Below are 51555 nucleotides of genomic sequence, written 5' to 3' on the forward strand. Positions count from 1 at the left end.
CCGCCCGCCGGCATAAACACCTCCTACTTCTGCCCGCTCTCCGCCGCCTGGCGGGGGTTTTGGGCCCCCCCCCCCGGGGGGGGGGGGGGGGGCGGGGGGCATCGGCCCCGGCGCCCGCCAGGGAGGAAAGCACATGAGCGAGGCCACCACCACCCGCCCGGCGACCGTCACCGTGGCGGCGCCCGGCGTTCTGCACGCCGCCCTCGCCGTGTGCCACCCCGGGGGGCTGCCCACCTGGCTCAGGAAGGTCTCGCCCCGCTGCGGCACCGGCTCCGGCGGCGCGCTGCGGTTGGAGCCGGCGGCCGCCGGTGAACTGGCGGACCTCGTGGCGTCGGCCCGGTGGGAGTGCCAGCAGGTCGAAGGCGAAGGGGAGCCGTTCACCACTCTGTTCGCCGAGGCCTGCGCCGCCGTTCTCGACTCCCTCGCCGCGGCCCGCCACACTCGAACCCAGACACCGGAAGGACCCGTGCGATGACTGCTCAGCCCGTCCACCAGCCCGCACCGCCGCCGTCTCCCGCGGCCGCCGCGCAGCTGCGCGAGCGCATCAGCCGGCACGCGCGCGCTGCGCACTGGCTGCCCGCCTTCGAGCGGGACTGGAACCACGCCCTGGAGACGGCCCGCCAGACCTACGACCTGACCCCGCTGCACGAGGCGATCCGGGAGTGGACCGGCCGCCTGGACACCGCCCCAGCGGTCGCCGCCTTCCTCGCGGGCGGCATGGACACCTCCGACGGCATCCCGCTGGAAGACGCCCTCGGGGCCCGCGGGTGACGGCCTGGCCCGCCCGGCTGTCCCCGAACGCCTCCGCCGTACTGGCCCAGCTCCAGCCGGAGGTACAGGAGATGGTGCGCGACGTGCTCGACATCGCCTCCCGCCAGCCGTGGGGCTGGCCGCAGTGGGACCCCACCGACTCCGAAGGGCCGGACCTGCGCCGCGCCGGCGTCGGCCCGCTCACCGTCGTCTACTTCGTCAACCGCCCCCGCGAGTACCTATACGTGCTGGACATCGTCTGGGCCGGGTGACTGCCCGTCACCTCCTGCACGAGACGCCCCCGCCGGTCCGCCGGCGGGGGTTTGTTCGTACTCTGCGGCACCAGCGGCATCACCAGTCACCCACATCGGCGTACCGTGCTGATCGCCCCTGCCCACGAGAACGAGGAGAGTGCCCGCCGTGACCACGCACGCGGTGCCCGGCGCAGAACGACGATCACCGATACCCGCCAGCCGCGCCGCAGTCGACGGCGACGTCCTGGTCCCGATCCGCGGGGGTCTACTCGCCTCCGCCGCCGTCGTCGCCGTCAACGCCACCGCCCTCGCGGTCATCGGCTTCACCGGCTCCTACCGTTCGGTGCGCGACCTCGCACTCGACTGGGGCTGGGGCTGGTTCTCCTACGTCTTCCCCGTCGGCATCGACGTCGGGATCATCGGCCTGATCGCAGCCGACCTGTTCCTGTGCGCGATCCGCACCCCGGCCCCGATCCTGCGGTGGTTCGCGTGGGTGCTGACAGTCGCCACGGTGGTCTTCAACGCATCCAGCGGCTGGCCGGCGAACGGCAATGTCGGGTGGATGGACTACGTCGAAGCCGCCGCGCACGCCACGATGCCCGGGCTGGTCGTCGTCATCACCGAGGCCCTGCGCCGGGCCATCGCCCGCCGGGCCCGGATCGCCGACGGCCACGAGTACGAGCCGCTCGGGCTGGCCCGCTGGTTCCTCGCCCCCTTCTCCACCTTCGGGGTGTGGCGGCGCATGCGGTTGTGGGAGGTCTACACCCGCTCCGCCGCGCTGGACCTGGAGCGGGACCGGCTGACCCTGCGCGACGAGCTGCGCGAGAGGTACGGCAGGAAGTGGAAGAAGGAGGCCCGGCCGTTCGAGCTGAGGGCCATGCGCGACGCGAGCCGGGGCCTGTCGATCCCCGCGCACCTGATCGCGAACGTCGACCTGCCGACCGCGAACGCCGCCCACGCGCTCACCGCGAACGGTGCGAAGGCCGACCGTGAAGCCCTCGCCCCCGGCGGCCGTCCCGCGAACGGTGCGAACGGTGCGAACGGCGGTGCGTACGCCGAGGAGGCGGGACCCGCGAACGACATGTCGATGAACCCGGCGGCCGCGAACGGTCCCCTCGTCGACATGGAGACAGCGCGAACGTCCTGGGAGCCGATGAGCGAACGCTTGCCGGTCGCGGCCGCCGATCCGGCCCCGGTGATCGGCTCTGACCTGCGCGATTCGCACCGCGAACGCGCGACGGTACCCGCAGCCGCAACCTCGCGGGCGGTCGTCAGGAGTGCCGTTCCCGCTCCGTACCACCCGGACGGGTTCGCGGCCGGGGCCGACCGCGAACTGGTGGGCGCGAACGCCGGGGCCCTCGGCGTGAACACCTCAGCGTACGGACCCGGGCCGACCGTGAACGGTGCGAACGGGTACCGCGAAGGCGCCGTCGGTGTCGCGGCGGGGGAGACCCGCGAACAGCCCGGCGGCCCGTACACCGAGGACCGCGCCGGGCGCCGGCGCCTCGCGGAGGACTTCCTCCGGGCCAAGGAGAGCGAGCAGCCGACGCCCTCCCAGGCGAAGTTCGCCGACCGGGTCGGCGTCGCACCCGCCACGCTGTCCAAGGCGATGAGGGAATGGCGCGAGGACCACGACGGCTGACGTCCTCGTTGTGTCGACCCAACAACACATCCTGCCGCACCCCCGCCCCGTTGTTTCGGCACAACAGGGTGGGGGTGCGGCGTTCCGGCCGGGTGTCTGCCGTCGGTGGTGACGCAGGGGGCTCCGCCCCCCGCACCCCCCGACCCTCCACAGAGGGGTGGGGGCGCCGTTTTTGATCTTGCGGCCGGTGGGTGGTGGCGGGTGGGTGGTGGTCGGGGGACCCCCTCCGCGACGGGGCACCCGGAGGGGACCACGGCCCGCGCCGGGCCGCAAGCCCGGGCCGCTTCGCGGCTGATCCCGGGCTTGCCCCCCGACGCGGCCCGTGGTCGGCGGGGCCTGCCCCGCCGCGGAGGGAATCCCCCGACCGGCCCGTCGTGCGGCGTGCGGACGCCGGGCGAGACGCCGAAAAAGGCCGTCTGAGCTGCTGTTTCGATTTGACCTTGAGCCCGAGACTTGATTGAATTAGCAGTGTCGGAACGGGGCGGGAATCCCGGACCGGCACCACCGAAGACCTCAACGAAAGGTGCCTCGCAATGGTCGAACGCATGGACAGCCGCGAAGGCTTCACCAAGGGCGACAAGGTGAAGCGGGCCGGAGAAGGGCCCTGGCAGCTTCCGCAGGACGGTGTGGTCCAGGGCTGGCTCACCTTCGAGTACGCGCCGACGAAGTGGTACTGCTGCGTCACCTTCGGCGGCCGGTACATCGGCCGCTACCAGGCGCACGGGATCGAACACGACGCCCGGCCGGAGTGACACGACCGGCGGGGAGCGGGGCGGGAATCCCGCTCCCCGCCGGTGCCCACCACCGAAGAACCTCAACGACTGGAAGACGTTCATGACCACCACCACCAGCAGCCACGCCCACGCCGCCCGCCGCGAGTTCGCGGCGTTCAACGCCGCCGTCCGCATGGGCGACGAGATCGACCGCCATCTGGGGCGCGGCACCCGCGGGTGGCTCGCGATCCGGATCGCCGACGGCAGCAGCGACGGGGAGCTGTACGGCGACTACGAGGACGCCTTCGCCGCCCAGGAGCGCCCCGAGGAGTGCACCTACTTCCCGATCTCCCCGCTGTGCCTGTGGACGCCACGCATGTGCGAGGAGCACCTGGAGTCCATGACCCACCTGCGGCACGGGTGCATGGTCTACGGCCGTCCGACCTGCCGCTGACCCACGGCCGCCAGACACCGCTCAACCTCAACGAAGGGCACGACATGACCACCACGACCCTGGCGTACCGACTCGGCGAACCGGACTGGGAGCAGCGCTACCCCGTCCTGATCGGCACGGATACCGTGATCGGTGCCGTCTTCCGCTGGCACCGCGACTGGCTCACCCTCACTAGCGAGGGGGAGTACAACCTTGGCCGTCCTGAGAAGGGCCGCCGCGGCGTTCCCCGGGCGGCCGCACTGTCGGCGGCCGGGCAGGTGGCCGCCGAGTACGCGGCCGGTCGCATCACGGCCATGTCCCTGGCCGACGTGACGGCCGCCGTGCCGGTGCTGGACGGCGAAGTGCCGTTGCTGCACCCGCGGATGCCGCAGAGCCCCCGCAACGTCGAGGCCGCGGAGAAGGTCATGGCCGCGGTGGCGCTGCACCGCTGGAAGCCGTACAGCGGCTTTCCGGGCAGCGACAACCCGTGGTGGCAGGAGTGCGAACTGTGCGGCTGGCAGGGCCCGCGCTACTGGTCCCACCAGCGCGGCCGTAACGGTGAGCAGCCCAGTACCCACCGGCACCCGGCGTCCTCGGAGTTCGGGGCGCCCGCCGGGTGCGTCGGTGACGCCAAGGTCCGCGAACTGATCGCCGCCTACGGCCAGTAGCTCCGCCCCGCCGCTCGCACGGCCAGCCGGACCCGGATCACCCGGGCCCGGCTGGCCACCGGTCGTGGCGGCGCCACTTCGCGACCATCGGGCCGGCGCCCCGCCGGCCGGAAACGCAAGGCGGCCGACGGGGCGCAAAAGCGTGGGAATCCCGTCGGCCGCAACGGCCCGGCCACCGAAGGCCCTCAACAGGCCACCAACCGAGCACGACAACATGGTAGACGCGTCCCGCACACACAGAGGAGCAGCACTCATGAAGACCATCGACGGACGGCCGTACGCCACTCGGGCCGAGCTGTCCGCCCGCGCCGGGTACAAGGGGGACGCCACCCTGCGCAACCTGTGGGCGGACCGCGAGAGCAACGGCCACCCGCCCGCCCGCCGGATCGACCGCGCCCTGTACTGGGACCTGGAGGTCTGGGAGCGCTGGCACGCCGAGCACCGGCGGCAGCGCAACGGCGTCGACTACAGCGGCAACGCCGACGAGGAGCTTCCCCCGGCGGACCAGGCCAAGGTCCTCGGGATCAGCGTCAGCGCGATCAGCCACTACCGCGACAATCCGCCGCCCGGGTGGCCCGCCCCCGCGCGGGAGGAGGAATTGGAGAGCGGCCGCGTGCGCGAGTACCGCACCCGGCGGCAGCTGTGGGCGTACGCCGACGCCGGGCCCCGGGCCGGAACGGCCGGCCGCACGCCGGCGAAGGGCCCGGACCCCAAGGTCGCCCTGGCGGTCGAGGCCCTGGCCGCCGCGCCCGGCCGGAAGGCGGGGGAGACCGCGGCCGCCCTCGCCGAGCAGCACGGCGGAGGCCTGAGCACCTGGAAGCGCGCCGTCACCGAGGCCCGCAGACAGGGCTGACCGGCGGCCGCGACGCGCACGGTCGGCACCCTCCCCGACCGGGCGGACGTGAGCCGTCGGAACGCACTGGGAAAAGGTCAGAGAAGCAGACCTGAGCTGCGCTTTCGCCTTGACCCACACCCTGTGACTTGATTGAATTAGCGGTGTCGGAAGGGTGGGAATCCCGGACCGGCACCACCGAGAACTTCAACGACAAGGACGGCCCGATGACCGAGACCGACTTCGGGGAGCCCACCCCCGAGACCTGCCTCCGGGTGGCCCGCCAGGCCGCCGAACTCGCCGCCGCAGCCGACGACATGGCGCTCAGCGCCGCGTGCCGCAGCACCTCCCGCACCGAGGCCCACCGGGAGGAGGTCATGCACGCGGTGCACCAGGAGGCCGTCGAGGCCGAGGGCCACGCCGCCCGGGCGGAGCAGTGGGCGGCTGACCCGAGCATGCCGGACAGCGCGCTGCGCTACTGCGCCAGCGGCGCCGTCGACTACGCCGTCCGCGCCCAGGAGGCCGCCGGGGTCGAGGCGACGGCCGCCGCGCTGCGCACCGAGCTGGAGCGCAAGCTCACGCCCGAGGAGCACGCCGAGCGGGAGAGCGCGCGGCGCCGCGCCGAGGCCGAGCAGGAGGCCGAGGAGCGGGCCGCCACCGGCATGGACGCCGACAACCGGCACCTGGCCCGGATGAACGCCTACCTCGCCGAGAGCGCCGTGCCCCTGCTCGGGTGGACCGCCGGGCACGTGCGGGTCCTGGAGGCCGCGGAGACCGGCCGCCTGTACCAGCGTGACGGGCAGGTGCGGCAGGCCGCCGAGCACGGCGTGTGGAGCGGCGGCCGCAAGGTCAGCCGGGAGCGGACGCAGGACCTGCGCGCCGCCGGATTCCTCGCCGTCGCCGACGCGGCCGACGGTGTCCGTGTCCTGGTGGCCACGCCGATGGGGCAGGTCACCCTGGAGCTTGCGCGGCTGCATCCGGCGGGCCTGTATGAGAGCGACAAGGCAGCGTACGAGGCCCGCTACGCCCGCGTCGCGAAGCGGTACAAGCGCATGGACGACAAGAAGGCCGCGGCCCGCCGTCTGCCCGCCCTGGAGCACGGGGTGGGCCGCTACCGGCGCCCGGTGACGCTCGTCGAGCAGGAGGCCCGTGCCGCGCGCGAGGCCGCCGAGCAGTGGGAGGACGAGGGCGGCTACTGCCCCGGCGTCGAGACCCCCGCGCCCGCCGTGGAGGAGGGCACCGGCCGGTGCCCCTGCTGCGGGCTGCACGAGGTCACCGTGGCCGGTGTCCTCGCTTCCCGCAAGGCCACCCGCGCGGCGGCCGACGACTGCCCCGGCAGCGGGCTGCGCCCCGGTGCCGAGACGCCCCGCCCGGCCGCCGAACCCCGGGGCGAGGACGCGCCGGCGGCGGCTACCGAGCCCGCCGCGGCGCCGGTCAAGGCCGGGCCGTCGCTGCCGACGGGGATGTACTTCCTGCCGTTGCCGTCGACCCGGTACAGCGACTGGTGGGCCATCCGGTGCGGGCGGTGCACCGGCGGCATGTACACCGAGCTGCCCGGCGAGTGGAACGACAAGAGCGACGCGGCCCGGGCGGCCCACGATCACTACGAGGAGGCGCACCGCCTGGCCGACGACCTGCTCACCACGGAGGAGATCGCCGAGCTGGACCGCTGGCCGCTCTCGGACGCGCAGCGCACCGTGCTGAGCTGGACCGAGCACGCCGAAGTGGCGGAGTACGACGACGGGTTCTGGGCCCTGGACTGCGTCCCGGACCGATGGGACGTCAACAAGCGGATCGCCCGGGCGCGCGTGACCGGGCTGTGGGCGGCCGGACTGCTTGACGTACGCCTGGACGGCAACGGCCGCCGCTGCCTCGTGATGTCGCCGACGGGTCAGCGGGTGCGCCGTCTGCTGTGGCGCGCGGAGCGCCAGGGCGTCATCGAGCCCGTCGCGAAGGACACCAAGCTCCCCCCGATCCCGAAGCGCGGCGGCGGCTACCCACTGATGTCCGAGGGGCGCTACTTCAAGGGCGAGGAGCGGCGCGCGGACGACCCGGTCCCGACGGAGACCACACCCGCCCCCGCGGCCGCTGTTCCCGCAGCGGCGCCGGTGCCGACGCCGCCGGCGGCGCGCGCCGACCAGCCCCTGCTGCGGCGCCTGTTCGCCCCGCGCTCCGTCCGCGAGCAGCGGTCCGCGGACGTCGTCCGTGCAGTCATCCGGCGTCCGCAGCGCATCCTCACTCCCGAGGAGCGCGAGCGGGTGCGGGACATGCCGCTGCTCAACCTCCAGGGAGCCCTGATCATGGGCATCACCGACCCGGTCCCCAACGCGTCGCCGATGCCGGAAGACGCCGGAGCCTGGGTGCGCGAGCACGCCTGGCCCGCGCACTGGCAGGAGATGGAGGCCCGGTACCCGTTCGGATTCCGCCGCTGGAGCACGTGCGAGCTGGGCACCTGCTGGAACTGCCTCAACGGGCGCCACGACATCTGTGTCCACCGGCAGAAGGGCGGCCCGGACGTCGACCGTAACCGGGACTGGGTGACCAACCACCGGGGGCACACCGTCGCCGAATTCATCCCCCGGCCGGGCGGCGAGCCGTGCGTGTGGTGGTGCCGGTGCGAGTGCCCCAAGGACGGCCCCGCACCGGCCCGTCCGGCGGCGAAGAAGAAGCCCGCCCCGGCCGGTTCGCCGGCGGCGCCCGAGCCCGCTCCCGCACAGGCAGCGGCGACCGCCCGGGCACCCGAGGCGGACGCGGTGCAGGCCGCCTTGTGGTGACGCGGGGGGCGCTGCCCCCCACACCCCCCGGCCCTCTCTCCAAGGGGGCGGGGGGACGGACGCCGACCTGTCGGTGAGTGGGTGGTGCGGGGGGTGGGGGCGGTCGGGGGACTCCCTCGCCGGACGGGCACCCCGAGGGGGCCACAGCCCGCGCCGGGCCGCCAGGCCAAGCCGCCTGCGGCGGTCGCCTTCGGCGAGCCCGGCACCCCGACACGGCCCGCGGCGGCTGACGCCTGCCCGACCGACGAGGGAGCCCCCCGACCGGGGCCGTCGTGCGGCGTAACGACGCCGGAGCGACACGGTATGTGACCTGCACGAATCGTCTTGATCCGACCCCCGGAACATGATTGAATTAGCAGTGTCGAAAGGGGGCGGGAATCCCCTTCCGGCACCGGCCCCCGGGCCGCACCAGAAAACCTCAACACCTGGAGATTTCCTTGTTCTTCATCTACCTCGTCATGGGCTGCGTGGTCATCGCCTCCTACGACGTCATGCCCATCGACGTTCTGCGCCAGATCCACGACAGCGACTCGCGGCCGCCGAGCGGGACAGCCGTCCTCCTTGCCGTTGCCGCGTGGTGCCTTGCGCTCGCCGTCTGGCCCGTCACGGTCTGCTGGCGGGCAGCCGCCGCTGTGCAGAAGAGGCTGACCGCCGCTCTCGTCTGTGACTGCGAGAGCCAGGAAATCTCCGCACCACGCCACCCGTCCGGCCCCATCACGTCGATCCCCTCCCCGCGCCAGCCGCAGCCATAGCGGCACCCGCCGGGGCGGCAACCGCCGCCCCGGCGCCCCCCTCAGCGCGTCGAAAGGAACCGGACGAAGTGACCACTCTGACGACAGATCACATTGCGCAACTCTCGGGCGGCGCCCATGCCGGAGGACTCCTGAACCTGCTCCGCCCCGCAGTCGCCCCCGCCGATGCGGCCCGGCAGGAAACGGAGGACGCGGCCGCCCTCGCCGCAGCGGCCGGACACCCGGCGCTCATCGAGTGTCAGACAGCGGCCACGCTGCTCACCGAGTACGCAGACATGAACCCGGACGAGCGGGCCCAGAACTGGGCATGGACGGCCGTGGAGCGTGTCACGGAGTGCGCGTACGCCGCGATCGAGGGCGACGACGAGCGGGTCGACGAGCTTGCCCGCGAGGCCCGCGGCGAGCGCGCCGCGATGACGCTGGACCGGCTGGAGTCCGAGGGCACCGCGGCGGCGCCCGCCGACCGGCTGGTGGCCCTGGACCGCGAGACCTACGAGCTGTTGCAGTGGTACGCGGGACCGTGGCCGGTGGAGTGGCTGTTCCCGCCGGCGAAGGACGACCGGGGCCGCGTCCTGCGCCCCCGCATCGTGGTCCTGTTCACCGGCCCGGGCGGCCTCACGCACGGCATCCTGCGCATCCTGCGCGCCAACGTCGACATCGTCGGCGTCGACCTGGACCGCGGCGCCGTGGCGACGTCGACGGCCGCCGGACACCGCGTCATCCTCGCCGACGTCACCGACCTGGACCCCGAGCACCCGTGCCTCCAGCACGTCACCGGGATCGCGCTCACCCCGCCGTGCCAGGCCTACAACCCGTCGGGTCTGCGCAAGGGCCACTACGCAGGCGCGATCGAGCTGATCGAGCACACCGTGCTGGAGGCCGCCGCGGCCGCCGGGTTCCACCCGGTCGTCACCCCCGACGGCGGCGACGTCGCACCAGGCTGCGAGGACGGCTACGCGCCGCGCTCCCGGATGACGTGGGAGGAGGTCCGCGAGCCGCTGGAGCAGCTGGAGGACGCCCGCGCCGGACTGATGGCGGAGGTCGTGATCTGGCCCCTGGCGATGCTCGCCCGGGGCGGCAGCGTGGAGTGGGTCGCCGTCGAGCAGTCGAGCGCCCTGCCCGCCCGGATCGAGGCCGCGCTGATGGACCGGCTGAGCGAGGCCGGGTGGCACACCACCGAGGCGTTCACGCTGGACGCGGTCGACTACGGCTCCGCCTCGCACCGCAAGCGCCGCCTGATGGCCGCCTACCGCGGCGAGCCTCCGTTCGTCGACCTGACGCCCACCGAGCCGTTCCCCGTCACGACGTTCGCCGAGGTCGTCGGGTGGCCCGCCGGTCGCAACTACCTGACGCGCGGGAACCGCCCCGTGGACCCGGTCACCGGCCGCGCCAAGGGCGGCAGCTCCCGCAGCGCTGACCTCCCGTCGACGTGTGTGACAGCGACCGCCTACGGGTGGACGTGCGCGGAGACCGGTGAGCGGATCACGCTGGAGGACATCAGCCGCCTGGTCGGACTCCCCGGCGACTACCCGGCCCACCACGTCGGCCGCGGCCGTGGGGTCCGCAACCTCACCCAGGGCCGTGCGGACATCGTCTGCCCGATGGTGGCGGCCGCGCTGTTCGGACGCATCCTTGGCGACCGCCGGTGGGAGGCCAAGGCGCGGGCGTACGTCGAGGAGCTGTACCGCCCGGCGGAGGTCGAGGAAGGAGGACAGATGCTCTTGCAGACGCTGTTCGCCCACCGCATCCCGGCGCAGAACACCGGCCGGTCGCCCGTCGCCTGACGGGCACACACGACGAAGGGGCCCCGCGGGGCCCCTTCTCTGCGTCTGGATCGGTCAGTCGGAGGCGGAACTCAGCGCCGCGCTGTCGGCCGCAGCCGCGCCGTCCTGCGCCGGGATGCCCGCCGGCGAGCCGCCCTCCGGTGCCGCCCCGGACGAGTGGCCGCCGGTCTTCTTTGCGGACGAGCGCGACCGCTTCGAGCGGACCCGTGGCCGCTTCACCGGCTCATCGGCTCCCAGCTTCTGCAACTCCTCTGTGGACCAACCTCCTCCTTCGGCGACCACGTACGCCTTGCTGTACGGCTCGTCCAGCGCGGCCAGCTGGTCCAGGAGGGAACTTCGCTCGACCAGAATGTCCATCAGGGGGACGATGGCCTCCTCGCGGCTCTTCTGGACGGCCTTCATCTTCCGCAAGATCTCATCAGCGCTTGGCATGCGGTGATCGTAGCGCCCGTCCTTCCGGTAGCCGCCCGATATCCGGGTGGAATGCCGCATGCGGTAGCGGTATTGACCGCACGTCATGAACTCGCCGCGCTTTACGGGGAGGCAGTAACCACCGGCAGCGAGTTGTAGGTTACTGGGCCCAGTAACCGGCTATCGCTGGCCGGTCTGCACTAGGTTGGCCGTCATCGATCTTGGTCCAGGGATGGACCGGGAGGGGTAGGAGAGGGGGCGCCAGCGTGGACGAGTCGCCGGCGGATGAGAAGGCGCCGCGCCCTTCGGTGCGGCGCCGCGGGCGTGAGCCGGGCGGCGCCCGGTCGCACCGTTTCAAGGTCTCCTTCAACGACGCCGAACTGGCGATCGTGCAGGAGGCCGCCGACCGAGAGAACCAGGCACTCGCATCGTGGGTCGGCCAGGCATCCCTGGCCGTCGCAACGGAGCAGGTGGTGCCCGTCTCGGCGGACGCCAAGGTGGTCCTCCAGGAACTCATCCGGTCGCGCAGTCAGTTGCGCCGGGTCGGCAACAACCTCAACCAGGTGGCCTACGTGCTGAACGCCGAGGGCGAGGTGACCAACGCTCAGATCAGGGCCGTGCTGGCACTGGTCAACGAGACCGTCCGGCACGTCGACGAGGCCACGCTGCAACTGATGAGAGAGCGGCGGCCGCGCTCGTGATCCCGAAGGAGGCGAGGCCGGGCGACGACACCGCCGGTCTGCTGTTCTACCTGTACGGGCCGGGCAAGCGCGACGAGCATGTGGACCCGCACATGGTGGCCGCGTGGGACCCCTTCGTGCCCGATCCGGTGAAGTCGGATGACTTCTCCATCCCTGATCTCGCGATGCTGCTGGACGCGCCCGTACGTGCCCTGACGGGCAAGAGGCCACCGCTGCACGTCTACCACGTGGCGGTGCGGAACCACGAGAAGGACCGGAGGCTCACCGACGAGGAATGGGCCCGGGTGGCGCGCGAGATGATGCACGCCTCGGGCATCGCCCCGCACACCGACGATCAGGGTTGCCGATGGGTGGCCGTGCGCCATGCCGACGACCACATTCACATCGTGGCGACCCGGGCCCGCGAGGACGATCGCCAACCGGACACGAGCTGGAGCAAGCTCCGGATGCAGGAGGCCGCGCGCGGGTTCGAGGTCGAGTTCGGCCTACGTCGCCTGACCCATGCCGACGGCACCGCGCGCAAGTGGTCCAAGACCGGGGAGGCCGAGAAGGCGGAGCGCAGGGGACTGTCCGAACCTGCCCGCGAGACGCTCCAGCGTGCTGTGCGCGAGGCGGCGGCCGCCGCCGTCAGCGACGCCGACTTCTTCGAACGGCTCACCGCGGCCGGGCTGCGCGTGAAGCGGCGCGTGGCACCGGACGGCAACGTGACCGGCTACTCCGTGGCGCTGCCTGGCGACCGCGACGGCGTACAGAAACCGGTGTGGTTCCCGGGCACGAGGCTCGCCCCGGATCTGTCCCTGCCGCGCGTCCGCGAACGCTGGAGCGGACCGCCGGTGAACCACGCGGCCGCGCCGGCGGATGCGTGGCGTACGGCGGCGGAGAAGGTCCGCGCCGCCGCCGGCCAGCTCGGTGCCGGGGGACTGCACCAGGGCGCCGGAGACGTGGCCGCGCTCGGGGACCTGATCGTGACGGCCGCCGTCGTCTCCCCGTACCTGGTGCGCAGCCAGATGCGGAAGGCCGCGTACGAGTACGAGCGGGCATCGCGGGCCCCGGCCGCCCGCCAAATGGAAGGCCAGGCACGCGGGCTGTACCGGGAGTCGGCGCAGGTCCTCGCCCGTTCCATGTCGTCGGTCGGCCGCAACGACACGGTCGCCGCACTCGGCTTCCTCCTTGCCCTGGTGACCGCCGTTGAAGCCTCCCGGCGTTGGCACCAGGCGCAGGAGCACCGCGTCCAGGCGGAGGCCGCCGGACGGGCCGGACGGCTGCTGCACGAGGCAGTCGAGGTGACCGTCGGCGTCAACGCGGCACGTGAGTACAAGCCTCGCAGCAAGCGCGCCGCGGCCCGGGCAGGGACCGGGCGTCGTGCGGCCACGGCGCCGGGCACCCGGCCGATGGTCGGCACCGTTCAGGAAGCCGTCCCCGAGCACGCCCGCGAGATCCTGGCCGATCCGGCATGGCCCGCCCTGAGAGCCCGGCTCGCAGAGGTCGAGAAGGCGGGCGACGATCCGGGCGACGTCCTGGCAACGGTCGCCGCCCGCAGGGAATTGAACTCAGCGGACTCGGCCGCCGAGGTGCTTGTATGGCGCCTGGACGGATGGCAGCGGCAGCGCAGTTCGGCGGCCGCCGCCTCCGGTAGCGGCACGACTGCCGCGTCCGCCGGCGGCACCGGGCGAACCACCCCGGCCCGCAAGCAGGGGGCGCCCTCGCCGACGCGACGGCCGCCCGGCGAGGAGCAGCAGCGCAAGGGCCCGAAGCGGGGCCGCTGACGAGGGGAGAGCGCGAGATGACAACACCGACACCAGAGGAGCGCGCGGGGGAGGCGTTCACGGAGTCCGCCGCCGAGGCGGTGCAGACCGCCGTCATGGCGGCCCGCTTGGTCCTGGCCATCGCGGACGCTGCGCGGCGCCACCAGCAGCGCAAGCAGAAGGGGAAGGAAGATGACCTGCCGACCGCCGAGGAGGCGGTGAACGGGGTCGGCAAGGACGTTCAGCGACTGCTTCCCTCCGACGTCTCCACGGCGCTGATGGGGGAGGCGGACTGGCCGCAGCTCGCGCAGCAGCTGCTCGCCCTGCGCACGGCGGGCGTCGACCTGGACCAGGTCCTGCCGCGCATCGGCGAGATCGCGGTGAACGTGCGCGACCAGGTGGCGGCGAAGGCCTCGGAGACGGCCACCGATCAGTGGGTCCGGGTGGTGCGCGAGTCGCTGCCGGCGGGGCCCGTGCGCGAGGCGATCCTGACCTCACCGGCCTGGCCGGAGATGGCCGCGACGATGGCCCGGCTGGAGGAGAAGGGCGTCAACGTGCGCGAGGTCCTGGCGACCGCGCACAACGAGGCCCTGGCCGTCGACCAGGTGGCGGCGAAGGGACTCGGTGCGGCTGCCGAACCGGCGATGAGCCGGGATGCCCAGCTGTCGTACGGGCCGCTGACGACCGGACTGGACCTGCCCCGAGATCTCGACCTGTCCGACCGTGAGCGGGCGTTCAACCAGCTGGCCATCTCGCCGCAGGAGAACCAGCGGTACACCCGCTGGGTGCGCGAGGCGATGCCCGGGCACGAACGGGAGGCGGACCTATTGGTGGCGTCCCGTCAGTGGCCCCTGGTGGCGTGCCGGATGGCGCAGATGGAAACCGAGGGCAAGCCGGTGCGCGAGCATCTGGCCCGATTGGGGAAGGACACGTCTTGGCAGGAAGGGTCCGGCACGCTGGGGACGCGGCTGGCCCGGGCAGTCGGTGAGGCGCTGCACCATCCGGCCGGGGATGCGTCGGCGGAGTCACGGGTGAGGGTGAACACGGCGGCGGCGAGGGCGACGTCGACGAGCCTGGACCCTACTAAGGCGGCGAAGGCCACGGCGCCCGCGGAGGCCGGGGTGGCCGCGCACCGTCAGTCCGCTCCCGCTCCGGCAAGGAGCAAGTCAAAGTAGTCGTGCCCCTTCTCGCACGCGCGTGTGCCGCAGCCCTGTCGGGTCTGCGGCACACGGTGTTTCAAGCCCGGACTCAAGAATCAGGGGCGGGTGGCTCCGTAGTAGTCCCGCTCCGGCATGGCGGAGGTGAGGGGGGCGACTTCGACGCTGCGGCCGGTTCGGGGAGCGTGCAGTACGTTGCCGTCGCCCGCGTAGATGGCGACGTGGTAGATGCTGCCGCCGCCGTTTGCCCAGAACAGCAGGTCGCCGGGCTTGAGGTCGTTCCTGGAGACGGCCCGGTCGCTGGTGGCGCCGTACTGTGCGGCGGCCGTGCGCGGCAGTTTCGTCCCCGACCAGTACGCGTACTGCACGAGGCTGGAGCAGTCGAAACCGACGGTGCTGGACGCGGAGCACTTGCCGCCGAGGTAGCCGTTGGTGCCGTCACAGAACCCGGTCGAGGGGCCTGAGGGTCCGCCGCCTCCCCAGGCGTAGGGCGTGCCCATGCGGGTGGCTGCTTTGCGCAGCGCGTCCGCGCCGGTTCCGGATCCGGAGACCTGGAGCAGGCCGGGGCCCTGGAACCGGGACATGGTGGACAGGATGATCTGTACGTAGTTGTAGGTTTCGCCGTTGGCGAAGGACCGCGGGGGCACCCCGCCGAACTCTTCGACGCGTCCCCATCCGGCGTTGTATCCGGCCAGGGCGAGTGCCCGGACGTCGCCGGGGTATCCGGAGTTCTTGGCCTGTCTGAGCAGGGAGCACATCATGCGGCCCTGCGCCATGACGGCGTCGCCGATGTCCCAGGGGGAGGTCTCTCCGTTGCCGTCATCGTCGCGGCCCCAGGTCGCCCAGGTGCCGGGCATGAACTGTGCCGGTCCCTGCGCGCCGGCGCTGCTGGTGGCCTCTTCGCGGCTGGTCTGGAACTTAGACTCCTGGTAGAGCTGGGCGGCCAGCAGGGCGGGAACCATGGCGGGCTCCGTGCATGCTTCGTCGGCCCTGAGAATCCAGGCCCGGAACTCGGCCGGGACGCCTCGCAGCCCCCCGCCGCCGTCGGACGTCTCGGTGGCTTCGGCGTCGCCGTCGGCAATCAGCACCGCCATCAGGCTGAAGACCGTCACCAGGATGAGGCCTATGACCGCAGCGGCGGCCCCCACGATTACCTTCACGCGCTATCCCCCCGTGCTTGCTTCTCTCTTCACTGTTGTGCCGGTTCAACTTCCGCCGTACTAGATCACGAGTCGATCGGCATGCGCGCCTCCATAGAGGTGGGGCCGGAGCGTGAACGGTCGCACGGCTCACGTAGGGTCACGTCGGTTCTCAGATGGGTGAGTTCGCAGCGGAATGGAGGCGCCCGTGCGGGAGCCTTATGCAACTCAGGGGTGTGGCTGATGGGGTTGGTGTTGACGTAGTGAACAGAGGAGGGGCGGCTGCTTTCGGCCGCGCCAATTCCTCAAAGAGGTCCCCGATTTGGGGGCGCTGTCCAGGGGCTCGCGCATCGTCGTCCTGCGACACCTGTGACCTGACCTCCGGCTACCGCGAAAACGCAACGCAGGTTTGACAGTGGTGCACGCTAGCCTCAGTGGTCCCACGAGTACACATCGTGACTTAAACGCACGCATGCAGGGGGGAGTTGCGGCATGATCGCCCATTCGGTGACATCAAGCCCGGTTAGTGGTGCGCCGGTTGTCCTTCGGTACGCGCTGCTGCCCGTTCACGGCTACGGCATTGCAGTGGCGACCGTTGCCCACATGCTCGACGGCGGCGCCGACGGCGCCCGGGCCCGCGTCCTGGCCCCCGGTGAGGGCATCCCGTACGGGGCTGCCCCGGTGCTGGTGGCCGACACGACCGTGTACGGCGCGACATGCGTGGAGGAGATCCTGCTGCGCTGGGGCCCGCTGCCGAGGCCCTGGCTGGTGTGGGTGGCCGACGCCCCGGCCCGTCCGGTGCAGGACGCGCGGTTCCTGGTGCGCGCTCTGGAGGGGCGCTTGGCAGGCGTGGCGAGGGTGCCGTACCTGCCGGTCCTGCGGGCCGTTAAAGGACCCGACGAGGCACTGAAGCACAAGCACGTCCAGGTCGCGGCCGAGAAGCTGCGGCGCACGATCGAAGGGAAATGACCATGGCTATGGAACGGCTCGCCGCGTTCGTGTATCTGGCGGCGGACGACGACAAGACGATCGCGGGACTGATCCCGGGGGCCAAGCCCACGAAGATCCCGGGGATGGACGGCCCTGTCGCCCAGATCTTCGGGTACGGCCTGTGGCTGCTGGTCCTGGCGGGTGTCGGCGGCACGGCCTTCGGCGTCTACAAGCTCGCCGTGGCCGACAAGAGCCGCAACGGCGGCGGGAGTGAACCCTTCAAGTGGATGGGCGGCGGGATCGCGGCCATCCTCTTGTCCAGCTCCCTGATCGCCATCCTCAACGGCATCGCGGGCTAGGGCGGCTGATATGGGACGCACCAGGGGGACGTGGAACACCAAGGGCACGTGGATCGCGGGCATCGCGCTCGCGGCCGTGCTCGCCCTGACGGGCTACGCGGCGTTCAGCGGGGACGACGGCGGCACGGACACACCGGCCAAGGGCGGGGCGAGCGCGAACGCGTCCGCCCCTGCCGACCCGTCCCCGACGTACGCGGCGCCGGACGACTGGACCGAGCCGGATCAGTGGGCGGCGCTTCCGCGGGGGAAGCGCACCGACGACCACGGCAGTGAGACCGGTTTTCCGCAGACCGCCGAGGGCGCCGTGGCGATGATGGCGGCCGCCAACACCACCACCGTCGAAGGCGACAGGACGAACGTCGACGAGCAGCTGCGCATCTACCGCTCGTACATCGGCACGGCCGACCAGTCTGCGCAGAACGCCGAGCAGATCGAGCTGAACGCCATACAGACCGACAAGGCCCTCGCCAAGCAGATGGGCGTGAGCGCGGGGCAGCCGCTGCCGGCCGGCGCCTACGTGCGCAGCAGCGTGGTGGGCTACAAGGTCATCAAGAAGTCGGGGGACGAGGTCAGCGTGTGGCTGCTGGCCCGCGTGGTGCAGAAGACCGGAGAGACGCAGAAGGAGTCGGGCTCCTACACCCGGACCCTGGCCGGCGCGCAGTGGCAGGGCGGCGACTGGAAGCTGACCGGGGCCGCAACCGAGCGCGCCCAGCAGGACATTCAGGGGCAGACGCAGCCCGAGCAGGCAGCCCCGGGTGACGAAGCGTTCAACCGGGCCGGATGGACGGCTATCCGGGAGGCGTCGTGAAGCGGCGGCTGGTGTCGCTGCTGCTGGCCCTGGTCGCGGTCCTCGGCCTGTCGGTCTCAGCGCCGCAGCCCGCGGCGGCCGACGGGATCATCGGCGGCGGTGTCGAGGTGGCGTGCCGGGTCGGCACGGGCCCCGTCCTGGGGGCGATCCTGGGCAACGGCGGCAAGCTGACCGGCGTCGGCGGCCTCACGGGGTCGGATATGTGCGATGCGGTGGGCGACGCGGCGGACCGGGCGGTCAAGGAAGCCTGGAAGAACGTCTGGGACAGCGTCCTGGGCGACATCATCAGGGCCGCCCAGGACGTCACGAAGTGGATCATCAAGAAGGTTCTGACCGTTGCGTTGCTCGGTCCGTCGGTGGATCTGGCGGGTACCGGGCTATGGGGCGGGGACGCCACGCTTGCAGGCATGTTGACCTGGCTGGGGCTGGTGATCGCCACGGCCGGGATGATGTGGCAGCTCGGCAAGATGGCGCTGACCGGTCAGAGCAAGCATGCCGGGCGGGCGATGGCCGGATGGGTGGAGAACATCGTCCTGTCGACGCTCGGGGTGTCGCTGTTCGCGCTGCTGCTGGTCCTCGGGGACGCGCTCGCCGCCGGGCTGGTGAACGCGACGTTCGCCGACGACGGCGAGGCGTACGAGCGGATCGTCAACGTGATGCTCCCGGCCTCCATCGCGAACCCCATCACCATGTTCTGTGTGATCTCCGTACTGCTGCTGATCGGGTTCATTCAGCTGATCATGATCTTCCTGCGGCAGAGCGCCATTCCCATCATCTGTCTGCTGCTGCCGGTGGCCGGCGGCGGCCGGACCGGGGGAGAGACCACCCGTAAATGGGCGCCCCAGCTCATCACATCCGGATTGGTCATCATTGCGTACAAGCCGACGCTGGCCATCATCGTCTGCACCGGTTTTGCGGAGTTCGGCCATTCAAAGACGCTGGCGGAATGGCTGCGCGGGGCCGCGACCCTGATCCTCGGGGTTATCGCTCCCGGTCCGCTGACCAAGGTCTTTGCTCCGTTCGGGGCGGCAGTCGGCAGCGGGATGTCCGCGGGCGGCGCCAGCGGTGCACTGTCCGCCGCTGCGGGCTACATGGCCGGCCAGGGTAAGGGTGACGGCAACGGTAATGGTGGGGGCGGGGGCGGCCCCTCAAGCGCCGTGGAGCACGCCAAGTTGGTCGAGCAGAGTATGGGCAGCCAGGGCGGCGGAGGCGAGGGCGGCGGCGCGGGCGGGGACGCTCAGGCGCAGGCCGCCCGGAACGAGGCCGGGGCCAAGGTGCCCGGCCAGGCCGGAGCCGAAGGCGCCGCCGGTGCCGAGGCCGTCGGCGGTGAGGCTGCGGCCGCCGGTGCCGCGGGCAGCGCAGGCACCACGGGGGCGGCGGCCTCGGCGGGATCCGCCGCGAGCGCCGCAGGTCCGGTGGGCGCTGCGGTCGCGGTCGGCATTCAGGTCCTGGACGGCGTCAACGACGCCATCCAGAGCGCAAGCGGAGAGATCGGCGGGGGGAAGAACCAGCAGTGACCACCCACGAAGTGCCCAACAACCTGATGGTCGACGGGTTCCGCGCCCGCCAGTCCTTCGGGTTCGGCGGACTGTCCAAGGGCGCGACGATGATCGCGGCCATGGTCCTGACGGCGGACGGGCTGATCGCCACCCAGGCGCCCATCAGCCTGGTGGTCACCCTCCCTGTGACCGGCGCGGCGTTCGCGCTGGCCGCCGCCCGGCGCCACGGCATGTCCGCGCTGAGCTACTACTGGGCCAAAGCGGCCTGGAAGCGGGCGGCGAGGTTTGACGCCACCTCCTACCGGCGCCTGTTCCTCCCGCACCCGTTTGCGCTGGACCTGCCGGGTGTCGGCGCTTCCTCCACCCTGATCAAGGCGCACGACCCGACCTCGGGCCGGTCCGTGGGGGTTGTCCACGACCGGGCGACCGGATACATGACCATCAGCACCCTGCTGGCCCCCGGGGGCAGCCTCATGGCCCCTACCGGCGCCGTGCAGAGCAGCATCCGCACCTGGTCGTCCGTGCTCGACGCGATGAGCACCGACGAGCAGGTCAAGGGCGCGTCGGTGACCATACAGATCACCCCCGGGGCCGGGGAGGCGCTCGGCGACGATGTGAAGACCCGCAAGGACCCGAACGCGCCACGGCTGGCCAAGCAGATCATCGACGAGCTGGTGCGCACGACCCCGCACGCCACCGCCAGCGTCGCGCCGTGGATGTCGGTGACGGTGGATCCGCACGCCACGGTGAACCCGCCGGCGGATCTCGCCGAGCAGGTCGCGGAGGCGTTGAAAGTGGTCGACTCGCTGGACCTGTCCGGCACCGGCACCGACATCGAGCGGCGGGCCACCGACATCGACCTGCGCCGCATCGTAAGGTCCGCGTACGACCCGGCCGTGTTCAACTCCCGCGACAAGGAGTTCGAGGAACTCAGCTGGAGCGAGTGCGGGCCGCAGGCCGCCGACGACGGCTGGGAGGAGTACGCGCACGACGGCGGAGTGTCCGTCAGCTGGGTACTGCGCGAGATGCCGCGCCGTCCCATCCCCTACAGCGTGTTGCTTCCCCTGCTGGCCCCGGGGAAGTACCAGCGGCGCATCACCCTCGCCTACCGGGTGCTCGACCCGTACGAGGGCGAGGCGGTGCTGGAGCGGGAGATCAGCAACGCCCACCAGCGGGCGCAGGCGACCGCCGAGGTCAAGGGCCGTGCGAAGTGGTCCCAGAAAGCCGACGCGCAGCGGGCGGAGCGGGCCGCCGCCCAGGTGGCCGGAGGCTCCCAGGTGGTCGACTGGACGCTCATGGTGACCGCCACCGCCCGCAGTACCGCCCAACTGCCCGCCGCGCGCCAGGAACTGGAGCGGGCGGTGAAGGCGACCCGGGGCATCCGCATGAGGCCTGCGTACGGTGCCCAGGCCGCCACGTTCGCGGCCGGGCTGCCGCTCGGCTACAACCCGCTGGTGAAGGACTGACGATGGCGCGCAATCCGAAACCGCCGGCGGTGACCACGCCCAAACGCATGGTCCCTGTGGCCGAGCAGGCCCCGAGCCGTGAGGAGCGGCAGGCCGAGCGGAAGCGGAAGAGCCGCTTCGCGCCCCGGCTGGGATGGGGCGGACGGTTCGGCGGCCGGGTACCGGTCGAGGACACGGGCACCGTCTACACCGGCCCGACCGGTCAGGCCGGCAGCATCTACCCCTTCCTCCTCGGCAGCGGCCTGCCGCCGCGCGGGGTGCCCGTCGGGCGGGACGTGCTCACCGGCGAGTTGGTGTGCATCGACCCGTCCGGCTGGACCGGCAAGCTGACGACCAACCCCGGTGTGTGGGTCATGAGTCAGCCCGGCGCGGGCAAGTCCGCGCTGGTCAAGCGCGTGTGCCTGGTCTACTCGGCGTACGGGCACATGGTCTGCGTCCCCGGTGACGTCAAGGGTGAGTACAGCACGCTGATCGCCGAACTCGGCGGGTCCGTGGTGCGGATCGGCGACGGTATTGGCCGCCTGAATCCGCTGGACTCCGGCCCGCTCAAGGGGCGCGTCCACTCGCTGCCCGTCGACCGCCGTGAAGCCCTGCTCGATGTCCTCAACGGCCGCAGGCTGGAGACACTTGTCGCGCTGCTGTCCACGAAGCACGGGCTGGGCAGGGCCCCGGACGAGATCGAGCGCAGCGCGCTGGACACCGCCGTCCAGGTCGCCTCCGCCGCCCAGGAGTCGGGCAGCGACCCCGTCGTCTCCGACGTCGTCCACGTGCTGCGGGCGGCTCCCGAGGCGTTGCGGACGAAGCTGGCCGCCGAGGGCGAGCGGTACCAGGACCTGACCCGCTCGGTCATCGCCGGACTGGACAACCTGATCGGCGGCCCGCTGCGGGGGCTTTTTGACGGCCCGACCACCACGCCGCTGGACATCAACGCCCCCGCGGTCAGCGTCGACATCTCCGCGCTGCGGGCGCGCGGCAACGACGTCGTCAGCGCGGGCATGATCGCGACGTGGGCCTACACCTACAGTGCGATCGACAGCGCCCGCAGCATCGGGCTGATGGACCGTTCGCTCGTGCTGCCGATGGACGAGATGTGGCGGGCCCTGCGCTCCGGACCGGGCCTCGTGGACGCAATGGATGCGATCTCCCGCCTCAACCGCACCACGAACGACGTCACGATCTACGTCACGCACTCCCTGCTCGACGTCGAGGCCCTGCCCACCGAGACCGACCGGGCCAAGGCCCGGGGCCTGATGGACCGGTGCGACACCTGGGTGATCGGCGCGTCCTCGGAGGAGGAACTGCGGCGGGTGACCGGCAAGCGGTCCCTCACGGAGCAGGAACGCATGATGATCGGCTCATGGTCGTCGGCGACGTCCACCGGGCTCGACATCGCCCCGGTCCACGACGGCGACAGCACCAGGCCCCTGGAAGAGGAAGGCGCCCGGCACCCGGGCCGCGGAAAGTACCTCATCAAGATCGGGACCAGGCCCGGCATCGCGGCCGCGCTGGACCTGACCGCGACCGAGCTGCGGCTGTACCGCACGGACACCAACCAACGCCGGACGACCACGACGACCACCGCGGGGGGTGGCAGCTGATGATGACGGAGAACGACCGGGCATGGGCGGCCGGAGGCATCCTCCTCGGAGGAGTGGCCACGCTGTCCGTTTCGACATGGGCCGGGGCAGCGGCCGGCGCGTGGGTCACCGGTGAGGATGTCGCCCCCTTCCCTCTGTCCCTGGTGGGCGCCTTCCAGATGGCCACCGAATGGTCGACGGTATGGCCGCACTCCCAGACTGCTTCCACCGTCGGCGCCGGACTGCTCGACGTGGCCGTAGTCATCCTCGTGGTGTGGGGCCTGCGGGTGTCCTTCCGCTGGTTCCGTAACCCCAGCGACCTGGCGACGCTGTACCAGGTGCGCGAGCTGACGCCGCAGCACGCCGCCCGGACCGCGACCCGTCTGCGCGCCTCGTTGAAGGACACCAAGCCCAAGGACGTCCCGGCCCGGGACAGGGGCGTGCTCCTCGGCGACCACATGCCCTCCGGCGTTGAGCTGCGCGGCTCCGACGAGGACACCTACGTCGCCATCATGGCGCCGCGCGCCGGTAAGTCCACGGCCCTGGCCATCCCGGTCGCCGAAGAGGCCCCGGGCCCCTTGCTGATGACCAGCAACAAGGCCGACGTCTACGCCGCGACGCGCGGGAGCCGCGCACAGATCGGCACGACCTTCCTGTTCGACACCCAGGGCGTGGCCCAGGCCGAGCGGGACGTGTGGATCGACCTGGTCGCCCAGGCCGAGACGCTGGAGGGCGCCGAACGCCTGGCCAGCCACTTCGTCAACCAGATCACCAGCGAGCAGGCCGATCCCTTCTGGTCCCAGGCCGCCGGAGACCTCCTCACCGGCCTCTACCGAGCCGCGTGGTGGGAAGGCGCCACCGTCCGCGAGGTCATGAAGTGGCTCTCCGACCCGAAGGAAAAGGCCCCGCTCCGCGTCCTCTACCAGCACGAACCCGTTCTCGCCGAACAGGTCGACTCCTCGATCAACATCGCCGAGGAGACGCAGTCGGGCATCTATCAGAACGCCCGTACGGCCATGTCCGCGCTGCGCGACGAGAAGGTGCTCGCGTGGGTCACCCCGGACAAGCACCGCGCCCGCTTCGACCCCGAGACCTTCGCCACAAGCAAGGACACGCTGTACCTGCTGAGCAAGAAGGGCGGCCCGTCCTCCGCGCTCGTCGCCGCAGTCGCCGACGCGGTCTTCACCGCCGGCACCGAGGCGGGGGAGCGGGCGGGCGGGCGCCTGCCCGAGCCGATGCGCGCCGTCCTGGACGAGGCCGCCAACATCTGCAAGATCGCGGACTTGCCCGACCTCTACAGCCACCTGGGATCTCGCGGGATCACGCCGTTCGTGATCCTCCAGAGCTACCGCCAGGGCGTACGGGCGTGGGGCGAGGTCGGCATGGACTCGATGTGGTCGGCGGCCACCAAGAAGGTGATCGGTGTCGGGATCGACGACGCGAAGTTCGCGCAGGACATCAGCAGCCTGACCGGCGCGCACTTCGTGGAGCGCGGCTCGTACTCCAAGAGCAAGGACGGCCACAGCCGTAGCTGGTCCGAGCAGCGCGAGCAGGTGCTCGACCCCGCCGAGATCCGCGCCATGAAGAAGGGGACGGCGCTGCTGATGGCCACCGGCATGCCCGTCGCCCAGATCGGCCTTCGCCCCTGGTACGAGGAGAAGCTGATGGCCCACATCGGCCCGCAGATGAAGGCCGAGGAGCACGCCATCACCAAGCGGGCCGTCGCCGCGTACGAGGAGCGGAAGGCGGCGCGCAGTGAGCGATGAGCCGGACGAGGCCCCGGAGTTGAACGTGCCGGTCGGCATGTTCGAGGACATCGAAGACCTCAAGGCCCAGCTCGCGCAGCTGACGACCCTGGTCAAGACCCTCACCGGTGGCGACGACGCCGGTCAGGGTGAGGCCTCCGCCGACGACGAGGCGGCGGCCGACGAGGAAGCCGAGGAGGAGGACGAGTGGCAGTACCCGCCGTTCATCCTGCTGCTCGACCCCCCAGCGTACGACGACGAGTTGAGGGCCCTGATCGAGTGGGTCGAGGGCGTGCTCGTGCCCGGCTACCTCGCGGAGCCGTCGGCCGACGCCCGCTGGTGTCACCTGTGGTTCGAGCACACCGTGGCCATCGCCCGCCTGCACGCCGTGTGGCTGGCGTGGCAAGAGCTGACGGACCCGGCTTCCTGCGGCTACACCGGCCCGTCGACGTGGCACCGAGACCACCTTGACCCCGCCCTGCGGGAACTGCGCGGCTCCACCGGCCCGTTCGCGGGCTGCACCAAGGGCGAGCATCAGATCGACCACCGCATGCCCGCTCTGGTGCCCAGCGCCTGGAGTCTCGAACAGGGCTGACCCCCGTCGAGGAGACTTCGCTCGTTGGAGTGGTCCGCCCCTTCGCCGTGTTGTCCCGCCGCCGGCGCGTCGTTGGGGAGGGCATGCGTAAGATCATTTGCCTGGGCGTGGCTCTTTCCGTGCCGCTAGTCATGACGACCGCAGGGAACGCCGCCGCAGACAGCAGCGCCTGCACTCACCATTTCTCCGGCCCGCAGGTCTGTATCCGGCTGGAGGGGACCAACGGCTGGAACTCTGTCACCGGGATCTGGACGAACCCGCCGAAGCGGGTCAAGACCAATGCGGTGACGTTGTTCTGGAACGGCGAGCGCTACAGAACTGCGACGGCCAGGCGAGTGGGCCAGAGCCTGAGCTACACCTGGAAGCACATGGAGACCGGCACCAACACCAAGCTCTGCGTCCGGTTCGCGGCGAGCAGCCGCACGGCGTGCGAGAAGACCAGGTATGCCGGGATCCAGGGCAGTCGCTGACTCCTAGGGGCGAGAAAGCATGAAGGGCGGGCATACCCAGGGGATGCCCGCCCTTCACGGCTCGGGGGTTGGACTACAGCGTCGGCTTCGTGGACCAGACCCGCACGGAGCGAGACCAGCCCGCCACCACCACCGAACCGACCCGCCGGGCCCTTGCGCTGGCTACCGCTTCTGGCACCCCCAGAAAAGATGTCATAATCCTTGTGACACCTTTTTCTGAAGGAGGCATTCGTGACCACGCCGTTCCGCGACATCCCGGCCGACGCCACCCGCATCCGCATCCGCCGGCCCGAACCGTGGGGAGACCTGCTCTACCTGAGCGCGGACGACGTCGCCGCTTACGCGCCTGATGTCGACCCCGCCCGGGGGCAGGCGATCGAATCCGCCACGGGTCCGCAGCTCCTCCACACCGACAGTCGGTTCGACGTGGGCGGGACGGACGTGTCCGCGTGGTCGGATGGACTGCTCGTAGGGGTGTCCACCCACGCCCCGCACAGCCTGCGCATGAACCAGGACTGGGAGTCCTCCGGCCGGCGGCCTCGCCGCCTCGCCGCCGTCGGGCCGCTCCTCGTCCGGATCCTGCGAGCGGAGAACCTCGCCGATCTGGATCCCGACGACTGGTGGATGACCTGGCTGGACGCCCGCGACTGGACCGAGCAGCCCGGCACGCAGGTCGCGCGGGTGGACCGGGCCCTTGCCGCGGACGTCTCCGCCTGGCGCACCCTCAGCACCATTCGGCACCGCATCACCCGCGCCGACGGCACCACGGCCGAGCTGTTCGAAGCCCGCTCGGAGACCGGCTACCGGGACGCCGACCCGTTCCGCACCAACACACAGGCCGGACACGGCATGCCACTGGTCATCCGGCACAGTTACCACGCCACCGAGACGCTCGCGCTGGAGGTGCTGGAAATGTGGCGTGCGGAGCAGGCCGGACATCCGCCCCTGGTCACCCGTGCGGAGGCCGCCGCTCTGTGCGGCACCACCCCGCAGGCGTTCGCCCAGGCCATCAGTCGGGCGACCCGCAACCGCCTTACGCCGGGCACTCTGCCTCATCCGAAGACGCTGGCGATGCTCAGTGGCGGGCACTGGCTCGACCCCCGCCGCTGCATCCTCTGGTGGGAATCCCGTCCCGGCCACGGGCCGGGACGCGGCCACAAGACCCCCCATCGGTGAGGTCCTCGTGCGCGATCTGGAGGCAGGCTCTGGCCGGGGGCGGCCGAGTTCGGGGCGAAGGACGCCGTCCTGCTCCTGACCGTGCTCCCCATCCGGGTCAGGGTTCCGAGAGTTTTGAGAGACCTCTACGCGTGCGAAGAGACGTACGAGACATGCGACACCACGACAGCGCCCCGCGTGGCCGAAGCGGAAAAAAGCCGAATAAGCGCGAGTACAGGTCAACCTGCCTACAACGAGAGTGATTTGTGACGATTTATCGGCGGTAGCAGGAGGTATAGGCAGGGCGGGTGTCCGCCCCGACTGCCACCACGACCCGTCAGGAGGAATCGTGTTCCACGACACCGGAACCGATCTCGTACAAGAGGCCGCTCACCTCGCCCGCGCCGTCGCGGCCGGCCGCGCCACCCACGAAGACGCCGAACAGCTCGTCGCCCTTGGGGCCACGCTCGCCCACCGGACGAGCGACACGTGGTCTGCCCGCCAGCAGTACCACCCTGACCGGGACGCCCCCGCAGCCATCAACCTGATGAACGGTGTGGGCAACCTGGCCGTCGTGTCCACCGCAGGCGAGATCCGCGGCGCGCTGGGAGAGCGGCTGGGGATGCCCCCGCTCGACTACCTCACCAGCCTCGGCCTCGCCACGCTCCCAGCCTGGCCGCTGCCCGACGACGACGCCGTGGAGGTCGTCGTCTACCGCCGCAGCGGCACGGGTTTCGGCCGCCTCTGGACTGCGATCGCCAACGGCGACGACACCGAAATCGACCGTGCCATCGCCAAGGCGGCCCACTTCGCTGTCCACGGTCCGAGCGAGTTCTGGGCTAGGGGCCTCGGCGACTAGCAGCCGGCCGAGAGGGCGTGCCCCCATCACGCCTCATCGGCTCGCACACCGACACGCCCGTCTCCGCAGGTCGCCACTCGCCCCGAGGGCATCGGTCGCACGCCTCGCACCCGTCGCACATGTAGCTCCTGGCCGCCGTCGCAAAGGAAGAAGCCACGCCCCTGCGGTTCGGGGCGTGGCTGTGTGGCGAGAACGAGAGTCGTTTGTCGACGACTGCGACCTTATCTGGGGGGCCAGGCCGTTTTCGCTGGTCAGCGCCCCGGGGAGCAGTAAGCCACGTAAGGTACGTCACTCGGTTGGTCCGGGACGTGTTGACTGGATTCGTGACTTACAGCGCTAGCCCCGTAAAACGTCCACGGCGGACGAAGGCACAGATGGAGGCCCTGCGTACCGAGCTGTACGCGCTCGTCCGCGACGCGCAGCCCTGCACGGTGCGGCACGTCTACTACCTCGGGCTGGGTCGGCTGTGGGAGAAGGACACCGGGAAGTCGCGTCGAAACTACTCGGTGCCGGTCCGCGAGCTTGGGCACATGCGCGAGCACGGCCAGCTGCCGTGGGAGTGGATCACCGACGGGACCCGGTTGGTCCGGCAGGACATGCAGTACGACTCGATGCTGGAGGCCCTGGAGCGCACCGCCGAGACCTACCGGCGCAACCTCTGGGCTTCCCAGTCCCGCCGTGTCGAGGTCTGGTGCGAATCGGACTCGATCTCGGGCGTGCTGCATCCGGTGACCACGAAGTGGGGCGTCGGCTTGTACTCGTGCCGGGGACAGTCGTCGAAGACGTTCGTCTACGAGGCCGTCCGGCAGAACCAGGCGCACGGGAAGCCGCTGACCGTCCTGTACGCCGGCGACTGGGACCCGAGTGGACGCTCGGTACCTCGCTCCGTCGTGGAGCGGATCGAGCGGTACGGGAACAACGGGATCAACCTGGACTTCCAGCAGATCGCAGTGACGGCCGACGACGTGCGACGCGGGCGCCTGGTCTCGCACGAGGCCAACACCGCGGACAGCAACTTCAAGCGCTTCCGGGAGGAGTGCCTGCGCGAGGGGCTGGACCCGCATGAGGCGGTCGAGGTCGAGGCCCTGACCCCTGGAACCCTGAGGAACCGCCTGGACGCCGCGATCGAGCACCAAGTGCGCGACGTACATCAGTGGAACGTCCTGGCCCGCGCTGAGCAGCACGACCGGAGCATGCTCCTCGGCGTCCAGGAAGCCCTCGCAGCCCACTTCCAGCAGCAGGACCCTGACAACCCACGTGACGAACTTGCCTGACGAACCCCCAGATATCTGTAAGGCACGTATCAATCAGGGGCCGTTGCCTTACGTGCCTTACACCTTCTGAGCACCCCAGATAATCGGGAGCGTCTCTTCTCAGCGAACCCAGCCGCTGTCTCAGCGTAGATCCCCCCGGTCACCAGTCGTCGTCGTCTTCGTCGTCGTCTCTCGCGAGCTGCTCGGCTTCCTCGTGGAGTCCGACCGAGCCCAGCATCTCCGCCAGCTCATCAACATCGCCGCCCATCAAGTCGGTCAGATCGTCCAGGGCGGCTGGGGGCAGCAGTTCGCGCTGCTTAGGGGAATCCATGGCCAAGCTGTCCCATGCCACCCACCGTGGGCAAACCTTCGGTAACCCGACTGAGTTCGTTGAGATAGCGACTGGGATCGCTGGGAACGGACAGGGAGCCACTTCGTATGCCGAGCCCGTGATCAATGTCCATGAGTTTGGGAGGCACCCAGAGATCTGTTCCAGGCCGAGAGCCGCGTGGCCGCATCCCGCCCGCATGTGCTGCGTTGGTCATGCCATGGGGAAGAAGAAGCGAGAGCAAGGGCGGCTGAGGTGCGGGCGCTGCAAGCTGAAGGCCCCGCGCGATCTGGGATCCAAGGCCGCCGAGAGCTGGAACGGCAAGTGGATCAAAGGCGAGTTGACCCTGGTCCTATGTCCGGATTGCCAGACACCGGAAGAGTTCACGGAAGCGGAGGTCAACGCCGCTGAACTGCGTGTCGGCGCCGAAGGCGGCGGCCTGTTCGTGGCTGATCCCGTGATCTGTACGACCGGCGGTTCCGTGAGCGAGGGCGACATCCTGTATGGCCACGACCACCTGAGCCGGATCGTTCTGACCGGCCGAGACGCGAGCATCCAGTTGGCCAGGAACCTGCCGGATGGGACGCGGTGCGTGGCGACCGTAGGCGGCGTGATGATCTACCTGCCCAGCCAGACCCTTAGCCCCATGCCCCGCCGTCCAATCGACGACGGGGGCGAAAACGGTCCTACTCGCACGTGAGCACGACTGTCACCTCGGTGCCGTCCCGGTGTTCTCGTCGTTTCGGACGATGCCACCTGGCACGTGCGGGTCGAACCGGCCGACGCGCATAGCCTCGATGCACTCAAGGACACGGCCGAAGGACGTCAGCCCGTACGTGATGTATCGCGTAGGCGAGTCCCCCAGCACGCTTTCACGCTCGATGGGAACGCCGCCCATGATTGCCCAGTACGTGTCACGCACCTCGTGCTCGGGGTGAGCCCCGATCCACGCCATCTCGACGTCCGACGCGAACTCGTTGGCGGACGTGCAGGTGTACTGGTCCCATGCCTCGACGGGCTTGGTCGGGTCGAGCGCGGCGATCGTGCGTACCTGCTCGATGCAGCGCTCGTAGATGCGGGACAGCTCGGCGTTCAGATCTTGGCTCATCAGGGTTCTCCCTCCCCGCGCCGGGCCATCCGGCGACTGGTGAGCCCTGCCCCAGGTCACGGTGGAACAGTCGCATCACCTCATATGCGATCCAGTGGACCGAGGGAGGCGGAAACGGTCGAAGGCGGCCTCGCCGGTGTGGGCGGGGCCGCCTTCGAGGGGCGTGGGCGTCAGGGGGTGGGCGGTTCAGCCTTTGCGTAGGCCGCGGTGACGTCCGTTCCGGTTCCGGCGAACTGGTACTTCTCCCAGGCGGACTGACGAGCGACACCGAGCGCGTCGGCGACCTTCTGCCAGGAATCGCCCTGGCGTCGGGCCCGGCCCACCGCGACCACCCGCTGCGGCTCGATTTTCCCTTCCAGGTCGCGCAGCGCGCCGAGGGCGGCGAGCGGGCGGTCCTCGGCGAGAGCGAAGAGCCGGAGAAGCAGGTCGCTGATCTCCTCTTCCACGTCGCGCGGCGGCACGGCGACGGTGGCGGCAGCGATGTGCTGCTCCCAGTCCTCCTCCACCGTGGCGGCGGTGACCGACGGGTCCGAGTCGAGCGGGCGGGTTGGTCCGTGCCAGACACACTGGCACTCGGCACGCAGCGCGGCCGGGCCGCCGGCACGCAGCGGGTGGGTGACCGAGCCGGTCTCGGTCCAGGCGTCCCACTCCTGCCACCGGTGCCCGTTCCAGATCCGTCCGTCCGGTGCCCCGGTGTCGTCCAGGGCGCGGGCCAGGCCCTCGTGCTCGCGGCGTCCGTCAAGGTCGTGGTCCCACATGGCGCTTCCTCCTGCATCGGCAAAGGTGGAGTGTCAGGTTAGCCTGACACTCCACCTTTCGTCAGGCTAACCTGACAACTCGCCCCGGAGGTGCCCGCATCCAATAAGGCCAGGGGGGCGGAATCGGTCCCCTATGCGGGATCGACCCAGACCTCGAAGTCGAGTCCACCGATCTCCAACTGAAACCCGATCTCGCCCGCAGGCGCTTGCAGTGCGGCGACATGGCTGACGAGGGAGTGCGACGCCAGGAGGTTCACGATCAGGTCGCGCACGCCTTCACAGCTCGGTCCCTTCGTCGGTGTGATCCCCAGGTCCATGGCATCCATCCTGTCTCCACTCGCTCGTCTCCTGGGCCGTTCAACGGCGGCCGGGACCGCGGGTTAGGGGGCCCGTACACCCGGTCGCCCGCGATCCATTCTGTTGGGGGAGGCGGAATCGGTCCTCCCCGAACCCGTCTCGTGGCGTCATAGGTGGTCGGTTAGGGGTACCTGCGGTCGCCCGCGAACCGGCGCGGACCCCGAAGGGCCCGCCCGGAACTTCATTCGTCCGGATCGGCCATGACCGCCAGTCGTACGGGCCGCCCCAGCTCGGTCGTCAGGAGGTTTTCGACCGTTCCCACCTCCGCATCGAGGGTGGGCCGGTCCTGGGCTGGGATTGCGACCAGGACCGTGTCGCACACGATCGCTAGGGGTGTGGCGCGCTGGGCAACCGCGCGGACTGCGTCATTCGGGATCCCCGGGACGACCCGGTTCCACAACTCGGTCAGGCCGGATTCCTGGGCGGCCTGATCTTCACTTCCGTCTACCTTCACCATGACGTCGACGCTAGCGGGCGGAGAAGTGTGCTTGGTCGTATTCCATGAACGAGAGGGTCGCCCCTGATCCAATGCGCTAATGGGGGCGTAAACGGTCGTTTAAGCCCCCTCTGGCCGATCCAATGCGCCGAGTCGCCCGCAGGGGTGAAAAACCGGACATTCCGGGGCGGATATCCAATGGAATCCATTCCATACTTGCGCCTCCCCTTTTCGCCCCCCTAGGGTGGTGAACGGACGCCGACGTCACCCCGCTCTAGGAGCCCGCGTGCCTCACCTGGACGACCACCGCACCGACCCCGCTCTCGTGGACAGCCCGCTGCGCCCGGACCAGGTGCGAGCGGGCCTGGCCCATCACGAGGCCGCTCACGCGGTCGTCGCCGCCGTGCTCGACGTCCCGTGCACCCGTATCCGCGTGATGCGGGTCGTGCGGGAGGCCGGCACCGGGTGGACCGGGGCCACCTCCTACGAGGACGCGCCCGTCTCCGCGTACGGCCTGGCCCTGATCGCCGCCGCCGGGGAGCACGGCGAGCTGCACCACCTCCAGGCCGCCGGGCTGCTGACCGAGGCCACCGCCCGCACCGCCTGCGCCGTCCACGACCGGGACACCGCGATCAGCGCCGCCGCCGCACTCGGCTTCACCATCACCGTGGATGGCCCGGCGCCCGCCGACCCCGACCGGGGGGCGACCTGGTCGGAGGTGAGCGAGGAGGCCCGCGGCCTGGTCTCCGAGCAGTGGCCAGCCATCCGTGCCGTGGCCGCCGCGCTCCTGACGGCCCCCGACTTCACCCTCACTGGCGACGACGTCGCCGCCATCATCACCGCACACCTGCACTGACCTCAGAAGGAGAACCCTGTGAGCACACCCGAGCACGAGCGATGGACCGGCCTGACCGTGCGGCGCCCCGACGACGTCCGCAGCGAGGCCGGCGGCCCCGTCCCGCTGATGTGGCAGATGGAAAAGTTCACCGAGCACAACGACCGGCTGATGAACCGGCGCCTCCCGGCGGATTTCCCGTACGAGGTCGACCGCGGCGACGTCGACGACTCGCTCGCGGCCCTCGCCCTGGGTGCGTCCATGCGCCGGGACATCGAGCGCCAGCACGCCAGCCGGGTGCGCGAAGCCGTCGAGCTGGGGGCCACCTGGGACCAAGTCGCCGCCGCCCTGGACATCACCGACGACGAGGCTCGCGACCTGCTGCGCAGGTATGCCGACGGCCAGCGCCAGCTGTGGCTCGGGTACGAGGCCGAGGGCAGGAAGCCCATCGGGATGGACGCCGACGAGTATGCCGCCGTCCGTGCCCTGGCCGCCGACGTGGAGGTGCCCGAGTGATGGACCGCCTGTACCTGCGGCACTCGACGGACTCGCAGACCGACGCCCGGCAGCGGCACGCCCTGGCGGCGCTGCTCGCCGCCGGCGCCCCGGCCTACGAGGACCCGGCGACGTCCAGCCGCGTCCTGTCGCTGTACCGCACCGGCTTCAAGCAGCTGCTCGACGAGGCGGCCGTCGGCGACACGATCCGCATCGCGGACGCCGCGAGGCTGTTCCGGTCGGTGGCGGACATCATCGCCCTCCGGCCGGTGCTCATCCGGCGCGGCCTGCACCTGCGGGTGGAGTCGGGGCTGCTGTCCGGGATCGACCTCGCCTCGGACGACCCGGGCACCAAGATGATGGTCTCCGTGCTCGCGGCCGTGCTGGAGTTCCAGCGCGACATGATCTCGGAGAACACCAAGGAGGGCGTTGCCGCAGCCGAAGCCTCCGGCAAGACGCTCGGGCGTCCGGCCGCGCTCGACGAGGGCGAGGCGACCGAGCTGGTGGAGGCGCACCGCGAGGGGGTCGCTGTGAAGGCCCTCGCCCGGCAGTACGGGATCGCGCCCAAGACCGTCCGCCGGGTTCTCGACGCCGCCGGGGCCCGCGACGTGCCCGACGACCTGTCGGAGCTGCTTGACGGCGACGTCCAGACGGTGGCCGCCGACCCGGTCGCGGTAGTCGACGTGCCCGGCCTGGTTGCCGAGCGCCTGCTCGACGTCGCCGACGACGCGGTCCGCCAGGCGCTCGCCGCCGGGCAGACGATCCGCCGGGGCCAGGGCTACTCGCTCCGGGTGGCCGCACCGCTCGGTGTGCACCGGGCGGCCCTAGAGGCGTGCGCCGTACTCGCCGCCGACGGGGCGTCCCCGGCGGGGCGGAAGGCGTACCGGGTGTACGCCGAACGCGTCGAAGCAGCCCAGCAGCTCGGGGATGATCGCTGGGACGGCCTGTCAGCGTAGGCGCTGACCGGCAGCACGAGGGCCCGGCCCGCCGACTCGGCGGGCCGGGCCCTCGTTCGTGCCCTACCGCTGCGTCGGCTTGGGGTTCTGCTGCTGCGGATCGGCGGCCGCGCGGCGCAGGTGCCACGCCTGCTCCGTGGAGCCGCCCGACTTCTTCTTCGTGGAGCCGCCCGACTTCTTCGCTGCGCCCCGGGTGGTCGACTTGCCCCGCGCGGCCGCCGTGGAGACGCGCGTGCCCCGCCCGTCCTTGGCGCCGGGGAGAGGGCGGGCCAGCGCCTCACCGATCTGGCGCATCGCCGGGATGTCCACCGTGGTGGACGCGGTGTCCCGCGACGTCGGCGGCGGCCCGCTGCGGCCCCCACCGGGGGAGCTGTAGGCGGAGGCGGCATCGGCGACGTCCCGCAGCGCATCGGCGGCCGGAGCGTCGGATGTCTTCCCCTCGCCCCGCCGCCGGAGCCGGTCGGCCGCCGCCTGCGCCCACCCGGCGACCCTGTCGCAGACGTTGATCGAGACCTTGCGGAAGAACTCGCCGACGCGGTTGTCCCCCATCAGGCGCTCGAAGTGTTCCCCGGCCCGCTCCCGCATGACGCGGACCAGATGGCCGACCGCGCCGCGCACCGTCTGGATCTTCTGCCACTCCAGGGAGTCCTGGAGCGCGGCGGCGTGCGTATCGGCCTGCTGGAGAGCGGAGTTGACGGCGTCGGCCTGCTGCGCGACGGGTGCGGCCGCCGCCCCCTCCGTGGTGGTGTCCGCCGGGGCCGTGACGGTGGACGGTTCCGCCGGCGCGGCCGGGGTGACCGCCTCAGCGAACGCCCGCTGCAACGTGTCGAGGCTGGCGTTGAGTTCGGCGACCAGGTCCTGAGCCGTGCCGTTCGCCGAAGGTACGTGTTCGTCCCAGGCGCCCAGCACCGCCTGGAACTCGGCACGGACGTCCATCGGTCCGGCCGGAGGCTCCGTCGCCGGGGTGTTGGCGGGCGAGGCCTCCGGGCCAGTCCACAGCGGCAGGTCGCCGGGCTCCGGCGCGGCAGGCTCCGACTGATCGGTCCGCAAGGCGTCTTCCAGCGCCTGGCGGATGGCGTCGACGGCAATGTCCGGAGCCGGTCCGTCACCCTCGGAGGTTGTGGTGCCTTCCGGGTTCTCAGGGGCCGGTGCGTCTGCTGTCGTCCCTGCTGGGGCCGCTGGTGCGTCCTCCCGGGCCGTGCCGGTGCTCTGTGAGTCCGGAACTCCGTGACTCCGGGACTCTGTGCCGTCCTGCTGTGGCACGACGTGCGTCGTCGTCGCCGTGGCGGCCGCAGCCGTTTCGGCCGCTTCGGCCCGGGCGGTCTCCTGTTCTGCCTGCACCGCAGCGAGCGTGGCCTGCACCTGGTCCTGCATGCGCCGGGAGTCGTACAGGAGTTTGGCCAGCGGGAAGGCGAGCTGGCGGCGCTCGGGATGACCCGGGTCGGCTGGCAGCGAGCCGCCCCAGTTGTTGACGGCCCCTTGAACGGCGTCGAGGTATTGCGTCATCTGCCGCGAGCCGTACTCCTCGGACACTGCGGCCGCCAGGCTGTCGAGGCCGCCTACCAGCTCCCGGAAGTGCGTGTTCTGCTCGTGATCGGGGTAGGCGCGGGCGGCGGCGAGGGCCACCGCTTCACGGTGCTGCACGGCGACGTCGCGCAGGTTGGCGCGCAGGACGTCCACTCGATGCTGCGTCTCGTCACCGACGGCCGCGGCCGTCGGCGGACCGAACGGGGCGCCGCTGAACGCGGAGTGCATGACGGCCGCGTGGGTGGCCGCTTCCTGCGGCTCAACGGCCAGGTAGGTGACGTCCGCGGGGTCGGCGGCCAGACGCGCGAACCAACGTGCGAGCCACCCGTCTTCGTCGCCCGGATGGATGGTGGCGATGACGAGGTCGCCCCGCAGCACGTCTCCGGAGTCGATCGGCTGGCCGTCCAGCCCGGACAGGCGCAGCCGGTAGCCGGGGTCCCCGGCGAGCGTGACGGTCTCGAAGTAGCGCTGGGGTGCGGGCGGCTCCTCGGTGATCGGCTCGTCCGGCGGCGGTGCGTCGGTGGTCTCCGGGATCGGCGGGGTGGTCAAGGTCGGTTCCTCCGAAGCGTCTCGCGCCGTCTCGTCACCGGGGGCGTCCTCGCTCGCCGGGGTCGGGGCCGGGTCCGGCTCCGACGGCGCGGCCGCCGTGCCGGGCTCCGGCGTCTGCTCGTCGCCGTCCGCCGTCGGGGGGCGGTCCTGCTCAAGGAACGACGCTTCGCGCCGTGCCTCGTGAATCCCCTCATCCGGGACTGCGACTGCGGGTTCCTGGGGCTCTTGGGGGTCCGGCGCGCGATCCGGCGCCGGATCGCCGTCCGCGGCGACGTCCGCCACGGTGTCCTCCGGGGCGTCGTCGACGGCGGCCGGCGGCTCCTGCGTTTCCTGGGGGTCCGGCGCCGGACCGTCGTCCGTGACGCTGTCCGTCTCGGTGTCCGCCGTGGTCTGCGCGTCCGCAGACGGCTCCGCAGGGCCGGGGGCGGCCGGTTCGCCGGAGCCCGGCTCGGTGCTGTCGTCCTCCGGGGCCTCCGGCTCGTCGTCGACGTCTACGGGCACCTGCTCGGCGGGCTCCGTCTCGGTGGCCGCGCTCTCCAGGTTGGCGGCGCCCTGCCCTGCGGAGTTCGCGGCGAGGGCGGCCAGCTCCGCCTCGAAGGCCCCCACCGTCGCCTGCGAACGAGCGGCCAGGAGGGCGGCAGCCTCCCGTGCCTCTCCCAGCGGACCGCGCAGGTCCTCGCCGACCACGGGCATCAGGGCACCGCTCCAGACCGCCACCGTGTGGACCTGACGCACCAGGTCGTCCGGCGAGCCTGCCGGGCCGTCGCGCAGGGACTGTTCGGCGTCCTGGTATGCCGCCGCGAGTTGGGCCACGGGGTTGGTCGGCTCGCCGCTGCCGTCGGGCCGATGCTGCCGGTCGGCGTCGTAGTAGCGCTGGACCGTGGGCAGCGCGTCCCACCCCGCGAACGCCTCGCCCAGCCGGTCGATGTCCGCCCGCGCTTCCTCGTCGGTGCTGTACGGCTCGGCGGGGTCGAGCGGCGGCACGTCCACGTCCAGGAGCACCACATCCAGCTCGGGCAGTTCAGCGGCGGCCGGTGCCTCAGCGGTTTCGGTCTGCGCGGCGTCGTCCAGCGTCGGCGTCACCACGGCTGCGAGGGGCTGCGGAGCCGCATCCGCAGTCGACGTCTCCGGGTGGTGGGCCAGAGCCAGTGCCTCACCGGCGGGGGTGCGGTCGGCGTACTCGGCGACGTCGGCGCGCACGGTCCAGCTGCACACACACCACGCCTCGACCCACTCCCGGCCCGGGCCGCCGAGGGTGACGGCCGTTGCGTGCGGCACCTCGTCAGCAACCGCCGTGGCGTGGAGGCGGAGTCGGTCGAGCATCGGCGCCCATGCGGACATGTAGCTGTTGACGGCGGTGCAGGATGCGATCAAGGTCCCCGCCTGGTCCTCGATCAGGAGCGGCGCCAGGTCACCGGAGGCGGTGTGGCCTCGCCACTCCCGGCGGACTGTGTACAGGGCGCCTGTCTCGGCGGTGATCGTCCACGATCCGTCAGGGTGGTACTGGATCGCCTCCGACTCCCCGACTTCCGGCAGTAGCCACAGTCCGGCGTCATAGTGCATGCGGCGGGCGACGGTGAACCCGGCGGCCAAGTCCCCGCCAGACTTGGCCGCATGCTCAGCGACGGCCGCCAGGGCCGCGCTCTCGCCCTTGCCGGAACCGATGCTGATCACGTCCCACCGGCCCGACGGCTCTACACCGTGCCAGGCCGCCCGCCACATGATCCCCCGCGCGTCCTTGCCCTGGGAGTCGTGGGAGATCTCGTACTTGCCGACGGTCAGACCGGGGCCGGTGACGGTGAACTCATACTGGGACGGTTCTCCGTCGCGGACCCGCGGGCTGATGGTCAGCGTATTGACGTCGACGACCACGGGCGCCTCCTCAGCAGGCTCCGGCGCCGCGTTGCTGCCCTCCACCGCCGAGCCGGCGAGTCCGAGGGTTGCGACGGCCTCGCGGGTGACCTCGTTTGCCGCTTCCATGTGGGTCGCGCCATGCCGGACGACCAGCGCGGCCCGGTCCTGGCGGGCTGCGAACGCTTCCTCCGCCGCCCGCTTCTGTGCCTTCGCGTCCCCGCCCGCAGCCTTCACCTCCGCTCGCGCTTCACGCATGGCGCGGTCGTCGCCCGCTTCGCACGCCTCGGCGATGATCTGACCCGTCAGAGCCTGGGCGGGCCACGGGGCGGTCCCTCCGGCATCCAGCGCGGCCGACAGCATCTGTCCGGCAACCTCGGCGATTCGGTCGTGCCACTGCTTCCAGTGCAGGTCGCACACCTTCGGATCACCTTTGGCCAGGGCCCTAACGAGGCTCTGAACGTCGCGGTGACCGATGTGCCTGTCCTCGTCGTTCAGGAGCCGGTCAGACAGGCACCGCGCGCACACGGTGTAGCAGCCAAGCTCGCTGCCCTGGTCAGTGACGACGGCGACCGTGTACCGGGCACCCGAGCGCTTTGCGCTGCACTTGCCGACGTACGGCTGCGACGCGTCGCAGTACGCGTCCGGCGTGTCGGCCATGTCGTCCGTGAGCTGGGCCACGACGCGTAGCCGCGCGTTCGGAATGGCGTCCTGGGCTGAGCCCCAGATCTTCCACTCGGCGACGTACTGCCGGCTATCCGGGCCCCTCCGGGACCAGTCCTCACCGGTGCGGCCCTGCGCGCCGTCCGGATCGGTCAGGTGCTCCCAGCCCCACCGGCACGACGCGATAAGGCCGATGCGGCCGAACCGGCGGACCAGGTACACGCCCTCTTCGAGCTGGACGCGGTCCGTGGTCGTCTCGAACTGGGGGGCCTGCGCCGTCAGGTGCCCGTACCGGGCCCACAGGGAAGCGAACCGGGTACGGGTCGCCGAGTCCTCACGGATCCGCGCCAGCACGGCGGTAAGGGGTCGGTCGTCCACGTTCGCGGCCCACCAGTACGAGCCGTCAGCGTCGTGACCGGCCTCCCACTGGTCCTCATCCGAACGGGAGTACGTCACCGGGCGTAGCCGGAACGTGTGCCCGCCCGCCGTCGACAAGATCCAGCCCGCCGCCGGTTCGCGCCGGTCGGTGAACGACACGGGGGCGATCATCTCGCCCTCGATGAGCGCCGCCTGAAGCTGCGCCCCTCGCCCGTCCTCGGTCATCACCAACTGGGCAAGCAGTTCATCAGCAGGAACGGCCCCGCTGCCCGTGGCCGTCTCCGGCTCCGCCGGGCCCTCTGCCGGATCGCCGAACAACCCGAGCTGTTCCGTCTCGCCCGTGCCCTGGGAGGCCACGTCTTCCCCTTCCGGGATGCGTTCGACTGGCTGGTCCTGCGCGCCCTGTTCCTCGGGGGCGGGCGGGGTGGGCTCGTCGGCGGTGCTCGGGTTCGCCGCCGGCGCGGCGGCCGCCCGCTCGGTCAGGTAGGCGACATCCGCGTGCAGCCGCTGGGCCTGAACGTCCAGGTGCTGACGCAGCCGGTGCAGCGGCAACCCGACGTAGCCGGTGAGCATGTCGTCGTCGGTGGCCGCGAACAGCGCGGCCGCGGCAGCGTCGGCGGCCTCCATCGCCGCGGCGTTGACCCGGTAGGCGTCCACGCCCCTCGCGGCCGCGTCGATCGCCCCGATCGCTTCACTGAGCGTTTGGATCTCGTCCTGGGGGCCGGTGTCGCCGTCCGGCCAGACACGCGAGGTGACCTCCACGACGGCGGCGTGCAGGTCGTAGGTCCGCCGGGTCTCGGACGCGACCTGGTCGTGACTGCCGTGGCGCCCGAACACCGCGGCGATGTCCTGCGGCGCCCGCCGCTCGCGGGGCACGACCAAGACCTCGTCCGTGAGGTTCAGGGCGAAGCCGTTGCCGGTTCCGGCGGCTACGTCGCGAGTGGAGAACACCATGACGCTGCCCCGGCGATTGGGGTCCGCGAACCGTAGTTCGGTGACCGCCTCACCCCGCGTGCCGCCCTCTGCGATGAGATCGCCCAGGCGGATCTGTGCCACCGTCCGGGTCTCCGGCCGCAGATCGTCACGGTGCTCGGATGGAATCACCTGCACCCGCGTGGGCAGGTTCCGGATGAAGACGCGGTTGGGAGCGGCCAGCTCCGTCCCGTTCTGGTCGAGGATCTGGGCGTCCAGGAGCGCGGTGTTCGAGTGGTAGTCGCGGAACCCGGGAAAGACGGTGCCGGTGACGGTGGCCGTCTCCGGTGCGGGCACCCCCCAGGCCTCCCCATCCCACTCGATGCTCCCGCCGCTCACCACGGCCGTGATCCGGTTGCCGCCCTGCAACGTCTCGCGGGCGACCTGGTGCGGGTCCTGCGACACCACGGCGGCCGCCGCCTCCGGCTCGGCGGGCGCCTCCACGGGCTGCTCGGCGTCGGCCGGCGCCACCGTGTCGCCGGTTCCGGCCCCGGGGGCCGCGCGGACCGCCCAGATACGGCGGGCCCGCGCGAGCGCGGCGACGTCCTCCTCTTTCGCCCGGAAGCGAAGGAACAGGTGGGACATGCAGTCGGCGTCACCGCCGTCCACCCGGTACAGCTGCGTCACGTCGTTGTCGTCGAGGTGGAGACTGCACCGGCCACAGACCCCCTCGCCCGCCAGGGCGAAGTCGTAGTTGCGGTTCTGCGCGTACAGCGGCTTGCCGGCCATCTCCCGCGCCTCGCGGGCCACCCCTGCGCAGAAGTCCACCGCCTCCCCCCGGCTGTCCAGGGGCCCGAACTCGACGATGACCTTGCCGTCGGACTCGACGCGTGGCACGAAGGTTGAGGTCAGGGTCTCGTCGTTCTGGTCCGACTTGACCACGAAGGGGATGCCGTCCGCGACGACGTCGAAGGCCACTTCCCCCGCGTCGAAGCGGGGACCCATTTCCCCGACCGTCACCGGGATCGGCTCGCGCACCGGGGCCAGACCGTTCGTCGGCAGCCAGTCGGCGTACGAGGTGACCGGCCGGGCGGGCACCGCGTCCACCTGCGGCAGGTCCTCCAGCGGCAGCTGCTGCCCGGGCCCGTCGGCGGGCCGAAGCTCTGTGGCCGCACCGTTGAGGGAGTAGGTGTACCCGGTGGCCTTCTTCCCGCTGCGGGACAGCACGTGGTACTCGCCGGTGTGGCCGGTCCGGTCCGTGCTGACGAACCAGGTGTCACGGGCCGGTCCCGGACCCATCACCTGACCGGTCACCTGCTCGCCGCTCTGCCCGTCCCGCCAGGTCACCCACGAGCCGATGCCGTACTCCGCAGGGGTCAGCCCGGGGACGTCCGTCCGTCGGGTCAGCCGCAGGGAGGGCAGCGGCCGGAACGGCTCCAGTCCGGTGTCCCCCTCGTACGTGCGGCGCCACCGGGTCAGCTGATCGGCCTGCTCGGCTTGGGTCTGCGCCGTCTGCTCGTTCTTGGTCTCGACGACCGCCGTGAACTCGCTGAGCCGCCGCTGATACCCGTCCACCGCCTCCGGGGCCAGGCCTGCGTCGGCGGGAACTTCGAGCAGGGTGAACGTCAGCCGTCCGTCCGCGCTGGTGAGACGGACCCGACCGTCGCCCCGTGAAGCGGCGTTGCCCGGCCCCGCCGGTGCGGCTTCGGGCTGCACCTCCTCCACGGTCATCTGCCCGTCCGGGACGCCGGCGGGCTCCTCCGGCTCCGTCTCGGGCTCCGGCTCGGGAACGGGCACGCGGTCGGGCTGCGCGAGGCCGAACGTCTCGAACAGGTCGGCCGTTCCGTACCCGTCACCCTCCGGCGCCGGGGCGTCGTCCTCCTCGTCCTCCAAGACCTCGTCGACCGGCGGCGCGGGCGCCGTCTCCGCGGGTGCCTCCGGCTGCTCCACTGAGTGCTCGGTCGGCTGCTCGTCGCTCTCACCGGGAGGTTCGGGCGCCGGCCGCTGGCTGTCGCCACCCTCGTTCGCCGCCGGATTCACGAGCCCGTCCATCCACTGGTCCAGGGACTCCGCGACCAAGGACATGTGGAGTTCGGCAAGGCGGGCGGCCGCCGTGCCGTCGGGATCACCGTGGACGGCGATGTGGGCGCGCAGGATCGCCGCCTCGCTCTCCACCTGCTGAAGGGAGAGCTTGCCCGGGTCCCGGGGCCGCAGCTCGTCCAGGTCGAGCAGCGCCTCGCCCGCCTCCGTCGAAGCCTCCGCCGGGGGAGTGGCGTCGAACTGGTCCAACTGCCGCTGGAGACCGTCGCGCCGCTCGATGGCCTGCTTGCGCTTTTCCGTCGCGGCGGCCGACTCGTCCTTGGTGGGCTCGCCCGCCTTGTTCACTGCGATCTGTGCGGCGACCAGGCCATCGACCAGGCTCAGGCGTTCACGGGCCCGGCCCAGGCCGGGCACCTGCCCGCGCAACTGCTCGGAGTACACCAGGAGCTCGTCCCTGGTGGCCCGCTTGGCCGTCAGGTTGCCCTCGTCCTGAATCTGCCGCTCGGGTGCCTCCGTGATGGTCTTGGTCAGCCGCCGCAGCAGTGTCTCGCCCTTGAGGATGCTCAGCTCGACCGCGTCGAAGCGGTGGAGAGAGCCCGGCAGGCGGTCCAGGTGAACGCGGACGAAGGGCACGTCCTGGTTGTCCTCGCGGTAGGCCACGGCGACGAGGTCGCGGCCCCCGAGCCGCCCGAGGACGGTGTCCGGGCCGAAGACACGCTTCTCCGGCAAGGCCTCAAGGACACCGGCGAGCGCACCGGTGAGGGGCACGGCGGCGTCCTTGTGCTTGGTGTAGGTGACGCCGCCCAAGGTGATCTCGAAGTCGTCGCCCAGGACCGGGCGGAGGGACGGCAGGACGGTGCCACGCTGGTTGATGTCCCGGGTCAGGGCGTTGATGTCCTTGTTGAGCTGCTGGACCTTCTTGAAGACGATGGCCCGCTGGGTGGCCCGGTTGTTCTGGTCCAGGGTGAGGGTGCGCAACTTCTTGCGCAGGTCCTCCTGGGCGATCAGGTACGGGTTGCCGGAGATGATCGCCATCGCTTCCTCGAACGGAACGATCGCCTCGTCGACTTCCTGGATCTCGTCCGACCCGGCGTCCAGCCGGGCCTTGTAGAGCTGATCGAAGCCCTTGGCCTTCGTGGCGAGGATGCCGTACATCCGCGAGTCGAAGGTGTTCTCCGTGGCCGCCCAGACGATCTCGACGACCTTGTTCTGGTTGCCCTGCCGCAGGGCCCGGCCGTCCTTCTGCTTCATGTCGGCGGGCCGGAAGTCCGGGTCGACGTGGTACAGGGCGACGGCGCGGTTCTGCGCGTTCAGGCCCTTGCCCATGCGCTGGGTGGAGCCGATCAGGACGTTGCTGCCGCCGTGGTTGGCGCGTGCGGTCAGCTTGCGCCGCTGGTCGGCGCGGGACGCGTCATGGATGAAGTCGATCTTCTCGGCGGGCACGTCACGCTCCACCAGGAGGTCTTTCAGCTCCTGGTAGGCGTTGAAGTTGCCGCGGTTCTTGCCGCCCGGGGTGCCCTGGTTGAGGAAGACCATCTGGAGGGCCCCGGGGACGGGGTGGGGCCGGAGGTCCTTGGTGCTGTAGGTGTACTGGTCGTTCTTCGTCTCGTGGTACTTCGCCGCGATGCGGTCGGCGAGCATCCGGAGCTTGTTGCCGGGCTCCGCCTGCGCGTCGATCAGCCGCGGGTCGAGGGCGATGACCCGCGCGTCGGTGTTGATCGAGAGCGGGTTGTCCTCGCTCTTGTCGACCTCGCCCAGGTGGTAGGCCTCGTACCGCTCGCCCAGCTCCTCCATGAGCACCTGCTGCTCGGCGGTGGCCGGCACGAGCATCAGTTCCGGCTCGCCGCCCTTGATGCTCGGCAGCGGCAGCCCGAGGTCTTCCTCATCCTTGTAGTCGACCACCGGCAGCCACAGCTGCCGCAGCAGGGAGTTGACGCTGTGGAAGGACGCGAACCGTTCGACGGACTTGAAGCCCTTGCCGTCGACGGTCATCTCCAGCCGCTCCACCATCTTCCCGTACATGGTGGCGAAGGCGTCGAACTCCTCGATGCCGAGGTTCCGCAGCAGGTCCGGGTTGGCCAGCAGCAACAGCGTGTGCAGCTCTCCGATGGCGTTCGACAGCGGGGTGCCGGTCGCCAGGCAGCCCATCGGGCCGGTGGGCTTGTTGCGGCGGGCCCACTCCAGCACCGCGTGCAGGTGCTGTGCCTTGGCGGACCCGGCGACCCGGGCGCCGGGGATCTTGGAGCGGACGGCGAGGTTCTTGTACTCGTGCGCCTCGTCGATCGCGAAGAAGTCCAGGCCGAGGTCGTCCATGTAGACCTGTCCCGGCGTGCGGACGGCGGCCGCCTTCTCCTTGAGGCTCTCCTCGTGCTGCTGGCGCCTCTCCTGGAGCTGCTTGAGGCTGATCGACTTCCCTTCGCGCCGCCGCTCGTGGAGGATCTGCGCGTCCAGCTTGCGCAGTTCCTCGTCGTTGTAGAACTCGTAGAACTCCGGGCTCAGCGGGATCGAGTCGAACAGCGAGTGCGACATGATGATCAGGTCGAAGCTGTTCGCGCGGACGTACTGGAACATCCGGTCGCGCTTGCCGTCGGCGAGGTCGGCGCTGGTCAGCGTCAGGACGCGGGCCGCCGGGAAGAGGCGGCGCACCTCCCCCTCCCACTGCTCGACCAGGTAGTTCGGGACCGCCACCATCGGCTTGTTGATCTGGCCGGTGTTCTTCATGGCCATCATGCCGATGGCCAGCGCCCCCGTCTTGCCGGCGCCGACCACGTGGGAGAGCACGAGACAGCGTTCGTGCGCCATCCGGGCCGCGGCCGCCAGCTGGTGGTCATACGGATCGAAGTCCGGATCGAGCCCGGTCAGGGAGGGGCGGGAGCCGGTGAAGTCCCGGACCACCCGGTTGTTCATCTGCCGGTTGTAGACGTCCGCGGCCCGGGCGGCCCGTACGGAGTCGTCGAGCACCCACGCCTCGAAGGCGTCGCGCCACTCCTCCGCCTTGACCCGTACCGCGCGGGCTGCTTCCTCGTCATCGTGGGGCCGCCCGGTCATCGAGCCGCCGTTGAGGACCCGGCTGAGCAGGGCCAGCGGGGACAGGCCGCCCGCGCTGTGCTTGACCTCGTCCTCTTCTCTCAGGCCGCGGCCCTTGAGGATGTGCCAGTTGCCGTTGCCTGAGTGCTGGACGGTCAGGTGCGCGTCGCCCAGGTACTCCCGGAAGAACTCCTGCACCAGGTCGTCGGGGAGCCAGGCGGCGCCCAGGCGGACGGCGAACTGGCCGGGCAGCATCTCGCGCGGCTGGACGCGTTCCAGTTCGGCGACGTTGACCCGGAAAGCGGCATCGCGCAGCGCGGCCTGCCGGGCGATCTCCAGCTTGGTGCGGACGTCCCCGGAGAGGTAGTCGGCGCTGTAGAGGAGTTCTCCGGTGAGCGGGTCGGTGAACACCGAGCGGGCCAGCCGCCGGCGGGCCTCGTCCTCGTCGACCTGGAGCATCCAGGCGATGTGGGCGAGGTCGACGTTCCCGCGCTCGGCGACCACCGCGTCCAGCGCCTGCTGCGCGTCGTCGGTGTGCTGCCCCAGCACGCTGCGGCGGGCGGCCGGGGCGTGGTCGAGGATCTCCGAGACGTGCACCGTCTCGGAGTCCGCCTCCCACATCTCCAGCGCCAGGACCTCGTAGGCCTGCGGGTCGTTGAGGAAGTAGCCCCAGGCGGTCAGCCCGGTGACGCTCTCGCCGTCGTCCGTCTGCGTCGTGACGTTCTGCTGCTGCCGCGGCCGGGACAGCGCCCCGTGCGCGGCGACGTACCGTTCGTAGGTCTCCCTGGTCAGGCGGCGGTGGGCGTCGGCCAGAGCGAGGTCGGAGCCGGACCGGTCCAGCTCGTTCAGCCCGCGCACCAGGTCCTTGAGTTCGACCAGCGCGGCGAGCTGCGCGTGCTGGTCGGCAGGCAGCTCGACGGCCACCAGCTCCCCGCCGCCGGAGGTCTGCCACAGCTTGCCCTCCACGTCGGCGGACAGACGGCCGGTGAAGTCCTGGAGGTCGGCCGCGGGCTTCAACCGCAGGGGCGGCCGGTAGGGCCCCTCGGGGTGCGGCGCGTACCAGCGCCGCGCGAGGACCGCGCTGTCGGTGACCTGCCGCAGGGCGGTGCGCAGCGCCTCCCCGACGACCAGCTCGCCGTCGACGGCGACCTCCGGCCCGTGGGCGCCCATGCGGCTGGTCAGGGCGCCCAGCACATGCTCGGGGTGGGCGGCGAAGTAGTCGTTGACCGGCAGCTGGTGCTCGCCCACGGCCCGCTTGCTGGAGGTGAGCCAGGACCGGTCGAGGGGTTCCTCGCCGTCCATGCGGCGGCGCAGGACGAGGATGTCGGTGACCACGTCCGTGCCGGCGGAGCGGGCGAAGGCCTTGTTCGGCAGGCGTACGGCGCCCAGCAGGTCGGCCATCTCGTACAGCTCGTTGCGGGCCGCGGCGCTCTCGGCGTCCAGGGTGTGCCGGGAGGTGATCAGGGCGACCACGCCGCCCGGCCGGGTCAGCGCCACGGACTTGATCAGGAAGTGGTTGTGCAGGCGGTGGCGGCCGCGGTTGTGCTGCGGGTCGTACAGCGAGACCCGCGCGAAGGGCACATTGCCCACCACGCCGTCGAAGGAACCGTCCGGGGCGACGGTGTCGGCGAACGACTCGTTCAGGACCGTCACGCCGGGCGCCAGCAGCCGGGAGATGGCCGCGGACGTCGGGTCGATCTCGACGCCGGTCAGCCGGGCCGACTCCGGCGCGGTGCCGAAGGTGACGCCCGCGCCGCTGCCGGGCTCCAGCACCTCACCGCCGTCGAACCCGAGGTCGGCCAGCGCCTGCCACAGGGCGGAGGTGATCTCCGGCGGCGTGTAGTGGGCGCTCAGCGTCGAGGCGGCCGCCGCCCGCCACTCGTCATCGTCGAGCAGCACGCGCAGCGGGTCACGCACGTCCGCGAAGGACTCCCAGCGGGCCGCGCCAGCCGCGTAGCCGCCCTCCCGCTCGCCGCCCGGCCCGAACACCGGATCGTCGGCCAGGGGGCGGGCGGAGAAGATCTCGGGGACCGAGCCCCATCCCGACCAGCGGGCCAACACCTCCTGTTCGTCGGCGCTGGCCGGCCGCTTCTCCCCGCGCACCCGCTTGAGGACGCGGACCGCCTCCAGGTTGGCGGCGGCCTTGGCCCGCTCGCCCGCCGGGGCCAGGTCCTCCTGGGAGGCGGGCCGGAAGACTACCGGGGCAGCTCCGCGTCCCGGCTGTCCTCCTCCGGCTCCAGGAACACGATCTCCCTCAGCGCCTGCTCCCGGGCCATCTGCTGAGCCGCCTTCAGCTTGCCCGCCCGCCGCCGGTGGTCCGTCTCCCGCATCGCTTCGCCCATCTTCTCCTCGGTCAGCTCCGCGATCCGTTCCTGCACGTCCGTCGCCAGACCCTGGAAGAACGCCTCCGGGTCCTCCATCTGCGACAGCTCCCGCGGCCGGTACGTCTCCCAGTGCCGACGGGCCGTCGTCGCGTACTCGCTCACTGTCTGCCTCTCCGTCCTGCGGTGACTCGGCACTCGCATTATCCGACCCCAGCGGCTCCAGGCCGCGGGTCCCCATCAGCGCCACGACGTCGTCCAGGGCGCGCAGCACGTTCGGGCGGGCCCTCTTGGCCCGGTCCCGGGTCTTCTTGTCGTCGGAGTCCAGTTCCTCGTCGAGCCGGTCGGCCAGGCGCCGTCCCATGCGTTCCAGCACCGGCAGCGTCCGCTCCGGCACGACGAGGGCGTGCACCATGATCTTCTTGCCGGTCTCGTCCCACGACTGCGACCGCGAGGAGTCGGCCACCTGCGTGATCAGGTACTTCTCCGCCTCGCCCGACACCGTCAGGCTGCTGAAGTGGGTGGTGAGCTGGTCGACGAACGACGGGGGCAGCTCGACCGCCACATAGGCGCCCCACGCGCGGGTGTCACGGGTCTCCGGGTCCTTCTCGTACTCCCCGATCAGCCAGCGCAGCGCATCGGTGCGCCACGCCTCCTCGCGGGTGATGTCCCGGCCGCGCCACAGCCGCGCCCGCCAGCCCGAGTAGTAGTCGGTGATCTCACCGTAGTGGCGGTTGTCGATCCGGATCTTGGTGGTGTTGTTGTGGCTGTAGGTCTCCAGCCGAATCCGGCCGTCCGTCTCCAGCAGCGCCCTGAACGCCTTCTCGTCGCGCTGCTTGACCTCCTCATGCAGAACGTGGCGGCGGGCCGTGAACACCTTCTCCACGCGGTCCTTGGCCTGGATCGATCCCGCGAACTCGGTGTCGGACAGGCGTAACCCGCGCAGCGCCTCCAAGGCCTCCGTCAGCTCGACGTCGTCGAGTCCTTCCGCCGGCGGCTGCTCCCCCCAGGCGTGCAGCCTGCGGTCGGCGATCTCCGCCCCCACCGCTGCCACCCGGCCCCCGAAGGCGTCAGCGGCCTCCGCAGGCCGCTGGTGACGGTCCTTGACCAGCTGGGCGCCCTCCGTCTGGAGGTCCTCGTCCGTCAGCTGCACGACCGGCGGACGGGCCTCCAGCTCCGCCGCCGTACGCCGGGCCTGCTCGACGCGCAGCAGCTCGTCCCGCTCCCGGCGGGCCAGCGCGAGGGGAGTGCGGTTCTCGTACCCGAAGAGAGGACGCCCCAGGGCGGCCGCCAGGGCCTCCCGCTCGGCGGCGATCTCGCCGTCCTCCATCCCGGCCGGGTCAGGCCGGTCCTCCACCTGTGCTACCTGACGCTGTTCCTGCTCCTGTTTCAGCGGCGCGAGCTGCTCGTCGAGCCGCTTGTGCCGTGCACTGCCGTACGCGGCGCCGCGGCGTTCCTCCTCCAGCCGCTCCAGTTCGGCGGCGAGCTGGCCGTCCGTCAGATCCTGCGGACTCAGTACCGCCGCGGCCGCCGGCGCCGGAGCCTCCGGCGCGGCCGCCGCGGGCGTGGCCTCCGCAGCGCCCATCGGTACCAGGACGGCGGCGCGGGCCGGGGCGGGGGCAGCGGGCGCGAGGACGCCGCGCAGCCGGTCCTCGTCCGCCCGGATCTCCACCATGCGCCCCTGCGCGTACAGGGCCCGGGCCAGCCGGTCGACGCTCTGCGCCCGGGCGATGGCCCGGGTGGTGCCCGCCGTGACGTACGCCTTGGCGAAGCTGCTGTAGGTGAACCCCGCCGACCGCAGGAGGGCCTTCATGTCGGGCCAGTCGTCGGCGGACCTGTCGGTGCCGTGCACGATCGGCCGGTGGTCCAGGTAGTAGATCCACAGCCCGTCCCGGGCGCCGGGCTCCAGCTGGGCGATCCGGTGCTGCCACACCGCGTTCTGCACGAAGTCGTCCGAGCGCTGCCCGGAGATGCGCCGCCCGTCGCGCATCTCGCCGAGGAACGCGCTCTTACGCGTCTTCGGGTCGAGCTTGCGCTCTCCCCGGGCGATCAGCAGACCGTCAGGGTCGTAGACGGTGACCTTGTCCAGGGAGCTGTCGTAGGCGTACTCCTGCCCGTCGTCGGTCGGCCAGGCGGTCACGTCCGCCGGCGCCGTGCCCGCCCAGCGGGCTTCCGGGTCCCGGCCGCGGACCTGATCGAGCATGCCGTACCCGTACGGCGAGCGGAGCCGGTCGATCAGGCCCTCGCTGGTCCAGTCGAACGGCTCCCCGGTCGCCGTGTCCCGCCACTGGTCGAGTGCCTCCGCCAGGGCGCGGGCCCGCGGCCCGTTGTCCTCGGGGTTGCGGTCCTCGTACTCCAGCATGAGCACCGGCTGTGCGGTGCCCGCGTGGAAGACGCCCCACCGGTGCCGTCCGGAGTCGGCGTAGCTCATCCGGGCGATGACCAAGTACTCGCCGACCAGGTCGACTTCGCTCGCGCGTTCCTCGCGACGCCAGACGGTGGCCTTGCGGTTGGCCGCCTCGTCCTTCGTCTCCGCGATCCGGTAGGGGTCGCCTTCTTCAAGACGCCAGTGGCGTTGCACGTCTTCCGGTGTCGCGAACCGTTCCCCCATGCGCTACCTCCGCCGTGCCGTACTCCCGTGGCACGTCAGCAAGCACACGCCACGTTCTCCCCACCGGACCCTACCGACCAAGGTCAAAAACCTCGATCCGGATACGCCGGGGCCAGTTCGGTGAATGCGGGCGTTTCCGAACACCGTCTTTGGTCGCGCCTTGGCCGAATTCACCGTTCTTTGTCAGTGGGGGTGGGTATCGTTTTTCGAGCAAGGCCACGCACAGGCCCAAGCCAGCCTCAGCCCATGACTGGGAGCGATCTGAGGCGAAGGTGCCAGGACCCGAGGGGGTCCCAGCGCATCAGTGCGAAGAGAGCAACACCGGTCCGTCCGACGGACCTTCCGTATGCCCGCGCAGCTCACCACGCTCTTGCTCGCGTGCATCGGGTCATGGGTAACCGCTGCACGTCGACGAGGAGAACTCGTGGTCAAGAAGCACGGGAAGAAACAGCGCGCCAAGAAGAAGGCGCAGCGCACCGGAGCCGCGTACAGCTCTGCGGCCTCCGGCACCACTCACACGCACACCCCGCTCCCGGACCTGAGCGCCCTGCCGCTCGTGCCGCACGGCAGCTGGAGGGTCCTGGATCTCGACCTGGCCGCCCGGCTGGTCGCCGCCTGCCGGGCCGGGTGCCAGCCGTGCCAGCAGACGCTGATCCCGAAGGTCGTGAAGGAGAAGCGGGCGACGCTCGCCGCGCTCGCCGGAGCCGTCTACGGCACGGTCCCCGCCGTGGGGTTCGCCGCCTCCGACACGACCCGGCAGTGGGCCCCCCTGGCCCGTACGGCCATGCAGGCCGGGACCGGTGACGAGGCGTTCGCCGCCGTCGACGCGATGGACAAGGCCGCCGCGGCCGCGCTCCTGGACGACGCTCTCGACCACTGGGCGATGGGTGACGGCCCCGTCATGGCGGAGGCCGTCTGGAAGGTCGCCGAGGACGCGTCACGGCGCGGGACCGCCGACCCGATGGACACCTTCCGGGCGGCCGGGATCGACGTCTTCACCCTGGATGACCTGGACTTGGGCGACGTCGACGCCTACCACCTCGCGGAGAACTACGGGGTGTTCGTCGGGCAGACGACGACCCCCGACGGGCAGCCGCTGCCGATGCTCACGCTGTACCCGGAGAGCGAGGGCGCCGGGATCGAGGACCTGGAGGCCCGCACCGACTGGGACCACTGGGGACTGCACGGCATGCCGGACGTGGATCCGGCCTGGCGGCTGCGCGCCACCATCGCCGACCGCTCCCTGAGCGGGCTGGTCCACGTCGACGACGACGGCCAGGACGACATCGAGCTGTGGCGGGCGGCGCAGACCGTGAGCCTGCCCGCGGACTGGTGGGCGCTGCTCGACCGGGCCCAGCACGTCCTGGTGGTCGGCCCCGTCAAGGAAGCCGACCACCAGGCACTCCAGAGCGCGGGCGACGCGGGGGAACTGCTCGCCGTCATCGCACGAGTGAGCTTCCACTGATGGCCCGCCGTGAGCGCCGCCCCCGCCAGCACCTGCCTGGGATCGCCGACATCCGGATCGCGGCCGACGCGGCCACCGTCGCCCTGGTGGTCGAAGTCCTCGCCCGGGAGTTCAACATCACCGACCCCGAGCCGTATGACAGCGGATACAGCTACCTCCGACTCGACACCGGCAACACCGCGGCAGACCCGGACGGCGACTGACCGCGCCTCATTCCCGGTCGGAAAACAGGAACTTGCCCAGGCCAGCGGCACACAGCCCCGGTGCCGTCCGGCGCGCACGCACCCGCGCCACGGGAGCGCTGACCGCGCCGGTCGGTGCCGGGGGAGCGGGGGTCTGGGGGCCGGCGAAGGCCCCCCCCACCCCCCCCCCCCCGCGTTACACAACTTTTACCAGAGAAAAGTAAATACCATGTGCCCCCCCCCCCAGTGCAAAGTGTACCACAACCCCCAAACACAGTATGGAGG

General features: G+C 71.3%; 40 protein-coding genes. 32 read left to right on the forward strand and 8 right to left on the reverse strand.

Translation table 11 applies throughout. The features are described from left to right. Positions 1–133 precede the first annotated feature (133 nt). The 11 genes from ACFRKB_RS32025 (at position 134) to ACFRKB_RS32075 (ending at position 10602) form a co-directional block, all read left to right on the forward strand. The gene (locus ACFRKB_RS32025) at positions 134–475 is read left to right on the forward strand and encodes a hypothetical protein (protein WP_383110118.1); all 342 of its coding nucleotides are present in this window, start codon (positions 134–136) and stop codon (positions 473–475) included. After that, complete coding sequence (locus ACFRKB_RS32030; RefSeq protein ID WP_383110119.1) at positions 472–771, forward strand: DUF6247 family protein; 300 nt, start codon at positions 472–474, stop codon at positions 769–771. Before ACFRKB_RS32025 ends, ACFRKB_RS32030 begins: the two co-directional genes overlap by 4 nt. Continuing rightward, on the forward strand, positions 768–1022 hold the full coding sequence (locus ACFRKB_RS32035; RefSeq protein WP_383110120.1) for a hypothetical protein: 255 nt from the start codon (positions 768–770) through the stop codon (positions 1020–1022). The genes ACFRKB_RS32030 and ACFRKB_RS32035 overlap by 4 nt, the downstream gene beginning before the upstream one ends. A gap of 148 nt (positions 1023–1170) precedes the next feature. After that, positions 1171–2646, forward strand: a complete 1476-nt coding sequence (locus ACFRKB_RS32040) for a DUF2637 domain-containing protein (protein WP_383110121.1) — start codon at positions 1171–1173, stop codon at positions 2644–2646. Between the two features lie 533 nt (positions 2647–3179). Beyond that, the gene (locus ACFRKB_RS32045; protein ID WP_383110122.1) at positions 3180–3398 is read left to right on the forward strand and encodes a hypothetical protein; all 219 of its coding nucleotides are present in this window, start codon (positions 3180–3182) and stop codon (positions 3396–3398) included. A gap of 82 nt (positions 3399–3480) precedes the next feature. After that, positions 3481–3813, forward strand: coding sequence for a hypothetical protein (locus ACFRKB_RS32050; protein ID WP_383110123.1), 333 nt, complete (start codon positions 3481–3483; stop codon positions 3811–3813). A gap of 44 nt (positions 3814–3857) precedes the next feature. Next, positions 3858–4460, forward strand: coding sequence for a hypothetical protein (locus tag ACFRKB_RS32055; RefSeq protein ID WP_383110124.1), 603 nt, complete (start codon positions 3858–3860; stop codon positions 4458–4460). 253 nt (positions 4461–4713) lie between these two features. Continuing rightward, entirely contained in the window at positions 4714–5313 is a 600-nt protein-coding gene (locus tag ACFRKB_RS32060; protein ID WP_383110125.1) for a hypothetical protein, read from the forward strand. 206 nt (positions 5314–5519) lie between these two features. Beyond that, entirely contained in the window at positions 5520–8066 is a 2547-nt protein-coding gene (locus ACFRKB_RS32065; protein ID WP_383110126.1) for a DUF6248 family natural product biosynthesis protein, read from the forward strand. 437 nt (positions 8067–8503) lie between these two features. After that, positions 8504–8818 (forward strand): hypothetical protein, encoded by a 315-nt coding sequence (locus tag ACFRKB_RS32070; RefSeq protein WP_383110127.1) that lies wholly within the window; start codon positions 8504–8506, stop codon positions 8816–8818. A 68-nt stretch (positions 8819–8886) separates the two neighbouring features. Continuing rightward, positions 8887–10602 carry a DNA cytosine methyltransferase gene (locus ACFRKB_RS32075; protein WP_383110128.1) on the forward strand — a complete coding sequence of 572 codons (1716 nt, stop codon included), beginning with the start codon at positions 8887–8889 and terminating at the stop codon, positions 10600–10602. 54 nt (positions 10603–10656) lie between these two features. Here the strand turns inward: ACFRKB_RS32075 and ACFRKB_RS32080 are convergent, their stop codons facing one another. Further along, positions 10657–11034 (reverse strand): hypothetical protein, encoded by a 378-nt coding sequence (locus ACFRKB_RS32080; RefSeq protein ID WP_383110129.1) that lies wholly within the window; start codon positions 11032–11034, stop codon positions 10657–10659. A gap of 245 nt (positions 11035–11279) precedes the next feature. Here ACFRKB_RS32080 and mobC point away from each other — a divergent pair, with 245 nt between their 5' ends. Genes mobC through ACFRKB_RS32095 form a run of 3 tightly spaced genes read left to right on the forward strand, consistent with a single transcriptional unit; the run spans position 11280 to position 14634 of the window. Next, the gene (gene mobC / locus ACFRKB_RS32085) at positions 11280–11714 is read left to right on the forward strand and encodes a plasmid mobilization relaxosome protein MobC (RefSeq protein WP_383110130.1); all 435 of its coding nucleotides are present in this window, start codon (positions 11280–11282) and stop codon (positions 11712–11714) included. Next, the gene (locus ACFRKB_RS32090; protein ID WP_383110131.1) at positions 11711–13480 is read left to right on the forward strand and encodes a relaxase/mobilization nuclease domain-containing protein; all 1770 of its coding nucleotides are present in this window, start codon (positions 11711–11713) and stop codon (positions 13478–13480) included. Before mobC ends, ACFRKB_RS32090 begins: the two co-directional genes overlap by 4 nt. A 17-nt stretch (positions 13481–13497) precedes the next feature. After that, the gene (locus ACFRKB_RS32095; RefSeq protein ID WP_383110132.1) at positions 13498–14634 is read left to right on the forward strand and encodes a hypothetical protein; all 1137 of its coding nucleotides are present in this window, start codon (positions 13498–13500) and stop codon (positions 14632–14634) included. Between the two features lie 80 nt (positions 14635–14714). Here ACFRKB_RS32095 and ACFRKB_RS32100 read toward each other — a convergent pair whose 3' ends face one another. Further along, on the reverse strand, positions 14715–15776 hold the full coding sequence (locus ACFRKB_RS32100; protein ID WP_383110133.1) for a C40 family peptidase: 1062 nt from the start codon (positions 15774–15776) through the stop codon (positions 14715–14717). Between the two features lie 564 nt (positions 15777–16340). Between ACFRKB_RS32100 and ACFRKB_RS32105 the strand changes: the two genes are divergently transcribed. The 12 genes from ACFRKB_RS32105 to ACFRKB_RS32160 all read left to right on the forward strand — a co-directional run bounded on the left by ACFRKB_RS32105 (position 16341) and on the right by ACFRKB_RS32160 (position 28492). After that, positions 16341–16724: a hypothetical protein gene (locus ACFRKB_RS32105; protein WP_383110134.1), complete on the forward strand. Its 384-nt coding sequence runs from the start codon at positions 16341–16343 to the stop codon at positions 16722–16724. 2 nt (positions 16725–16726) lie between these two features. Then, entirely contained in the window at positions 16727–17044 is a 318-nt protein-coding gene (locus tag ACFRKB_RS32110) for a hypothetical protein (protein ID WP_383110135.1), read from the forward strand. Between the two features lie 10 nt (positions 17045–17054). Beyond that, positions 17055–17852, forward strand: a complete 798-nt coding sequence (locus ACFRKB_RS32115) for a hypothetical protein (protein ID WP_383110136.1) — start codon at positions 17055–17057, stop codon at positions 17850–17852. Further along, the gene (locus ACFRKB_RS32120) at positions 17825–19369 is read left to right on the forward strand and encodes a hypothetical protein (protein ID WP_383110137.1); all 1545 of its coding nucleotides are present in this window, start codon (positions 17825–17827) and stop codon (positions 19367–19369) included. Before ACFRKB_RS32115 ends, ACFRKB_RS32120 begins: the two co-directional genes overlap by 28 nt. Then, a complete protein-coding gene (locus tag ACFRKB_RS32125; RefSeq protein ID WP_383110138.1) occupies positions 19366–20817 on the forward strand; it encodes an SCO6880 family protein in 1452 nt (483 codons plus the stop codon). Before ACFRKB_RS32120 ends, ACFRKB_RS32125 begins: the two co-directional genes overlap by 4 nt. A gap of 2 nt (positions 20818–20819) precedes the next feature. Beyond that, positions 20820–22415 carry an ATP-binding protein gene (locus ACFRKB_RS32130; RefSeq protein WP_383110139.1) on the forward strand — a complete coding sequence of 532 codons (1596 nt, stop codon included), beginning with the start codon at positions 20820–20822 and terminating at the stop codon, positions 22413–22415. After that, the gene (locus ACFRKB_RS32135) at positions 22415–24160 is read left to right on the forward strand and encodes a type IV secretory system conjugative DNA transfer family protein (protein ID WP_383110140.1); all 1746 of its coding nucleotides are present in this window, start codon (positions 22415–22417) and stop codon (positions 24158–24160) included. Before ACFRKB_RS32130 ends, ACFRKB_RS32135 begins: the two co-directional genes overlap by 1 nt. Continuing rightward, positions 24150–24734 (forward strand): DUF4913 domain-containing protein, encoded by a 585-nt coding sequence (locus tag ACFRKB_RS32140; RefSeq protein ID WP_383110141.1) that lies wholly within the window; start codon positions 24150–24152, stop codon positions 24732–24734. The genes ACFRKB_RS32135 and ACFRKB_RS32140 overlap by 11 nt, the downstream gene beginning before the upstream one ends. An 83-nt stretch (positions 24735–24817) precedes the next feature. Continuing rightward, positions 24818–25204: a hypothetical protein gene (locus ACFRKB_RS32145; protein ID WP_383110142.1), complete on the forward strand. Its 387-nt coding sequence runs from the start codon at positions 24818–24820 to the stop codon at positions 25202–25204. Positions 25205–25435: 231 nt separating this feature from the next. Beyond that, a complete protein-coding gene (locus ACFRKB_RS32150) occupies positions 25436–26380 on the forward strand; it encodes a hypothetical protein (protein WP_383110143.1) in 945 nt (314 codons plus the stop codon). Between the two features lie 328 nt (positions 26381–26708). Continuing rightward, positions 26709–27218, forward strand: coding sequence for a hypothetical protein (locus ACFRKB_RS32155; RefSeq protein ID WP_383110144.1), 510 nt, complete (start codon positions 26709–26711; stop codon positions 27216–27218). 374 nt (positions 27219–27592) lie between these two features. Beyond that, positions 27593–28492 (forward strand): hypothetical protein, encoded by a 900-nt coding sequence (locus ACFRKB_RS32160; RefSeq protein WP_383110145.1) that lies wholly within the window; start codon positions 27593–27595, stop codon positions 28490–28492. 139 nt (positions 28493–28631) lie between these two features. On the opposite strand, the gene ACFRKB_RS32165 is transcribed toward ACFRKB_RS32160, so the two are convergent. Continuing rightward, a complete protein-coding gene (locus tag ACFRKB_RS32165; protein ID WP_383110146.1) occupies positions 28632–28802 on the reverse strand; it encodes a hypothetical protein in 171 nt (56 codons plus the stop codon). A 217-nt stretch (positions 28803–29019) separates the two neighbouring features. Between ACFRKB_RS32165 and ACFRKB_RS32170 the strand changes: the two genes are divergently transcribed. After that, entirely contained in the window at positions 29020–29499 is a 480-nt protein-coding gene (locus ACFRKB_RS32170) for a hypothetical protein (protein WP_383110147.1), read from the forward strand. Between the two features lie 9 nt (positions 29500–29508). Here ACFRKB_RS32170 and ACFRKB_RS32175 read toward each other — a convergent pair whose 3' ends face one another. From ACFRKB_RS32175 to ACFRKB_RS32190, 4 genes are all read right to left on the reverse strand, one after another. Beyond that, positions 29509–29907: a hypothetical protein gene (locus tag ACFRKB_RS32175; protein WP_383110148.1), complete on the reverse strand. Its 399-nt coding sequence runs from the start codon at positions 29905–29907 to the stop codon at positions 29509–29511. A gap of 170 nt (positions 29908–30077) precedes the next feature. Further along, positions 30078–30665 carry a hypothetical protein gene (locus ACFRKB_RS32180; RefSeq protein ID WP_383110149.1) on the reverse strand — a complete coding sequence of 196 codons (588 nt, stop codon included), beginning with the start codon at positions 30663–30665 and terminating at the stop codon, positions 30078–30080. Between the two features lie 131 nt (positions 30666–30796). Further along, complete coding sequence (locus ACFRKB_RS32185) at positions 30797–30991, reverse strand: hypothetical protein (protein ID WP_383110150.1); 195 nt, start codon at positions 30989–30991, stop codon at positions 30797–30799. 212 nt (positions 30992–31203) lie between these two features. Then, complete coding sequence (locus ACFRKB_RS32190) at positions 31204–31479, reverse strand: hypothetical protein (protein WP_383110151.1); 276 nt, start codon at positions 31477–31479, stop codon at positions 31204–31206. A gap of 265 nt (positions 31480–31744) precedes the next feature. Here ACFRKB_RS32190 and ACFRKB_RS32195 point away from each other — a divergent pair, with 265 nt between their 5' ends. The 3 genes from ACFRKB_RS32195 to ACFRKB_RS32205 are packed head-to-tail and all read left to right on the forward strand — an operon-like array spanning position 31745 to position 33744. After that, positions 31745–32314 carry a hypothetical protein gene (locus ACFRKB_RS32195; protein ID WP_383110152.1) on the forward strand — a complete coding sequence of 190 codons (570 nt, stop codon included), beginning with the start codon at positions 31745–31747 and terminating at the stop codon, positions 32312–32314. Between the two features lie 18 nt (positions 32315–32332). Then, complete coding sequence (locus tag ACFRKB_RS32200; RefSeq protein WP_383110153.1) at positions 32333–32809, forward strand: hypothetical protein; 477 nt, start codon at positions 32333–32335, stop codon at positions 32807–32809. Beyond that, a complete protein-coding gene (locus ACFRKB_RS32205) occupies positions 32809–33744 on the forward strand; it encodes a recombinase family protein (RefSeq protein ID WP_383110154.1) in 936 nt (311 codons plus the stop codon). Before ACFRKB_RS32200 ends, ACFRKB_RS32205 begins: the two co-directional genes overlap by 1 nt. A 63-nt stretch (positions 33745–33807) precedes the next feature. Here ACFRKB_RS32205 and ACFRKB_RS32210 read toward each other — a convergent pair whose 3' ends face one another. Beyond that, positions 33808–49623 (reverse strand): hypothetical protein, encoded by a 15816-nt coding sequence (locus tag ACFRKB_RS32210; RefSeq protein ID WP_383110155.1) that lies wholly within the window; start codon positions 49621–49623, stop codon positions 33808–33810. A gap of 424 nt (positions 49624–50047) precedes the next feature. Here ACFRKB_RS32210 and ACFRKB_RS32215 point away from each other — a divergent pair, with 424 nt between their 5' ends. Together ACFRKB_RS32215 and ACFRKB_RS32220 are read left to right on the forward strand one after the other, a co-directional pair. Beyond that, positions 50048–51088 (forward strand): hypothetical protein, encoded by a 1041-nt coding sequence (locus tag ACFRKB_RS32215; protein WP_383110156.1) that lies wholly within the window; start codon positions 50048–50050, stop codon positions 51086–51088. Next, the gene (locus ACFRKB_RS32220) at positions 51088–51291 is read left to right on the forward strand and encodes a hypothetical protein (RefSeq protein WP_383110157.1); all 204 of its coding nucleotides are present in this window, start codon (positions 51088–51090) and stop codon (positions 51289–51291) included. Before ACFRKB_RS32215 ends, ACFRKB_RS32220 begins: the two co-directional genes overlap by 1 nt. The last annotated feature ends 264 nt before the right edge of the window (positions 51292–51555 follow it).

Origin of the sequence: Streptomyces scopuliridis (assembly GCF_042790125.1) — a bacterium.
Classification (GTDB): domain Bacteria; phylum Actinomycetota; class Actinomycetes; order Streptomycetales; family Streptomycetaceae; genus Streptomyces; species Streptomyces scopuliridis_A.

Excerpts from the sequence above, each read along its gene's own strand:
- ACFRKB_RS32210 (WP_383110155.1), bottom strand. The coding sequence starts at position 49,623 with ATGGGGGAACGGTTCGCGACACCGGAAGACGTGCAACGCCACTGGCGT.
- ACFRKB_RS32130 (WP_383110139.1), top strand. The coding sequence starts at position 20,820 with ATGGCGCGCAATCCGAAACCGCCGGCGGTGACCACGCCCAAACGCATG.
- ACFRKB_RS32110 (WP_383110135.1), top strand. The coding sequence starts at position 16,727 with ATGGCTATGGAACGGCTCGCCGCGTTCGTGTATCTGGCGGCGGACGAC.
- ACFRKB_RS32190 (WP_383110151.1), bottom strand. The coding sequence starts at position 31,479 with ATGGTGAAGGTAGACGGAAGTGAAGATCAGGCCGCCCAGGAATCCGGC.
- ACFRKB_RS32025 (WP_383110118.1), top strand. The coding sequence starts at position 134 with ATGAGCGAGGCCACCACCACCCGCCCGGCGACCGTCACCGTGGCGGCG.
- ACFRKB_RS32135 (WP_383110140.1), top strand. The coding sequence starts at position 22,415 with ATGATGACGGAGAACGACCGGGCATGGGCGGCCGGAGGCATCCTCCTC.
- ACFRKB_RS32065 (WP_383110126.1), top strand. The coding sequence starts at position 5,520 with ATGACCGAGACCGACTTCGGGGAGCCCACCCCCGAGACCTGCCTCCGG.
- ACFRKB_RS32050 (WP_383110123.1), top strand. The coding sequence starts at position 3,481 with ATGACCACCACCACCAGCAGCCACGCCCACGCCGCCCGCCGCGAGTTC.
- ACFRKB_RS32165 (WP_383110146.1), bottom strand. The coding sequence starts at position 28,802 with ATGGATTCCCCTAAGCAGCGCGAACTGCTGCCCCCAGCCGCCCTGGAC.
- ACFRKB_RS32055 (WP_383110124.1), top strand. The coding sequence starts at position 3,858 with ATGACCACCACGACCCTGGCGTACCGACTCGGCGAACCGGACTGGGAG.
- ACFRKB_RS32175 (WP_383110148.1), bottom strand. The coding sequence starts at position 29,907 with ATGAGCCAAGATCTGAACGCCGAGCTGTCCCGCATCTACGAGCGCTGC.
- ACFRKB_RS32115 (WP_383110136.1), top strand. The coding sequence starts at position 17,055 with ATGGGACGCACCAGGGGGACGTGGAACACCAAGGGCACGTGGATCGCG.
- ACFRKB_RS32205 (WP_383110154.1), top strand. The coding sequence starts at position 32,809 with ATGGACCGCCTGTACCTGCGGCACTCGACGGACTCGCAGACCGACGCC.
- ACFRKB_RS32120 (WP_383110137.1), top strand. The coding sequence starts at position 17,825 with ATGGACGGCTATCCGGGAGGCGTCGTGAAGCGGCGGCTGGTGTCGCTG.
- ACFRKB_RS32180 (WP_383110149.1), bottom strand. The coding sequence starts at position 30,665 with ATGTGGGACCACGACCTTGACGGACGCCGCGAGCACGAGGGCCTGGCC.
- ACFRKB_RS32095 (WP_383110132.1), top strand. The coding sequence starts at position 13,498 with ATGACAACACCGACACCAGAGGAGCGCGCGGGGGAGGCGTTCACGGAG.
- ACFRKB_RS32060 (WP_383110125.1), top strand. The coding sequence starts at position 4,714 with ATGAAGACCATCGACGGACGGCCGTACGCCACTCGGGCCGAGCTGTCC.
- ACFRKB_RS32185 (WP_383110150.1), bottom strand. The coding sequence starts at position 30,991 with ATGGATGCCATGGACCTGGGGATCACACCGACGAAGGGACCGAGCTGT.
- ACFRKB_RS32160 (WP_383110145.1), top strand. The coding sequence starts at position 27,593 with ATGGAGGCCCTGCGTACCGAGCTGTACGCGCTCGTCCGCGACGCGCAG.
- ACFRKB_RS32220 (WP_383110157.1), top strand. The coding sequence starts at position 51,088 with ATGGCCCGCCGTGAGCGCCGCCCCCGCCAGCACCTGCCTGGGATCGCC.
- ACFRKB_RS32030 (WP_383110119.1), top strand. The coding sequence starts at position 472 with ATGACTGCTCAGCCCGTCCACCAGCCCGCACCGCCGCCGTCTCCCGCG.
- ACFRKB_RS32145 (WP_383110142.1), top strand. The coding sequence starts at position 24,818 with ATGCGTAAGATCATTTGCCTGGGCGTGGCTCTTTCCGTGCCGCTAGTC.
- ACFRKB_RS32170 (WP_383110147.1), top strand. The coding sequence starts at position 29,020 with ATGGGGAAGAAGAAGCGAGAGCAAGGGCGGCTGAGGTGCGGGCGCTGC.
- ACFRKB_RS32045 (WP_383110122.1), top strand. The coding sequence starts at position 3,180 with ATGGTCGAACGCATGGACAGCCGCGAAGGCTTCACCAAGGGCGACAAG.
- ACFRKB_RS32080 (WP_383110129.1), bottom strand. The coding sequence starts at position 11,034 with ATGCCAAGCGCTGATGAGATCTTGCGGAAGATGAAGGCCGTCCAGAAG.